The sequence below is a fragment of the Vibrio sp. Vb0304 genome (genome assembly GCF_033338995.1).
Taxonomy (GTDB): Bacteria; Pseudomonadota; Gammaproteobacteria; order Enterobacterales; family Vibrionaceae; genus Vibrio; species Vibrio alginolyticus.
Window position 1 is genome coordinate 530,336 of sequence record NZ_JAWOTT010000001.1, and the last position, 57,671, is coordinate 588,006.

Below are 57,671 nucleotides of genomic sequence, written 5' to 3' on the forward strand. Positions count from 1 at the left end.
ACAACCTTATGTCTGAATTTCATGAGCTTTCCTCTGATTCTCCCGGTTGGTTCCACTTTGCTTTCGCCTCTTTTAAACCGAGCGAATTGGGCATAAAGAGAAACCTATTGTGTTTGGTTATATTTTTATCGACATCTTTGTCAAAAACATGAACTCATTTGTCGCCTTTTTTAACTAAATTTAAACAAAACGATAGTTTACGTTAAAACTTGTGAGTGTGATCATGTTTGCGAGCTCGATTAATGAAATCGTCATAATGAAAAGAATTGCTTAACAAACAGTGGTATCAACTGGTTTTACAGGTGAGGTGATGAAAATTTTGTTGGTGCTGACAGGTGTTTTGTTTAAGTTTTGTCTTTGTAAATTATGAGCTTTTTACTAAAAGCCTAATGTGGACGGAGTTTTAGGTATAAAAAAGGCCCCGACGATGCGGAGCCTTTGTTAATTGACGTCTCGATTTTAGAAAATAAGATGAGCAACGCCAGCAATCACAGGTAACGTGATTAACGTACGTAAAATGAAGATTACGAAGAGCTCTACAATGTTTACTGGAATTTTGCTGCCTAACAGTAGGGCACCTACTTCCGACATGTAGATAAGCTGAGTTACTGACATTGCCGCAATAACAAAACGTGTCATTTCGTTATCGATTGAGGCCGCTAAAATTGCTGGAATAAACATATCTGCAAAGCCAACAACGATTGTCTGTGATGCTGCAACAGCTTCAGGGACTTGCAGTAGCTCTAGGTATGGGATAAACGGTTGACCCAGAATTGCAAATACAGGCGTGTATTCTGCAATCACCAATGCAACGGTACCAAGACCCATAACTACAGGTAGTACGCCAAATACCATGTCGACTGCGTTGTGTACGCCTTCTTTAAATACAGACTGAACTGATGTGACTTGACCAGCACGCTTAAGAGCTAGATCCATACCCCAAGAGAATGTGGTGTGGCCTTCTGGCACTGCATCTGCGTCTTTATCTGGGTTGCTGCCGTCAATGTAGCGATCTTTCTTCAGACTAAGCGGAGGCAGGCGAGGAATGATAATCGCAGCTACGATACCAGCTAGACAGATAGCGCCGTAGAAAGGCAAAAATAAGTGCTCTAGTTTTACCTGAGCGATAACAACTAAGCTAAACGTGATCGATACTGCTGAGAAAGTGGTCCCGACAACAGCCGCTTCACGCTGAGTATAAAACTTATTTTCGTATTGCTTGCTGGTTAGCAAGATACCAACACTTCCGTCGCCTAACCAAGATGCCATACAGTCAATTGCACTGCGGCCAGGTAGGTTGAATACCGGACGCATTATTTTACTGAGTAACGCACCAAATAGCTCCAGAAGACCGAAGTTCAAAAGAAGCGGAAGCAGTAAACCCGCGAAAATGAAAACGGCAAACAGAGTAGGTAGAAGACCAGTAAGAACAAGCCCGCCAGTGTTCTCTTCCCAAATTGCTTTTGGACCCACTTGGAAGAACGTCATTAACACGGCAGCGCCGCCGATTAAACGAACAACGAGCCAAAGTGGAGATGGGTTGAAGAGACCGTTTAAAAAACCATTACGTAAAATTGCAGCTGGCTTAAAAATTTTGCAAAGAACAGAAGCAACGGCCATGAAAGCGATGATACTGGTGACGATAGCAATCAAGGTATCGCCTAACACCGCTGGGATGACTTTTGCCATCACGGCAACGGGAATGGTTAGGCCACCATCGTAAGAGATCGGAGCCATAAAGAGTAGAAGACCAATTAGGGAAGGGATGAAAAACATCCAAAAGTTGCCCTTAGGAGCTTCAGTAGCATTAGTGGTGTTATGCATAGTTGTCTCGTGTTACTACTAGTCAATACTTGCCATTTCCATGACATAAATATTCACTAAACATCCGTATTTAATCACAGTTTTGCGGAGGGTACCCGCAAACTGCATCCATTGCAATACTATTCATTAAATACATCTAGTTATTCAGCCGATTTGTCGGGTAATTGGTCAAATAACGTCTAAGTGTATGCGAATATGTTGCTTGTGTTAGAAAATTGTAGCACGAGAGGCGAATTGCGCAGTGAATTATGGGGCGCATTGTGACTGGAATAATAAAATGGTAAACAAATGTGATTTTGATCTAACTAACTTCTTTGCCAGAAATTCAGTTAGCCTTATCTATTTTAAGGTTTTTAGTGATGTCAAAATACCGTTCAGCGTTTCTTGTACCGTGGTAGTGTGAACCTGTTGAGCTAAATCCGATTGAAGCATGTCACTTCAATCGGATCGAAATTTTATGCTTTTTGTTGACGGCTAAGTATGTATAGGTAACTCCAGTAAATCAGAGCTGTAGAAAAAGCCAATATTGCTGGGAAAACTAGCGTATATAAACCATATACCGTAAATAGAGCCGCTCCCGCGACGCCGCCAAACAAAAAGCCAAAGAAAATGAATAGGAATAATTTTGCTTTACGTCGGTCAAATTGACGACCTCTCAAGCTCTCTCCAATCATAATCCCTAGATCGGTGATGATTCCGGTCATATGTGTGGTTCTGACTACTGCGCCGCTAAACGTGGTGATCATTGCGTTTTGTAATCCACATGCTGCTGATGCTAGATATTGGCCGTACAAATCCCCTTGCACCAAAAAGCCCAAGCTGAGTAAGAGCAAGCTCCCTTCTATGCACAGTGCAACACCATATCTTCGCCCTAGTTTTAACGCACTGCTTTCAATAAAAAAGCCGCTAAAGGCAGCGCCAATCAAAAAGCTAAATACGATGAAGAGCAGGTGAATGGAGCTATCCACACCTGTTAGCAAGCTGTTCCCTAGCTGAGTTACGGTTCCCGAAAGATGAGTTATCGCTTGGTGTTGAAAGCCGAGAAGACCAACGGCGTTGACGCAGCCCGCGAGAAGAGCTAGTAGAAACGCGCCATATTCCACCCAACGAGGAAGTCTGGAAATCACAATAAACCCCAACCAAATATTAGGAGCCGATTATAACGCTCACACCGAGTTACGAAACCCTTTACAGTAAAACTCGATTGATCATTCTCAAAAAAATCTCACTTATAGGTCGTTTGTCCGAGCCAAAGTAAATACGTGAACGCGGATTGCTCGCTAGCAGATGTGTTCCGTTGTGCATTCGAAACTCACCCACCCGTGTTTCATTTGTTCATAGACTGAAACGGTAGGTTGGTGGAACTCTTTATCGGTAAATAGACCGACGGGAATGATCATGATTTCCGGGTATGCAGAAACGAACAACCTCATTGTCGTGCCGCAGGATGGACAAAAGTCATACTGAACCTCACTGCCATCATCGCCAATTCGGGTATAGCTAGTGACTTCACCGTTTAAAGTGACGTGCTCTTTTTCAAAGCGAGCTTGTACCCCAAAAACACTGCCAGTTCGTTTTTGGCATTCGAAGCAATGGCAGACAGACGTGTGGGTGGGCTCTCCCTTACAACGGATCTCAACTAAACCGCAGGCGCACTCGCATGTATGAATGGTTTTTGTCATCGTGATTACCTATTTGTCCCAATACACCAATAGACCTAGAGCACAGAGCTTGTGTCACTAGCTCGTTATGAGCTCTGGACTTGAAACTATTTGGATACAATCAGTTTAGTTTAATTTTGAAACACTTGAAGAGGTGAAATCATTTGGGTATACAATGGTATACTCGCTTTTCGTTTATACCTTGAAACAAGGAACTCTTCATGACTCACAAAAAAATCCTGCCGATACCACTTATTCTACTTATTCCAATCGTTTTATTGGTTGTGGTTGTGATCGCAGGTGTTTATCGTTTTAGTTTGTCTGATGACGAGATCATGGCTAAGTTTCCTCAAACAGAAGTAGAAACGAACGTTATTGTGCAAGAGACGCTTGGCATCACTGCACGTAACCCTTGGACGATCCAAGTACCCGAGCAGGGTGCGGTCACTTTTCTTGATGAGTGGGATAAAGAAAACGGCTATTTGATCGGTGACTATGATGCAGGTGCGACAAAAGGTCAGGTACTTGTTCCAACTGCGTCGATTAGTCAGCGTGAGATTGAAGGTGTTTCATGGGTTGTTGCACCGATGATTGTAACGACACAAGGTAGCGGTTCGTTTAACTATGTTGGCTTGTTCAAGTTTGACCCCGTGCCGAGCCGAGTTGTACTTTTAGACAGTATTTTTGTTGGTGACCGCGTGAAATTTACTCAGCTCGAATGGAAAAGTGATACAACTATCACTCTTTCATATTTAGCGCACGGTGACGATCAAGCAATGGCAGACACGCCAAATCAATTCAATTCATCCACATTACAGCGTGTAGGGAATAACTTACATATGCAACAGTGATGAATTTTTTTTGAGTTCTGTAAAAATTCAGTATTTTCTGCGCTAGATCTCGAAATTTCCTAGTGATTTCTTATTCGGGAATGCATAAGCTATGAGCCTTGTTTGAAAGGAGATAGTAATTCCCGTGTCTACAAATGAAATTACAAGACGGTTGCCGAATCTGACAAGTCGTAGAGCGCTGCTGTTATACTCCTTGCCAGTTTTAGTTGCGATTGGTGTTTCTCACTCTCTCAAAGAGTCATCTTTAACCAAAACCATCGCATTGAACCTACCTGAATCTCAGGTCGTTGAAAAAATTCTTGATGCGACAACTGCCGAAGTTGTCACTCCCCCGAACTTCGAATATCAAATCCAAGCAGGTGACAACCTAAGCACTATTTTTAGTCAGCTCGGTTTCGGTTACAGCTCGTTAATGAAAGTAATGGAAACGGATTTGAACTACTTGGCACTTGATACACTTAAGCCGGGCAATACGCTCCGTTTCTGGCGTGATGATGCGACAGGCGAGTTAGCGAAAATGGAACTGCAATTTTCTATTGCAGATAAAGTGGTCTACAAGCTGAATAGTGATGGTAGCTATGACTTTACTGATATTTCCATTCCTGGCGTGTGGAGCCAAGAACCTTTAGTTGGCGTTATTCAAGGCAGTTTTTCTTCTTCTGCGAGTCGTTTAGGTTTAACGTCGGCGGAAGTGAGTCAAGTCGTAAGCTTACTCAAAGAACAACTTAACTTTGGACGTGATCTTCGTGCAGGTGATCGATTTGAAGTTGTTCGCCGCTCACAAAGCATCAATGGTGTACCAACAGGTAAGAACGAAATTGAGGCGATTAAGATTTATAATCGCGGCCGCGAGATCACCGCTTACCTTCATACTGATGGTCAATTCTACAATGCCAAAGGTGAAAGCTTACAGCGCGCATTCCAGCGTTACCCTGTAAGTAGTCGTTGGCGTATCAGTTCTGGCTTCAACCCTAATCGTTTACATCCAGTAACGGGGCGTGTTGCGCCGCACAACGGCACTGACTTTGCTGTACCAACCGGTACACCAGTCGTTTCTACTGGTGATGGTACAGTGATCATGACTCGTAAACACCCCTATGCGGGTAACTACGTGGTTGTTGAGCACGGCAGCAAATACAAAACCCGTTACTTACACCTAAGTAAGATTTTGGTGAAGAAAGGGCAAAAGGTTTCTCGAGGCCAGCGTATCGGTCTTTCTGGTAAAACAGGTCGAGTGACTGGACCACACCTTCACTATGAGTTGATTGAATACGGCCGTCCAGTTAACGCTATGCGAGCAAATATCCCAATGGCGAGTTCTGTTCCTAAGAAAGAGATGGCTACTTTTGTCGCGAACAGAGATGAAATGGATAGACTATTACGCGATAAAGAGAAAGCAGTGCTGTAATAAAGTACTTCGCTTAAAAAACAAAAAGAGACTAAGCATAGCTTGGTCTCTTTTACTTTGTGCATTAACTAGATTTGAATTCTATGACAGCAGTCTGTTCAGTACGTTAGGCACTCCGCACTTCACGTTCATTTATCAGGTGTACGATTTCTTCAACACTGTGTGGACGAGAGTAAAAATAACCTTGGATGTAGTGGCAGCCCATTTCAATTAACTTTTGTAGTGCTCTATCGTCTTCTACGCCTTCGGCAATCAAATCCACATCGAGCAGCTCTGCCAATTGCGCTATCAAAAACACTACTTGTTCAGAGGTTGTATTTGAGAGCATGTTCTGCACAAAGGTAGCATCGATTTTGATGCTATCAATCGGATAATTGTGTATATAGTTCAAGCTTGAGTATCCCGTACCAAAATCATCCAGTGCGACTTTAAAACCCAAGTATCGCAACGAGTTAAGTACCATCTGTTCACGGCCACTTTGTGAGAGTAAGACGGTCTCGGTGAGCTCTATAACAAAGTCTTTTGCTTCGTGCTGATACTTTTCAACCATGTTGGTTAAGTGATTAATATAACGGTTGGAATCAACCAGCTCATACGCTGAGCAATTGATGGAGAGTTTGACTTTATAGCCTAGGTTCGCTTCGAGTTCTTGCTTTGCGATACACGCGAGTTCAATAATCCGTTCACCTAACTCGATAATCAGGCCTGATTGTTCGGCAGCTTCAATGAACTCCGCTGGAGAGATATTTCCATAGATATTGCTATTCCAACGAGTCAAAATTTCAAAGTAATTCCAGCGGTCGCTCGTGATATCGACGATCGGTTGAACCACTACATACAACTCATCGCTGTCTTGTATATCAGTACTTAGCTGGATTCGCATTGCCTCAATAAGCTGCGTCCTACGGTGGTATAACGCACTAAGGTGTGTGTCGTAATGCTGAATCCGTGTATCGCGGTGTTTTTTACAATCTTTGAGAGCGAGACTGGCATTCAAAATCAGCTCATCGCTGTTCAACATATGTACTGGGGCACGCGCAATACCAATACTAACGGTGAAAGAAATCCGGTTAGATTTGTCGCTGTAGCCACTTTCAATTTTGTCGAGTACTTCCTGACACACGGCGACAGGATCTTCGTCGTACGTGATGAAGGCGAATTCATCTCCTGCGACACGGAACGCATTGTTTGGCGACGACAAACTCTGTTGAATGGCGTTAGCTGTGAACTTAATGATTTGGTCGCCGATATAGTTTCCGTTGATATCATTGATCGATTTGAAATTATCGATATCAAGATACGCCAAACTGAATGGGCGAGTCGCCTGCTGCGTTAATGTCTCCAAGGTATCAGCTAAACAGCTACGGTTGAGCAGTCCAGTTAGGTTATCATGCGATACCTCATAGCTAAGCTGATTAAGAAGCTTATCTGAACGTTCACTGACCCACTTTTCACGTAAGCTATGAATAATGACATTGGCATAAAATCGGTGGAAGTCGAGGATATCTTGCGCTTCTTTCGCGTGGATGCTTCGGGTAAAGGTAGACAGTAAAATTCCCAGAACTTCGCCATTTTGTGTCTTCAATGGCAGGCCAATGTAAGCTTGAATGCCATCTTCTTGAAACATCTTATCTTCAGGAAAACGCTTGTATACCTGGTCTTGATAGAAAATATGTTCGCCAATGTCTTTCGCCACTTTTTCACAGGGGGTGCCTGAAAGGTGGTAGCTTAGATTGTCTGTAATTTTTCCATTGCTGGCGAAGGAAATGGTATGAGCCGAATGCTGAAGATGCGCAACTTCTACAACGCAAGTGCAATGGCTCTGCAAGTGTTGATGAATATCTAGCGTGACTCGGTTTAGCTGAGCCGTGCCGTTTAGCTTCAATATCTCATCAATTTTGTGGAAACTGATTTGTACCTGACCCATTGAGCATTTCACCTAGCGTTGTTATTAACATATCGTGTAAGACACGACGAATTATTATTTGATATGCATCAAATAAACTATCGGTTACTAAGGCAGATTTTTCAAATTTTGTGAACGAACAAATCATTATTTTCATGTTTTTATGCTTGAACCTTTTAAAGGTATAGCGATAAAAACGCTAAGCTAGGCGCGCTTCTCCTCTTCTAATCGTGATTTGAGATAATCGAGGAATAGCTTAGTCCGGGTATGCTGATAATCCAGCTTTGGATAGTAGGCATATACAGTGGCTTTATCCGCTGTGATATCGGGCAGGATAGGGACTAACGCGCCGGATTTGAGATCATCTTTGATCATGACGTTGTTCGTCATCAAAATACCCATGCCTCTTTTGGCACCATGAAACAGCGCTTCTGGGTTGGTCGTGGCAAAGTTACCGGACAAGCTGATACGCTTACCTCGATTTGTTTTGATTTCTCGTGAGGGCTTTTCACCCCAAATCAGGACATTATGCTCTGTCAGATCCTCAACGCATTGCGGTGTTCCATATTTTTTTAGGTAACTAGGCGCGGCGTAAAACTGTGCTTTATGTTCGAAAAGCGCTGTGGCTTTGAAGCTTAGAGAGTTCAGTTGCTCTAATTCCCGGCTAATAAACAGGTCTAAGCTTAGCTCTGGCAATTGGCCTGGTAGCGTTGTTGTTAATTGAAGTGTGATGTCTGGATATTTCTCAAGAAAATCATCAAGATAATGAACTAGAAACTTGGATCCAACGGCCAGCGTTGCCCCAATTTTTAATAGCCCTGCTGGTGATTGGTTGACTGAGCGAGTCTCATCTAATACCGATTGCCATGAATCAAGCTGACTTTTTGCTCGTTGATAAAACAGAGCACCAGCTTCAGTTTGGCTAATTGAGCGGGTCGTACGTTTGAGTAGTTGAACGCCAATTTTATCTTCTAGCCATTGAACTCGCTTACTGATAGCTGAGCTGGTGGTATTGAGTTTCCGCGCTGCTGCATTAAAGCTACCTTCTTCGACCACACGAATATAACTCTTCACGCTTTGAATCCAGTCCATTGTATCTCCTTGGGAATTAATTCCTTTCCAACTTAGCTGATTATCATCTTTGAGTATCAAATATACACTGTTTGCCATCAATCTGTCACAAAGTAGGAGGAACGTTTGCGTAAAACACCATTGTTATTAGCGATGATGATCATTGCCACAGGCCAAGTTGGCGTTAGTATTTATCTTCCTTCTTTGCCATTGATTGGTCATGACTTGAATTTGCCGCAACATTCGATTCAGAATCTCGTCACGCTATTTCTCGTTGGCTTCGGTATCTCTCAGCTTTTTTACGGCCCATTGTCTGATGCGATTGGTCGTCGGCCAGTGTTTATTCTGGGGCAAAGTGTATATCTAGTTGGTACGGTTATTTGCATCGCGTTTTCGGACAACATTGTTGCCCTTGAAGCGGGACGGTTACTGCAAGGCCTAGGAGCGGGCAGTGCTTCGGTACTTGGTCGGTCAGTACTGCGTGATAGTTATGACGGTATGCAATTAACCAAAGCGCTATCTTATATTTCAGTCACGGCATCTGTGATGCCAATTATTGCTCCGCTGTTTGGTGGCTGGATCGCTTTTCACCTGAGTTGGCATGCTGTCTTCGTGTTTGTGCTGATTTATTTAATGGCAATTTTTACACTTGGTTTATTGGTGCTGCCAGAAACGCTGCCTTATCCGAAGAGAAAATTTAAAGTAGGCGAAGTAAGCGCGAACTATTTGCGTCTGTTAACGAATACACAAGTGATTGGTAGTGCGAGCTACAACTGGCTTAGTTATTTATCGGCTCTGGTTACGCTCTCCTTGTATCCATTTTTAATGCAACAAGAGTTAGGATTAACGGCGGCAGATTACGGCTCTTTGATGATCATACCATCAGTTGGTTTGCTGACGGGTAGCTTAGTGCTGAATTTGATCAATGCTCGTTACAAAGCTCAGCAAATCTTGCTGATGAGTTTCGCGATTGTTGCTGTTGCTGGCTTCATGTTGTTGGTTACCCCCTTCAGCGTATTTTCATTGCTGACGGCATTCACGTGTTTAAGTTTTGCTCAAGGAATGTCATTCCCGGTATCGATCAGTTTGCTACTTTCACCACATAAGCAACAGGCAGGCGCGGTTTCTGCGCTATCTGGTTCTATTCAAATGTGTTTAGCAGGTTTGTTTGGTGGGTACTTAGTAGACTCATGGGTTACGAATCAGCAGCAGCTTGGGGTGTTTTATTTGTTTATTGCGTTACTTTCTTGCTTTGTTCTTGTACTAAGCCAATTTCGTAAAGTTCCAGAAGGGACGGTTCAAGCAGAAACTTCCATCTGAATATACTTGCAACCAGAAGGTCGGCTTTCTAAAATGCGCAGCTAAATTAAGTCTGGTCTGTTGTGTATGCTGAATGACTTGGTTTGAAAGGAAGAGGGCGAACCTTGATACTTCTCTCAAGCTTGGAATACATTTCTGCCCAATGGCTATCTGATCTCTAATCGTTAGGTGAAAGAATGCAACAAAACGAATTTGAAACACTGGTAAAAGAAATTACTCAGCAAGAAAGCATGCCAAAGGCACTTGAAATCTTGAAGGCGTGTGAGGAAGAAGAAGTTGCACAAGCGGCGCAATCCCTAACGGGTCAGTTTGGCCTTGCAGAAGTTGATGGTGAGAAACGTATTTACCATATTACCACTCAAGAAGATGAGTCCGGAGAAGAGCAAGAATACGTAGAGCACGTCATGAATGAAGGCGATCACTTGATCAAATTTGCTGCGTGGTTCTTTGAAACATTCTTTGAAATCAAACAGAAAGATACGTACGTCGCAGCGGGTAAAACATACCAGCAACCTAAGCGATAGGCGCCCGTTTAGAAAAAGTAATCAGAACCAATCTGAAAGTTAATTACAAAATAAATGTGACCCTGGTCTTGTTTTTATCTAGTTGTGGTGTAAAATTACAACATAGTTAAGTCAATACATTCAGGAGAAGGTCATGGGTAACGAACTTGGTGGTGCTTATATTGGCCAGATGATTGCAAAAGACGCGATGCACAAAGCGCTTTACGGTAAAGCGAAGAAGAAAAAAGCTTCTGTTTTTGCTCGTGTTATTAAAAAACTGGCGAAATAATTTAAAAAGCCCTGATTGAAAAATCAGGGCTTTTTGCTTTTCTCTGTTTTGTTGTTAGTAAGTAGCCAACATATTGCACAACATTGGCAAAACGCTACTCAAAGACTGATGACATTTAAATCTAGAATTACGCGGATTGGCTTGGTATCTCCACAACATTGTTAGGCACTTTATCTAGCCCCTTTGCTGATAACCACTTTTCTAAATCGTCAGCGCCTCCAATATATTTTCCATCTAACCAGATTTGCGGCACTGTTACCGGTGTTTTTTCGCCAATGATGGCTTTTACTTCAGGAATCATACGGTATAAGGCGGCGCTGTCTTTAACTACATCATGGTACTCATACTGAACGCCAGCCTCGTCAAGTAATTGTTTGGCTTTGACACAGTAAGGGCAAGTTGCTTTACCATAAACAATGTTACCTTTTAGCTCATCGCGTTTTACCCACTCAGCAATAACAGACTGTACAAGCACACCCCGATTCAATGCTTCTCCTTGACTGATAACTTTCCCTTCGACAAGAAGAATGGGTGCATGCCAAGCTCCAGCTTTTAATGGTTCCCACCAGTGCGATAACCAATCTTTTACTTCAAGTTCAACGGGCACATCGGCTAGTTCGTTTTCAAAAGTATCCTTTAAAATATCTTTGGTTAATGTACATTCACCACAAGGAATATTGACTTTGAATGGGCCCCAACTACCAGCCCAGCGATACAGTGTAATTTTGATTGGTTGACTCATATGGGTTCCTCATTTCCTTTCCTGAAAATATAGAACTTTTAAATTAGATTTTTCTTTCAACTAACTTTGTCTTTTTCGCTTCCCAATGCGTAATAAACGCAATAGATGCAATAATAATCGCAGCACCTAACCATAAACGACCAGGTGGCACCCAACCAAACACCAACCAACCAGCAACAACATTCAAAGGCAGTTTGGCGTGATCAAATGGTTGCACAAATGAGGCGTCTGCTACTGCATATGCTTTAACGATAGCCCATTGAGCGAGTGCTGTAAGTGCACCTGCGGCTAAAAGCACACCCCATATCGTCCACGTATCTGGCATAGTAAACGTCGGTATCGCTAACAAGATATTAAATGGTGTTATCAGCAGCAATAAATAGACAACCATGGTTGAAGGCGGATCGTTTACCGACATTTTTTTTACCATTAATGAATACGCTGCCCAGAAAAATGCGGCGCCAACAGGGAGCAGGGTCGCCCATGTAAATGAGTCTGCCCAAGGCTCAAGAATGATCATGGCACCAACAAACCCCGTCAATGTCGCTAACGAGCGTGCAGTACCTACTTTCTCTTTGAGTAACAAGCCAGAACCAACTGTGGCAAATAACGGGGAGGTCATGAGAAGTGCAATACCTTGCCAAATTGGAACTGGGTAAGCGAGAGCCCATAACCAAAGTTGAATCCCGATAACAGAGAGAAAAATGCGGAATGCATGCCAGCCAAAGTGTTGGGTTCTTAAAGAACGTCTAATCCCAAGTGTACGTAGGTAGGGCAGAATAACAAATAAGGCGATTGCATATTGGAATAACGCAAATGTGGTGGAGGAGACACCAAAGTTGATGCTAGCAATTTGGGCGAAGCTGTTCACTATGGCGAATGCCAAGCCAGCTGTTAGCATCCAGGACGCACCTTGAACAGGATGATGATTCAATTGAAAAATTCCAGTTTGATAGAGGTGGCGGGATCATACGTCCTATTGTTTTTCGCGCCAATAAAAAAATGCCTCCCAGAGGGAGGCGACATTACCAATTCAAAGGACGTGCCTGTTATAACAGGTACAAAGAACGAGAAGCACAAACGCTGCCATGCATTTGCATAAATAATATTGCAGAACACGTGCCAACTTTTATGTTTTTGATTTTAAATGGTTTTTTGGTTTTTCTATGTTGTCGATTAGATGAAATGCACTAACTTAGTGATCAATCGCATTAAAAGAGGGCAGAAGTAGGCGTCGTTACGCTCGTTTTTCATTGCTGAGCGATGCTTCGATAGTGTGAAAACTTATCGAGTTGTGTTGGGTTAAATAAAAAATGGCCAGCAAAGGTGCTGGCCAAGTGGACTCGCTCTTAGGACAAGAGTGAATTAGAAATCGTAACGTACGCCTAGGCGCAGTGTATCTTCGCCTTCTGTTACTAGACCTGTTGTTGCATCTTTTGCTTCATCAAGTTGGTTGATGTAGTAAGACAGGTAAGTACGGAAGTTGCTGTTTAGTTTGTAGTAACCAACAAGCTCGATACCTTCAACTGTGTCGTACTTTGAACCGTTGTCTGGATCATTCTCTTGAGCTGTGTATAGAGCTGCAAGTGTCACTTTGCTTGCTACTTTGTAGCTTGCGACTAGCTCGTAAGCCGTAAAGTCTTCAGAGTCAGTCAGGGAACCTTGAGAATAAGTACCTGCTAGGTAAAGGTTGTCCATCGAGTAAGCGATACCACCTAGAATTTGATCTTCAGAGTTATCTTTATCTACATCGCCACCAGAGTATGCAAGACCAAAGTCGAGGCCCATTGGTAGTGAGTACATTCCAGAGATGCCGTATTTATCTTCGTTATCGCTAGAGTTTGCTTGGTAGGTTGCTTGAAGTTGTAGTGCATCAAACGCACCACGGTATGCGAAAACGCTGTCTTGCTTATCAGACGACGAATCAATAACTTGCTGAACACCAGAGAATTCTGTGATATCCGTCATGTCAGAGATGATGACTGCAGCCATGTCTTGACGACCTACAGAGAAAGCACCGATATCAGAGTCGACGCCTGCATACATGTAGCGGTTTTTGAATTCACTCTTGCCCGTTTTTTGTTCGGCTTCGTAAACACCGAAAGCAGAAAGGCCGTTGCCGATGTCTGTTTTACCTTTTAGGTTAAGACGAGCACGGCTTTTATCTTCCATGGAACCTTCAATTTCAGCACCGTCTGAACCGATGAAGTCACCACGAAACTCAACGCGGCCGCCAACTTTTAATTCAGTACCGTCGTTTTTGTATACAGTTGCTGCGAATGATGGTGCTGATACCAATGCTGTAAGAATTGCAGTAGTTAGTGCTGCCTTTTTCATTTTCTTATTACCCTAGTTGTAATCGATGGGCTTTCTTGCCCGATGTGTTGATGACGCTAAGGTAAAGGCTGAAAATGAAAGATAGATTTCTGTTAAGTTATGATTTGATTGCACTTTTATTGCTGGAAAGAATAAGTGCCCCTTCTCATACCACTTATAAAAAGAAAGGTTTATCTTTTTTGAGGTTTTTTCCTCTCCGTTGAAGACTGTGTTTTTTTCAAAAAGTTCCTGAATTGTTTCTTGACCCTAAATGTAAGTAAACATTTCAATTTGGCAGGGAAGTTTGGCCTAAAAATAGCGAATCATCAGCTATTTGTGAGCTAACTCTCTCTAAAGCATTTCTTATTGTAAGGTTTTTATTTCTCGATTTCTTGAAGGCTAAGTAAACGATTGCTTTTTAGGTTTTGTCTGAGATCTTTTCACTCGGTTGTCAGGAACTAATCAAATAAAGTGTCGGCAGTTGTTACACAAAGGTAAAACTAATCTGGTGGAAACGATGCCTCGGATAGCCTTTGTATTCCTCTCTTTGTTCATCATTTCGTTTTTACGAAAGTGAACCAAAGCCGGGTCTAAAACTGACTAACCAACTAATAAGTAATGGATTTAGAAATGAATAAAAAATTATTAGCAGCGGCAATCGCGGCAGCAACCTTCGGTACTCAAGCAGTTGCAGTGGAACTATATAATAACGATGGCACAACATTTTCGATGGGCGGCCACGTTTCTGTTAATTTAAATGGATCAGAGCAAGGTGACACGGATGTGGGTACTAACTCTCCTCGTATCAATATCTCTGCGACACAGGATTTGGGTAATGGCTTCACCGCAGACGCACGTGGTGAATGGGCGCTAAACTACTTAGACGGTGGTGAAGAGTCGTTTAAAACTCGTCTAGGTTACTTAGGTATAACGCATGAGGTTTATGGTCGTGCAGTAGGTGGTACGCAATGGTCACCTTACTACGATGTCGCAGGTATTGCAGATATGCCAATCGCGTTTGCCAACGACTTCATCTATGACGATCATGGAAACCTTGGCACTGGCCGTGCGGATAAAATGCTTTCTTACCGTAATGCCATCGAGCTGGGTGAAGCGGGTGTGATCAACTTTGGTCTTGGTTGGCAGGGTGCAAACGATGATTACACGCGCAACGATGCTGGAGTTATAACTGGCGGTGCTAAATACGATGACCGTGTGCAAGCTGCGCTTTCTTACTCAATCATGGGCGCTAAAATCGGTTACTCTTACAATGGCGGCGATTTCCAGCACCCTGCATATGCAGGTAAGCACACGGCGGAATCACACGTTGTATCAGCATCTTACGGTGCGTACGGCCAAGGCCTATTCCTTGCTGCGGTTTATGGTTCAAACGAAAACATGAACTTCAGTGCAAAAGGCGACCGTTTAGAAGAAAGTGATGCGTACGAAGCGATCATCGCATACGCTCTAGCAAACAGCCTAAACTTGAGTGTTAACTATGAGATGGTGGAAGGTAAAGAGTTTAAGAGCTCTAAAACAGAAACTGCTCGTGAAGAAATGGCACTACAAGCAGAATACAACTTCACGCCTAAATTTGTTGGTTACGCGGGTTACCAGTTTGACCTAAATGACGACAATGGTCGTGAAACTGATGACAAATGGGCGTTAGGTGCTCGTTACTACCTATAATAGGATTTAGCGAGAACTATTATTCAGCTCATTGATCTAAAGCCAGCCTCGTGCTGGCTTTTTTGTCTATTTGTTTTACAAATACTTTGCTGTTTCAATTAGATGATACAAAACTCAAAACGGGGTGAATGTCTTATTTTTTACACTAGAGGTTGCTATTTAGTGTCGTTAAGTCAATAGGTTAGATTATGATGGGATTTTTGTTTTGCAGGGAAGAATGATGAGTGTTATTCAAGTTGAAGAAAAGAAAGTAGAAGTGGGTAAAGTGCTTTGTGTTGGACGAAATTACGTTGAACATATTCATGAGCTTAATAATGCAATGCCTGAGCAAATGGTGGTATTTAATAAACCCGCAACTTCCGTATCAACAACTCTGCGTTCATTCCATCAAGAGCCCCTTCATTATGAGGCTGAAATCTGCTTTTTGATCAAGGATGGACGTTATTCAGCGGTTGGTTTGGGATTGGATCTGACCAAGCGTGGTTTGCAATCCTCGCTTAAAAATCAGGGGTTGCCGTGGGAGCGAGCTAAGGCATTTGATGGCTCTGCTGTGTTTAGTCGGTTTGTCTCTTTGGATAACATTGATATCAATGACCTTAACCTTGAGCTCTTAATTAACTGTGTTCGTGTACAAAAAGGTCACGTTAACCAAATGCTCTATCCGCCGCTAACTATCCTGGATGAATTAACCAGTTACACAACACTTCAAGATGGCGATGTAGTGATGACTGGTACACCAAAGGGCGTTGGTGAGGTACATGAAGGTGACATCTTCCTTGGTCGATTAAAGTGTGGCGATGTCACCTTGTTGGAGATTGAGTGGTTGGCGGATTAAAGCCAAATTCGCAGAATGAGAAATACCACCATACTGATAACCGTCGTTAAAAGAACATTTTTAGTAAAATAAGCGATTAAAGAAGCCAGTACGGCAGCCAGTAAAAATGGGTTTTGCACATTGACGCTGAGCTCCCCATCGGGAATGAAAACGATAGGTGCCCAGATCGCAGTCAGTACTGCGGGGCTAGCGTAATTGAGTACTTTTTGAGTGCGCGTCCCTAATCGCAATGGCAGCTTGGGTTCTAAAAACAAGTAGCGGCTGGTGAAAACAAGTACCGTCATCAGTAAAATAGCCAACATGATCATTAGCGTTTCTCCTTTACTTGTTCCACAAAGTAACCAGTAAGCATGGCTAAAATGCTCGAAATCATCAAACTTCCCTCAATTTGATAATAGGTTAGGGCAACCGAGCTCACCAAAGCTACAAGAACACTCGCGAGCACCGCTGCATTTTTAATAGTCGGAACTACAATTGCGATAAAAGTTGCGGCCACAGCAAATTCCAAACCCATTTCGTTCAGTTCAGGGATTAGACTTCCCGCAATAATGCCCGTCAATGTCGCGACATTCCAAAACAGGTAAAAACTCAGACCAGCCCCAAGTGCATACCAGCGATTAAATTGTTTATCGGAATGGTGGCCTACAATCGCAAACAGCTCGTCAGTAAGTAAGAAGCCGAGTGATAATCGCCATTTTAGAGGGAGCGGTGAAATTTTACTGCGCATCGATACACTGTAGAGGAAGTGTCGAGAGGTGATAAAAAACGTTGTCAGTAACATGGTCACTAGACCTGCTCCCGTTTTAATCATTCCCATCGCGACGAGCTGTGCAGAACCTGCGAACAAAATGGCGGATAGTGCTTGTCCTTCCAAAGGGTGAAGCCCAGTATCAATTGCGAATGAGCCTGCGAGTAAGCCCCAAGGGAGCACTGCGATACTCAGAGGCATCATCGCAAGTGTACCTTGCCAAAATAGCGTGGCTTTTGATTCTTTTTGTAACGGCAAAGTGTGGTCCATAGTTTCTTCTTATTTATTCCTAAATCAGATTACCAAGATAGCTCGGTAGTCGCATAACGCCTTGTACAATATTGCTGCTTTAGCTGTGACGGACGTATTGGCCGGGAGTGACGCCCATGGCTTTTTTAAAGTGTCGATGCAGATGGCTCTGATCATGGAAGCCACATTCTTGTGCCACGTCTGAAATTTTTTGTCCCATTTTTAATAGCTTCTTCGCCATACGTAAACGTTGCTGAATTTGATAGGCATGAGGCGGAAAGCCAAATTGCTTTTGAAACTCTCTCAGCAGATGAAAAGGGCTTAATCCAGACAGTTTCGCGAGTTCTTCTAGTGAGACGTCCGTTTGTGGAAAGTCTTCCAAAAATTCTCTGACTAGCTGCACTTGTCGTTGAGCTCTGGTTGATTCTTTCAGTGGTGCCCGATGAGTGCTGTGTTTACTGGCTAGCTTGATCAACGTGCCGTAAACCAAAGTTTCTCTCAATAAACGGTTGTCTGATTTTTCTAGTGTTTCAAATACCAATCGTAACTGACTAGCCAGCTCAGGATCGTAAACCACAGGTTGAGGGAAATAGGGCAGAGCTACATTTGGTGAACCAAGCTCTTGTCCTAAAGTTTGAAACTGCTGAGGTACGGGGTACATTGCTTTGTATTCCCAGCCGCCTTCCGAGGCTGAATGCCCGTTGTGTACTTCATCTGCATTAACAAGGATGATGCTGTCCTGTGGCGCGATATGATTCCCGCCCGTCCTAAAAAATTGTTGTGCCCCTTTTTCGATGACACCAATAGTGTAACCTTCGTGGCTATGGCGTGAAAAATTCTGCTTCTCATACTTTGCATCGAGAAGCTCTAAACCTCCGAGCTCTTGAGCTATCTTGAAGGTAGCGATTTCCTTATTCTTTTCTTTCATCTTTATCCGGTCTGCTCAAGAAAATCATTTTAGAAGTGTAACGGATCCATCGTGCTTATTTTTGTACAAAATTGCTATTCGATTTTGATAAACAGGCGAATTGATTGCTATTTCTCATATGGGCAAACTATGATTTTTATTTTTTGAGTTATCTTGGCTATTTTGGGCTGGATGATGTCATTTTGTTGGTATAACATTCGCCGCCTTGTTGTAGAAAAGCGGTTCCATCATGATTGATTTATCTGTACTTCCTGTTTATCTCACCGCAGTAGTGGCTTTGTTGCTGTTACCAGGGCCCGATATGTTGCTGATAGCGAGCTCTAGTATGAGTTACGGTAAGAAGGTCGGTCTTTTTGCTAGCTTAGGCAATGCGACGTCTGGTGTTATTCTTACTTTGCTTGCTGCGATGGGCGTATCTACCCTGATTGCCATGAGCCCAATAGCCCTTAAAGTCCTTCATCTACTAGGTGGCGCTTACTTGTTAAAAATGGGTTGGGACTGCTTACGAGCTGAGGCATCTTCGGCTCCAGAGCTTGATGGTCAAAACAAAATGGCATCAACTTATTATCAACGTGCTTTGATGAGTAATTTGCTCAACCCTAAAGCCTTAGTCTTTTTTGTGATGTTTTTGCCGCAGTTTGTCTCAAGCAATATCACGGCATCTTCTGGTGAGCAGATGCTAGCGCTAGGGTTATTGTTGAACGTTCTTGGCTTGTCATTCAATTTATTACTTGTTGGGTTAGCAGGCACATTGGGCAAAGGGCTGCTCGAGAACGAAAAATTCCGCACGTATCAACATAAACTAATGGGGTTAGTGTTTGTTATTCTGGCGTTGTGGATGCTGAGTAGTTTCGCCTTGTAAAGTTATCATATTCCATCAGAAAGCCAGCAATTGCTGGCTTTTTGTTTTAGGATATTGGTGTTTCCTAAGGAGAGGGTATATGAAGCTTGAATTTTGTTTAAATCCAGATCAAACAGACCTTGATTTTGTTCGTGAAGGTATTCGATCTTATAACCGACTGCATTTACCTGAAGGGGAAGTGCATGCTGTAGGCTGTTTCGCAAAAGATGAGAATGGCAAGATCATGGGTGGCTTGACTGGCGAAATGTTTAAAAATACGGTATTTGTTGAGTTTTTGTGGGTAGACGCTGAAAGTCGAACCTCTGGTCTCGGTAGCCAATTAATGTCGATGCTAGAACAAAAAGTAAAGCCTCATGGGGTTACCCATGTTTATTTGGATACCTACAGCTTTCAAGCTCTTGAGTTCTATCTCAAATTGGGTTTTGAGAAAGTGGGGCAGTACTCAGGCTATCCTGCAGAGGGCATCCACAAGTACTTTCTACAAAAGGAAATTGTAGGCTAGGGAAAGCACGGGTTAGCTTGACTTGTTCTAGTGAAAATCAAAAAAGAGGCGCGAATTTGCGCCTCTTGTTGTATCAAATATCTATGTTTCTCTTTGACTTACAAACTTTGCTGGTGCGCGTCGATAAGTTCGTTCATCTTCGCTTCTGCTGCTTGCTGTGCTTGTTCATAGCTCATATCCGCAGGGAAGAGGTTGATGACTTCGTAGTAACATTTTAGTTTTGGCTCAGTACCAGAAGGACGAACAATCACGCGAGATTGATCTTCTAGGTGATAAATCAATACGTCACTTGCTGGTAAGTCAATGGATTCTTCAGAGCCGTCGTCAAACATGCGAACCGATGTTTTAAGATCTTCGGTTACTGCAACTTTTTTACCAGCAATCTCTGTTGGTGGATTGGCTCGGAGTTTGTCGCCGATTGGTGGAGAGTTCGGGTCGAGAGCGATGCTGCGTTGTGCGTTGAAGTAGAAACCGTGCTCGCGGTACAGCTCTTCCAGTTTATCCCACAGTGTTTTGCCTTGCGCTTTAAGCTTGCCTGTTAGCTGTGAAAACGCGACGATTGCAGATAAACCATCTTTATCCCACACCTTGTTACCCACGGTATAACCGAGCGCTTCCTCATAAGCAAACAAGAATGGGTTGGTTTCTGTCTCTTGTTCCATGGCAACGTTAGTAAGCCATTTAAAGCCAGTTAATGTTTGATAGTATTGTGCGCCATGCGCCTTAGCGATGCTGCTCAGCATTCTTGAGGATACGATGGTGTTGCCAACCAAAGCGTTAGGTTGCTGTTCCAGCAAGTAATCGCCAAACAGTGAGCCCACCTGATCACCTGTTAGCATTTGATACTCGCCATCTGGGCGTTTAACTGCCACGGCAAAACGGTCCGCATCTGGGTCGTTCGCGCAAGCGATATCGGCATCTACGGACTTACCTAATGCCATCACCATATCCATGGCACCGGCTTCTTCAGGGTTTGGGAAGTTGACGGTTGGGAAGCTTCCATCAGGTTCGCGTTGTTCCTTAACACTTGCCACTTTTTGGAAGCCTGCGTCGGCAAGTAGCGTTTCCGCCATATTCGCGCCAACGCCATGCATTGCGGTGTAAGCAATAGATATATCGGTATTGTTGTCAGGAGCAAGCAGCGCGTTTTCATTCATTGTCTTACGGTAAGTTTGGTAGTAGTCGTCTTCCAACCAAACTAACAAACCGTGCTGTTTTGCATCATCGAGAGACATTAAAGGTAATGGCTTCGTTGTTGCGTCATCAATTTTCGCTGCGATTCCAGAGTCGTGTGGAGGAATAATCTGTGCGCCATTTTCCCAATATACTTTGAAGCCATTGTATTCTGGTGGATTGTGGCTGGCAGTAACAACAACAGCGGCCGCAGCATTCAATGTACGGACACCAAACGCAACAATTGGGGTTGCTGCAACGTCATACGTTAGGTAAACCTTGATACCAAGGGCCGTCAGTACGGATGCGGTATCATGCGCGAATTGTTTTGAATCGGGACGACCGTCGTAGCCAATAACGACACCACGACTCGCGGCACCTTTGACTTGCTCAAGCAAATAGTTCCCTAAACCAGTGGCGGTCTCTTGAATCACCAAGCGGTTCATTCGGTTTGGACCTGCGCCCACTTTGCCACGTAAGCCTGCAGTACCAAAGGCAAGGCGTGAGCCAAAGCGATCAGTAAGCTCTTGTTCATTGTTCGTATCGACGAGGTGTTGTAGCTCTTCACGAGTCTTAGGATCAGGGTCTCGTTTTAGCCATTGCGTAATTAGTGCTGTCATATCAATCATTCCTTAGTAGGGGGAGCCTACTTTCTTGGACACTTCGTTTGGTAAGTATCTCAATGTTTTCTTTTAAATCAATGTAAATGGTTCTCAATTACATTTCAAAGAGGGCAATCGATAAACCGAATTAATTTTTCTTATCCGAACAAAATTTAATCATATTTAATTTCTTGAAGAACCTTGGAACTATAACTAGCCTTTTAACATAAATATAACAAACCGTGTCGAAATCGTAGTTTTTGTGATTTTTCGTAAAGTTGTTCGATATTTGCATCGGGACGCAAGGAAGCTCGCGTAGGCGTAGCGGCTGAGCAGAGGAGAGATCTTTTGAAAAGATTAACGACTACTCTAGCCTTATCACTGAATGTGATTTTAATCACATTTTCCTCTTTTGGTTGGTCAAAGGAAAATGACTACAACATGACAAAAGGGGTCACAGAGATAAGTGGGCAAGTGTATGAATTACATATGCTGATTTTCTATATCTGCTGTGTAATTGCTTTGATTGTTTTTGGTGTGATGTTCTATTCCATCTTCCGCCATCGCAAGTCAAAAGGAGCAGTTGCCGCACATTTCCATGAAAGTACAAAAGTGGAAATTATTTGGACGGTCATACCCATCATCATTCTTGTCGCTATGGCGATTCCCGCAACAAAAACTCTAGTAGCAATGGAAGACACAAGCCAATCGGATATCACGGTCAAGATCACAGGCTCGCAATGGAAATGGCATTACAGCTATTTTGGTGAAGATGTTGAGTTTTTTAGTTTGCTTGCCACCAGCCAAAAACAAATTGATGGAATCGAAGCTAAAGGCGCGCATTACTTACTGGAAGTAGACAACCCTTTGGTGTTGCCTGTGAATCGCAAAGTGCGTTTTTTGATGACTTCTGATGATGTCATTCACTCTTGGTGGGTACCGGACTTTGCCGTCAAGAAAGACACCATTCCAGGTTTTATTAATGAAGCATGGACAAGAATTGATGAGCCAGGCGTATATCGCGGCCAATGTGCGGAGCTATGTGGTCGTGCACACGGATTTATGCCAGTGGTGGTGCATGCGATGGAAGAAGAAAAGTTCGATGAATGGCTAGCGAGTAAGAAGCAAGAACTCGCACTTCAAAAAGCGGCGGCACAAGAAGCGCTCTCTCAAGACTTATCTATGGACGAATTGATGTCGCAAGGCGAATCGATATACACGGCGCGTTGCGCTGTGTGTCATCAGGCAAATGGTGAGGGGATTCCGGGTGCATTTCCCGCGATTAAAGGCAGTCCTATTGCAACCGGAGATGTTACAGAGCACATAGATATTATTGTCAACGGTCGCCCTGGTACCGCAATGCAGGCTTTTTCTAATCAGTTAAGTGACAAAGAAATTGGCGCGGTTATCACATATCAACGAAATGCATGGGGCAACGATACTGGCGATACAGTGCAAGCATCCGATGTGAATGCCTTTAAGGCACAAGGCAGTGCTAAGGAGGAAATATGAGTAAGCCAATAGATAAGGCAGTGAAGTCTGCGCCAGCAGAAGCCAGTGCGAACAGTACCATTGCGATTGATGATGGTCACGAGCATCATGCACCCCTGGGCATCACTCGTTGGTTGTATTCTACAAGCCATAAAGACATAGGCACCCTCTACCTTTGGTTTAGCTTTGCGATGTTTCTAACAGGTGGTGCGATGGCTATGATCATTCGTGCCGAACTGTTCCAGCCAGGGCTACAGCTAGTCGATCCGCAGTTTTTTAATCAAATGACCACGGTACACGGTTTAGTAATGGTATTTGGTGCGGTGATGCCAGCATTTACGGGTCTTGCTAACTGGATGATCCCGATGATGATCGGCGCTCCAGATATGGCGCTACCGCGCATGAACAACTTGAGCTTTTGGATCTTACCTTTTGCATTTCTCATCTTGTTGAGCTCGTTGTTTTTACCTGGCGGCGGTCCTGATTTTGGTTGGACGTTTTATGCTCCGCTGTCCACGACTTATGGCCCGGATAGCACTGCGCTGTTTGTATTCTCTGTTCATATCATGGGTATCAGCTCCATTATGGGCGCGATCAACGTTATCGTGACGATCGTAAATATGCGAGCTCCGGGAATGACTTGGTTCAAGTTACCAATGTTTGTTTGGACTTGGCTAATCACCGCTTTCTTGTTGATCGCGGTTATGCCGGTACTAGCGGGTGCGGTGACCATGGTTCTTACTGACAAATATTTCGGGACTAGCTTCTTTGACGCAGCTGGTGGTGGTGACCCGGTAATGTTCCAACACATCTTTTGGTTCTTTGGTCACCCAGAAGTGTACATCATGATTTTACCGTCGTTTGGAATCATCTCCGCCATTCTGCCTGCTTTCAGTGGTAAGAAGCTGTTTGGTTATCATTCGATGGTTTACGCGACGTGCAGCATTGCATTGTTATCTTTCCTTGTGTGGGCGCACCACATGTTTACCACGGGGATGCCAGTTTTTGCTGAGCTCTTCTTCATGTATTGCACTATGCTGATTGCGGTACCAACGGGGGTTAAAGTCTTTAACTGGGTTGCCACCATGTGGCGTGGAGCTCTGACATTTGAAACGCCAATGTTGTTTGCCATTGCCTTTATTGTGCTGTTTACCATTGGTGGCTTCTCGGGACTGATGTTGGCGATTGTGCCGGCGGACTTCCAATATCATGACACTTACTTCGTAGTTGCCCATTTCCATTATGTGTTGGTATCTGGTGCGGTATTCTCGATCATGGCAGCGGCATACTACTGGCTACCTAAGTGGACGGGTAATATGTACGACCACAAGCTGAGTTTATGGCATTTCTGGTGCTCAATTATTTCCGTCAATGTCCTGTTTTTCCCAATGCACTTCCTAGGCTTAGCGGGCATGCCAAGACGCATACCGGATTACGCCATTCAGTTTGCTGATGTTAATCAAATAGTATCAATTGGTGGGTTTGCATTTGGGTTGTCACAACTGATCTTCTTATGGTTGGTGATCAAGTGTATTCGTGGCGGGGAAAAGGCTTCTGCAAAACCGTGGGAACGTGCGGAGGGCTTAGAGTGGACAGTGCCAAGCCCTGCGCCACATCATACGTTTACTACACCGCCTGAGATTGACTAGCAAAGAGTGGGGTGAGTGACATGAAACCGAATCCATCAAACAAGAAGCTCACAGTGAAGTTACTTTTGGCGACCCTGTTAATGTTTGGCTTCGGCTATGCACTGGTCCCACTTTATGACGTGATGTGCGACGCATTGGGAATCAATGGAAAGACAAGTGAAGTGGCCGCTATTCAACCGACAGGTATGCAGCCGGACATGAGCCGAACTATTCGCGTGGAGTTTATGGCGCATGTAAGCCCAGATATGCCTTGGGAGTTTAGACCCAAAGTGATTTCGATGGATGTTCACCCAGGTGAAGTTGTGCAAACTGAATACCTTGCATTTAATGAAAGCGGGCAGAAGTTGGTGGGGCAAGCCGTTCCTTCTGTTTCTCCCGGGACTGGAGCTGCTTACTTCAATAAGATTGAGTGTTTTTGTTTTAACCAGCAGCCTCTGGATGGTAAACAGCAAGCTCAAATGCCGTTGATTTTTTATATCGAACCGGACTTGCCTGAGTCTATACACACGTTAACGCTGTCTTACACACTCTATAAACTTCCCCCTCCTACAGGCTCTTAGCCACTCAGGGAGAGAGATACAGACCAAGGTTGGTCAGTAAGGAGAGAAATTATGAGTAACAAGCCAGGAACATATTATGTTCCCGCTCAAAGTAGCTGGCCGATCATCGGTGCATTTGCTCTGTTTTTGGTTGCTGTTGGCGCGGGCATGACCGTCCAGGGGACACAAAGTGACGGTGCAGTGGGAACCATTGGTGGCATTGTGCTAGCGGTGGGCTTCTTGTTCTTGCTTTACATGTTGGCTGGTTGGTTTAGTAATGTGATTACTGAATCACTGAGTGGAAAATACAGCTCGCAAATTACTCGTTCTTTTCGCCAAGGAATGAGCTGGTTTATCTTTTCTGAAGTGATGTTTTTTGGTGCCTTTTTTGGTGCCTTGTTCTACGCCAGAATGATTTCTGTGCCTTGGTTAGGTGGGGCAGATAATAACTTCATGACTAACGAAGTCCTGTGGCCAACCTTCGAAGCGATGTGGCCACTCACACTGACACCGGGAGGAGAAACAACACAAGCTATGCCGTGGCAGGGCATACCCCTTACCAATACTATCTTGCTGCTATTGTCGTCTATTACGCTACATATGGCGCATATAAGCCTTGAACAAGACAAAAGAACGGCACTGATTGTTTGGTTAGAGATAACCATCGTACTTGCTGGCTTTTTTCTATATTACCAAGCGGTTGAGTATGTTCATGCTTATCAAGACATAGGGCTCACGTTGCAGTCCGGTATTTACGGTAACACGTTCTTCATGTTGACGGGGTTCCACGGTTTACACGTTTGTCTTGGGACTATCTTCTTGATCGTGCTGCTGTTCAGAATCGCTAAAGATCACTTTTCGCCAAAGAACCATTTTGCCTTTCAAGCGGGCAGCTGGTATTGGCATTTCGTGGATGTGGTTTGGTTATGTCTGTTTGTGTTTGTTTACGTACTTTAGGCGCAGTGTGAACTCTTGGTTCGACTAATAAGGGCGAGGGTTTGGTGCTAGCCAACCCGAGCTGAGCGCAATAAGCAGAAGGATGACCACCAAAGCGGAGAACATGACTCGACGGCCTAAGTAATGACTCATGGGTTTGTCTCTTTTTTCAGGATTATCTGGGTCTTCACGAACCATTTCGATAAGCGCTTTTGCGAGGTTGAAGATAATGAAAAGCAGCAAAAGGACAAGCGTCAGTTTGAATAGAAATACGGTGGACATGGCACCTCCGGTTTCATCATTGTTGTTATCAAGACAATTATGGCTATCGAAACGGTTTTGGGTTGCAGTTGGTTTAACTGTGGTTGTGTTTTCTCTTTTGGTCAAACTGGGTTTTTGGCAGTTTGAGAGAGGGCAAGAAAAACAAGCATTGGAACAAGCCATTCTCGCGCGTGCGGATAGTGCGTACCAAGCACTAAGCGTCGTTCTTGAAGACAACGACTGGCGAGAGGAAAGTATCCTCGGGAAAAAAGTGGAAGTTAATGTTGTTCCTCAGGCGTTTCCCGTAATTTTGTTAGATAACCAAACGCATCAAGGCAGTGTGGGATATTTAGCATTTCAGATTGTATTGACGAGCGATGAGCCTAGTGCCTATGCGTTATTGGAGCTTGGTTTTGTCGAGGGAAGAGCAGAACGCTCAGTGTTACCAACGGTCACCAAACTCGATAATTCGACTTTCATCACAGGACGCCTGTACCGAAAATCTACTAATCCACTGAGCTCAGAGTTAATGCCGGAAGTTGGCGATGTTATTCGCGTGCAAAACCTAAACATCGCGCAATTGAATCAGCTACTGAATATTGAACTTATGCCCGCAGTCTTGCAGCCAGACAATTTAACTCGTTGGCCCTATGACTTTCCTTGGAATCCATTGCCACTCAATAGTGCCAAACATTTTGGCTATTCGATTCAATGGTTTTCGATGGCAGGTGTTTTCTTATTACTGACTTTAATTGTTTTTGTTCGTTGGCAAAAAAAGTTGCGTCACATGGAGGTGAAGCATGACATCTAAAGTAACCAAAGGACGACTAATGTTGATTGCGCTGGTTTGTACGTTCGCGTTTCCCGCTGTCATTGCAAAAGTCATTCTCACACAAGGGTGGTATCAAAGCGGAGTGACCAATAGAGGCGAGTTAGTCGAACCATACACGACGTTAGAGCAACTTGGTCAAGAGTCACCTCTCAAAGACCATGCTTGGCAACTCGCTTATGTATTGCCTAACGAATGCACTGAAGAGTGTAAACAGCAGCTTTACCTGCTTCAGCAAAGCCATGTTGCTTTAGGTAAGTATCAAGAGCGGGTAGTGCCAGTCGTTTGGCAGACTGAGCATTCAGATCCCATAGAAGTATCGATGTTAGCGATGCAAATGAATGAATTGGTTACCGCAAAAGTGAAACCTGGGCAAATGTTGATCGTTGATCCTCTTGGGCAGCTGGTGATGTCTTACTCGCCGAAACCAAATGAGGACTTAGTCCTATTGAATAAAGGTATGTTGGCGGACTTACGCAAGCTCTTAAAACTGTCACGAGTCGGTTAGAGGAAGTGCATATGAAATTAATTCAGTTGGTTAGATTCAGTTTGCTGCTAACTCTCGTGGTGATCATGTTAGGGGCATATACTCGCCTTTCAGATGCAGGGTTAGGTTGCCCGGATTGGCCTGGTTGTTATGGGCACTTTTCTGTGCCGCATCAAGAAGAAGACGTCATACGTGCTAACCTGAACTTCCCCGAGCGGGCAGTAGAGCATGAGAAAGCATGGCTTGAGATGATTCATCGCTATTTTGCAGGAACGTTAGGTTTAGTCATTTTTGCGATGGCAGCGATATCAGTAAGGTCTGAGCGTGTAAATTCAACCATTCCGATGTTGCTAAGCGTACTGGTGATTGGGCAGGCACTTTTGGGAATGTGGACAGTTACTCTTAAATTAATGCCCGTCATCGTGATGCTTCACTTGCTCGGTGGTTTTGTTTTATTGGCGTTACAGGCGATTTTTTACTGCCAATTAAAAGCGCAAAACAATCTCTATTTCTCTCCATCTTCTAGCTCTCTGAGAGGCTTTTCATTGTTGGTTTTTCTGGTTGTTTTGGTGCAAGTGCTCCTTGGAGGATGGACTTCGTCAAATTATGCTGCGCTGATGTGTACCACACTGCCGATTTGTGAGGGAGACTGGATGAGCCATCTCTCATGGAAAGAAGCGTTTTCTTTCTGGCAAACTGGATTCGAGAATTATGAATTTGGTGTCTTGGAGTATCCGGCAAGAATGACTATACACGTCACTCATCGTATAGGCGCTATTGTTACCGCCACCGTGGTATTGGCTTATAGTATTGGGCTTATGAGGCAAGATTCTCATCATTCACAGAGAATTGGAGGGTGGTTGTTATTCACTCTGGTGTGCCAAATTATGCTGGGTGTAAGCAACGTAGTATTTCAACTTCCTATCTATGTCGCGGTGGCGCACAACCTTGGTGCCGCTGTTATGTTGAGTCTCGTTTGTGTTAGCCAGTTTTACTTGTGGCAGGGTAAAACGGCTTGGAATTACACCGCGAAAGGAGTTCGCTATGAGTAAAGAAATCGCGCTGTCGTTAAATGGGCGAAAGCGACTAAGTTCCGTTTATTTGAAGTTAACGAAACCTAAAGTGGTGGCGTTAATGTTGGTGACGGCAGTAGTAGGTATGAGCTTAGCCCCGGTTGATGATTTCCCCTGGTTGCAGGCGGTAGTTGGCCTAACGGGGATTGGTCTGATGGCAGGGTCTGCGGCAGCGTTTAATCATCTAATTGACCGCCGAATTGATGCGAGAATGGCACGTACACACAAACGACCATTGCCATCGGGTGAGACTAAACCATCATCGGTGATAGCCTTCGCTACAGTTTTAGGTGTCTTAGGGTTTGTACTTCTCTATGCGATAGTCAACCCGCTGACGGCATGGTTGACTTTGATGAGTTTGCTCGGCTATGCGATGGTATACACAATGTACCTCAAACGTGTTACGCCCCAAAATATCGTCATTGCAGGGATTGCCGGTGCGATGCCGCCTCTTCTCGGTTGGACTGCTGTAACAGGGCAATTACATGCGAATGCCTGGCTGCTCGTAATGATCATTTTTATCTGGACGCCACCACATTTTTGGGCTCTGGCTATTCATCGTGTCGAGGATTACCGCAAGGTAGATATTCCCATGCTGCCAGTGACACACGGCATTGAGTACACCAAAACTTCTATTCTGTTGTATACGGTGCTATTGACTTTGGTTTGTGTCCTACCGGTTTTGGTTGGTATGGTCGGCGTGGTGTATCTTTTTGCCTCGCTACTCCTCAATGCTGGCTTTATGTACCATGCATGGAAGCTAAAATATGCACCAGAGCCAAATACCGCGATGGAGACGTTTAAATTCTCTATCTATCATCTTTTGGCGTTGTTCATTGCATTGCTTTCGGATCACTATATTGGTTTTTAACCTTTCTTAAAACAGAAAACGCCGCGTGGTTCGCGGCGTTTTTGGTTTTGATACTTTGGCTTTAAGACAAAGCTTTCTAGATTTATTGAATTTCTAGCAGTTCAACATCAAAGATCAAAACACTTGCTGGTGGAATTGGGCCAGAGCCACTCTTACCATAGCCAAGCGTGCTTGGTACGAAAAGGCGGATTTTCTCACCTTCTACCATGTATTGTAGACCTTCTTGCCAGCCTTTAATGACTTGGTTAAGACCAAATGAAATCGGCTCACCACGATTAACAGAGCTATCGAATACCGTGCCATCAATCAAGGTGCCGTGGTAGTGTACTTTTACTTTACTTGTTGCCGTTGGGTGAACCTCACCTTCGCCTTTTTCAAGAACCATGTATTGAAGGCCACTTTCTGTTGTGATGACGCCTTCTTTTTTCGCATTTTCTAGTAAGAATGCTTGGCCTTTGGCAAAGTTTTCATCTGCTACTTTATGGTTTGTCCAAGTACGGTAAATGAAAAAGCCCGCCAAAATAAAAATAATAAGAGGAAACAAAAATTTAGACACGTAATCTCCTTGTCTATTTAGGTTGTTTTAGCAAAAAGTTGATGGTTTCTGCCATGGCTTCAACGCTGTCATGACCACCAGTAATTACTTGATATTTTCCGTTTACGATAAAGGCTGGAACGGAGTTAATTTGGCCTCGCGTGGTGATCGCTTCTGCCTTAGTGATGTACTCAAACAGCGCTTTTTGCTGTGCTTCATCTAAATGGTAAGGGCTGATAAGGTTGCGAGACTCAAAGGCTTTCTCAACAGCGATTTGGCGTTCCTCAGCCGTTGCATCGGCACCCATTTGCACAGCAGTAAAAAGATCTGCCATAAACGCTTTATCTGGTGTTGATTCAAGCTGCATTACGGCAGTATAAAAGATGATGGCGCTCACTTGTGCACTTTCATTGAACGTTACATGCATTTTTTCAACGCTTTGATCGGTCAATGATTCAATTTGAGGGACAAACTCTTCCATTGAGCGGCAGTGGCCACAAGTTAAAGAGAATGCTTCAGTCAGGGGAGCTAAATCATATTCTTCAAGGGATACTGGCAAAACTTCGTATTGTTTGCCTTGCTGAGGCTGACTCTTGCCGCTATCGCATGCCGACAAAGCCATTACGGCAACAACAACAGCAAAGCCTTTCGATATGGTTTTTAACATAGTAGTGCTCTAAATGAGAAATTTGCGTTAGTTTATCGGTTAACGATAGTGACTAAAACCATTAAATAACAATAAAGTGAGACCATTGGTAACAGACTTTGCCTGACGTATGGGCTGTAAGGGTAGGGTATTTTAGTGTTGCTTTTTATTTGAGAGATGATTTTGCATTGACTCCAGTGGCATGAACGCTGCATAGACAAACCAATCGGTGGACAAAAGCGCTAAAGATTCGGCGTGTTTTGTCGACACAATGAACAAGAGTTTTTCTACGTTGGTAATGGTATGAAGCATTGGTTTTTAATTGTTTGTGGCATTCTGGCCGGGTGCAGTAGCCTCGATCAAGATATGGTCCCAGGTGGGAACATTTTAGATACAGCTCCTAAATCAAACACTGAGCTGAGACACCCAGAATGGGGATACCCGAGCGCATCCAATGTGGCTTCTTCCCCTCGTTCATATCAAACGGCGAGGGCGTCAGTAAAAAAGTCGCAAAACGTGACCTCTCTGGAAATGTTCCTGAGCAGGCATAACATTCCTCACGAGACGCTCAGTGGTGGTCACCTGATGATACGTTTGAAAGAGCATGTGCATTTTCAAACGGGCTCTGCACGGTTATCTGCTCAATCTCAAGATTGGATTCGAAACATTGGTCACTATCTGGCTGGAAGAACTGATGTTGATGTCGTGATTGATGGTCATGCGGATAGTACGGGAGCTGAAAGTTTCAACGACACGCTATCTGAAAAGCGAGCTCGTGAAGTAGAAAAACAACTATTGGCGACGAGTATTCCACGTCAACGAGTGTTTTCTAGAGGCTTCGGAGAGTATGTACCGAAGTGCAGCAATGCGACAGCAAGTGGTAAAGCTTGCAATCGGCGCGTAGAGCTAACATTGATCGTGGATGAATAACGCAGACGTTGGGCGGTAATCTTCGTTGTGTTGTTCTCGCATACCCGTTATTTGCTTAGTGGAGTTTAAGTTCGGAGTTGAGTAAGAAGACTGAATAAGGAAAGCTCGCACGGCAACATTTAGCTAGAAAAAATAGAAAAGAGGCACCGTTAGGTGCCTCTTTTACATCCGCCAATGTTCATAGGGGGAACTTAGGCAAATTCTTTTTCAACGTAAGCGACGATGTCAGATGACTCGTATAACCACTGTGTCTCGCCATCTTTTTCGATACGAAGACAAGGGACTTTAACTCGCCCACCACCTTGCTCTAGTTCAGCTCGATGAGTCGGGTTATTTTTTGCATCACGTAGCTCAATGTTCACCGATTGACGCTTCATTGCACGGCGGACCTTTACGCAAAAAGGGCAGGCTTCAAATTGGTAAAGTGCGTATTGTTTCGCTTTTTCATCAATACGTTGCTGTTCTTCTGCGGTGCGCTTAATACCACGAGGTGAGAACACCACGTTCAGCAATAAGATAACCTTGCCTAAAATCCAACGGATAAACTTCATAATGATCCCTTGATGTTCATTGGGTAATTGTCCTTTAAGAATGCAATCATGATGCTTGTTGCACTGAGCGTGAAGTCTATCAGTTGTTTGAAATGGATAAAACCATGTATTTTATATGGAAAATAGACGTTTAAACCAACCCCAAAAGCCACTTGCTGAAGCCGGACGGGCCTCTTTACCTTGATAAAAACTTTGCATGAGTTCGGTTCTGAATGCATCAACGTCCATGCGTTTCATGACAAGCTCGTGCTGCAATGTATTTTGAGTCTGCTCGGCATGATCGTGCGCCAAGCTGAAATCCATATTTAAATAGCCTTGCGTGTATAACCAAAGGTGGGTGACTAAGATTAGGTCTTCAGCAGATTGGTTAGTAAACTTATCCGCGTGCTCATTACCCAAGGAGTCAGTCAGAACTTGCTGCATACGCTGGGTAGAGTGAGCATGTTGCTCGTAGTTAGCACTTGCTTCAATATGTGATTTGGTCAAAAGGCCAAGCAGGTGAAGAGTAGGTGCTGTTGTGGGTTTGTTCTCACAAACTTTTGTAAATAGTTGTGACTGTTCTTTTAACCAACGTCGCTTTGCTGCTTTATGTTCTTTAACAAAGGGGATTTCTTCAAATCCCATCTCTTGACTCAGTTCACTAAGAGACGTCATGGTTTTTTAGTTCCTTCACCGTTACTTCGATATGTTGATCATTGATATCAACAAAAATTGAGCTGCCAGTAATCATAACAGAAAGGCTAGTACCTCGGTCAAGGTGCTGACAAATCAAGTCGATAGCGTCATAGTCAAAGCTCTCTACGTTGACGGGAAGCATTGAGAACTTTCCTGACATTTTGTCCCACCAGACAGCCGCTTTGGTGTTATAAGTGTAAACTTTTACATGCTTTGCGAGGCGAGAAGCTTTCTTAATTCTGTCTGGTTCTGGTTCGCCAATTTCAATCCAGTGAGTAATGCTTTGATCATCGCCAACATGCCATAAATCAGGCTCTTCAATCGTAGAGAGTCCTTTTGTAAACTCCAGATTGCTTTGAGCATTTAAACAGTAAGCTAGAATGCGAGCCAACATTCGTTGCGGCTTTTCAGAAGGATGAAGGGCGATAGTTAGATTTTTAGAATCGTAATAGTCATTATTCATATCGGAAATGGCGATACGAAATTTGTAAATGGTTGGTTTAAGAGCCATAGATTTATATCGTTTTGTTGGCAAAATAAGTTTTAGGCAAAAAAATAGCCAGCTTTAAAAGCTGGCTATCGTATCAAATTCTTTAAGAATTAAAGTACTTTGATTTGCTCTGCTTGAGGGCCTTTTTGACCTTGAGAGATAACAAATTCTACTTTCTGGCCTTCAACTAGAGTACGGAAGCCGTCACCAGTGATTGCAGAGAAGTGAGCAAATACGTCAGGACCGTTTTCTTGTTGAATGAAACCGAAGCCTTTAGTTTCGTTGAACCACTTAACTGTGCCAGTAGCTGTGTTAGACATGTCTATTTCCTAAATATCTAAATAATGTAATCTTTCGCCTCAACGGCGCTTATAGCGTGGAAAAATAAATTGCTATTGCGTACCACAGGACGACGGGTTACAAGTAATCCAACGAAATGTGAAAACAAAGAACTTTCTTTCTAGCCGTGTTTGAGTCTAGGTTAATTCCACGAAGAGTCAACATATATTAGTGCTTTATGGACAAATATTTGTATTTAGTCACTATTTAACCAGCATGTTTTTGATTAAATTTCAAATAAATGACGGTGATGTGAAGTTTTTTAGCATAAAATTCAACTAAATCTATAAATTTGACTTATTTATATAATTATTGTCCAATCTGGTTCGACCATTAAGGAGGATTTATGGCAAAGCGTAAAATCAGTCCTCAACCGAGTGGCTCACAACATGAGACCGACTTCGGCAGAGGTGAAATCAAAGACAACGCGTTAAAAGCGGTTGTTACCAGTCAGCTGTTCCAAACACGAGTCGTTAAAGCGAAAAAAGGTAAAGGTAGCTTCAGCCGTAAAATGAAGCATAGAGGCAAAGAGCCCTATTCAAAGTTCTCCCCAAGGTGGATTTTGAATAGGGCTTTTTTGTTGGTACTAGGTATTTGCAAAACTGATGATATTCAATTTTTAGTACCAGATAAGTTTTCCTAATTTATCATGTACTGCTTCAACTGCTTCAACTGCTTCAGCGAACTAGGCGTTGAAAGTACCAATTAAGTACTAAAACTTACTAAGTTAGATTCATATCAATAAGCGTCACTTCCTGTCTTATGCAAGTCTACTATATCTTTAGTCTAATCAAACAGCCGAGATTATGGTTTAAAAAGACTGGTGAGAAGTAGGTATGTCATCGACGAGTTATGGTACTTATGGTTGCAAATGTAAAAAAGCGTGTGCTTCTTTATTACTACTGTGGCTGTCCATTTGTCCGATGGCGCATGCGCACAAATCAGAGTCTCATTCTTTAATTGTTGCTAACTCCAAAGCGTGGAAGCCGCTCTCTTACCTTAGCCCAGATGGTGAACCTAAAGGTATTTTAATCGACTTTTGGAAAGAGTACGCGGCGAACAACCAAATCGACGTTCAGTTTCTCCTTTTGGATTGGGATGCTTCTTTGCAAGCCGTAAAAGAGGGTAAGGCTGACTTTCACGGAGGACTTGTCTACTCGCCCGAAAGAGCGAAGTATATGGACTTTGGCGCAGTCATAATGCCTATCCAAACCAAATTGTACGTAAATAAAGATGTACTTTCGGTTGATATCAGGAGTGTTTTAACTGGCGAAATGACGCTGCCAATTGGCGTTGTTAAAGGAAGTTACGAGTCTGAGTTTGTTCAGACGAATTACCCGAATGCACCTATCGCAGAATACATTAACAATGATTCGATGATACAAGCCGCCGTCGATAAAAAGGTGCTGTACTTCGTTGCAGACCTGCAAGTTGCTAACTTTTATATGGCAACCACGCCGGGAGCGGGTATGTTTGTCCCGACAATTAGCTTATATAGTAAAGATCTTCGGATTGCAGCAGGAATGCACAGTGCAACTTCCATTTTAGAGGTATCACGAGCGTTTGAAAAAGTCATCGATACGGATCGTGAGCGGATCCTCACCCGTTGGAGTGTGGTGAAAACGGTTTATCCACTTTATCTTTTCCCTATTGCTATTTTCATTATGGCGGTCGCAACGCTTTATCATATTTTTGCCCTCAAACGTATGGTTGCTCTTCGGACAAGGCAATTAACGATTGCCAATCAGCAATTGCTGGAGATGACGTTGACGGATTCTCTCACAAAGCTATACAACCGTAGACACCTGATTGAGCAATTGGCGCTACTGAATCATTTGAAGCGAAACTTAACGGTGATGGTGTTTGATATTGATGATTTTAAATCAATCAATGATCGATATGGCCACCTTGCTGGAGACCGAGCAATAGTTGCCATCGCAGAAGCCGCTAAGTCGATGACTGATGACCGAATGACATTGGCGAGAATTGGAGGAGAAGAGTTCGCACTCGTTACGTCGTCTCTGTCAGAGCGAGAAGCGCTCAATTTTGCCAATATGCTTTGTAAAGCCGTTTACGATCAGCCTGTTATACTGGGCGGACAAGCAATTCATTTGAGTATCAGTTTGGGCTGTGCTTACTATCCTGAGTTTACCCACATCGTGAGCTTGCAAGATGCTGACGAGTTGATGTATCAAGGTAAGTCTGAAGGAAAGAATCGTGCAGTTTTCCAAGTTATAACAGACTGTCAGCTTCAACCTGCGCTTCGTCAAGTGAATTAGATCTCGCTAATTCAACTGATACTTCAAACCATCCTCAAGCCTCAAAGTTTTAGTCAGAGTAAGGTGGTAAGCGTTGACGATCACGTTGCGTTGTTTTCTTTGAGGCCAATTTGCGTACAAATACTATCACTTTCATATATATAAACCCCCGCTTGCTCACGTTTTTATCATAGAAGCAGTAATTGTTTTAAAGTGATAAGTGATTTCTTGGTAAAGATCAGAACCCCTGTCTACACTCAGTGTAAAGTAATGCATATAAAGCATGATGCATACAGTGTTGTACAAAAACAATTAAAGAAGATAAGAAATAAGTTGGCTTGAGAAGGACGGGGAATGAACAACGAATGCTTTGCTAGGTTCCGAGCTGTCACGGATGAACTGTCAATGAAAGAATCGTTGTCAGTTGGGAAAGACCCTTATGCTCACTATCTCAAAGATATTGTGGGCATTGATTTGTTGTCTCGTGAAGAGGAGTTGCATTACGCCAAACTTAATCGAGCTGGTGATGAAGAAGCGCGCGAAATGTTGATTGAGTCTAATCTTCGACTTGTTGTGAAAATCGCAAAAGGCTACCTCAAACGGCCAGGCAATAACTTTACTCTGCTCAATTTAATAGAAGAAGGTAATATTGGTTTGATAAAAGCGGTCGATAAGTTCGATCCTGAGCCAGGCTACCGTTTTTCTACTTATGCGGTATGGTGGATTCGCGAGAATATAGAAGCGGCATTAATGAACAATGGCCGCACGGTACGTTTACCTGCTCATGTGTGCAAAGAGATAAATAGCCTGGCTTTAAAAAAGCTCGATGCGTCAAAAAGTGAGAGCAAGGAGTTGTCTATTTCTGAACTCTCACGCTGCTCAGGGGTGAAAGCAGAGCGTATAGATGAACTTGTTGCGCTTAGTGGCTTTATTGATGTATCGACCACTGCGGACCTACATCGCGTTCCATTTGTTCTTGAACTGTGTGAAAGTGAGTATACGCCAGATCCACAACAAGACTGTGAAAATCAGTGCTTTACTCAAGCTATTGAAAATATTATTAAAACCTTGCCAACTAAGTTGCAGAAAGTCTTAATCCATCGATTCGGATTATTTGACCAGAGAGTGAAAACCTTGTCGGAAATAGGCCTGTTGTTAAACGTGTCTAACGAGCGTGTTCGTCAGATGCAGATAGAGGCGGTTGAACGCGTGCAGAAACGTCTCCGATTCGATGGTTGGGTTTAAGATTTTTAGCCCCTTATCCTAGCCGATTAATTTACTGGCTTGCTACTCTGTTCTTCCGTAAGTAACAGCAGCTCAAGCTGTGCTTTAGCTGCTGCCTCCAATCTCCATACACTCAATAATCGGTTAAGTGCTGCGCGATAAGCACGACTTTTGAGTAAAAAAGCGAGCGTACTTGTGTAGTTGTTTACGACTTGCGCTTGTGTCTCGACTAATGCGGTTTTGTTTTCGATGTCGATGTGTTGAAGGTTAAAGTCAGGAAGAAACGCACACTCATACCATACCTCTACAATTTCACGAATTTCGAGTTCTTCTTCAGGCACGTCGAAGTCTTGTAACTGGTAGTTTTCTGGTATCGTTGATAAATAAACCACATCCAATTTGTCTGCAACAAATGTATACATCGGATTCCTTAGTGTACGCGCTTACAGAGTAAATAGTCTCATCGTTTACATTTTTGTCAATGACCGTGCTCAAGTATGAATGATGAACCACACCACATTCCGAACTTAACTTAGACTTTTTAAGTACTTATCGGTTAACCCGAAATATTTCAGGTTGCCATCTGGCTCCAAGACTAAGCTCATGTTGGATGTAGAGATCATGCCCGGATCATTCGTTGAGAAAATAACGGTCTTATTGAGTAGTTTGTCGCTGAATAACCGCTTGAAGTAGTGCGAGTTTTCTTGCTCAGCACCATTAAATGGCTCGTCAATGATAATCAAAGATTGTTCGCAGTTACCTAGCCCTAATGCGAGCCGCAGTCTTTGTTGAATACCATTTGGTAAACTTTTACAGATATCAACGCTCAATTGAGTGTCCAGGCCTTGTGGCAACCATGTATCGAGCTCAAAGAAACTCACCATTTCACGCATTTTTTCTGTTGGGATTAACCCATTATGCAAGATGAAGTTAGTCTCCAAGGAGCCTTCAAAAATATGCAGGTTAAACGGGACGTAGTTAATCGAGGTTCGATAGCGGTAACTGTTGAATTGTTTGATGTTATAACCGTCCACCGAAACTGAGCCTTGATAGCGTTCCTCTAGCCCAGCGATAATAGAAATGAGCGTCGTTTTACCGCAACCTGTTGGTCCACAAATCACAACTTTTGCGCCCGGTGGAATTTTAAAACCAAGATTAGTTAAGCCTGTTGCCGCACCACTATAACGATGGCTCACACCAGAGCCGACGATACTACCTTGAAATAGGCGAATAGGGGGGCTTTTCTCTAACGTTAGCTTATCGTCATTCATCGCCATAAGGTTGTTGATTTGCGCAGAAGACGCCTTAATGGATTGGAACTTAGAAATAGAGTTGTAGATGCCCATAATAGGCCCCAACGCCTTCCAGACTAAAATTACGGTAGCAAGCATTGCACCTGCATCGGAGGTGCCGTCCATCACGCCGATAACGGCCGCGACGATACTTGCGGTACCAATAACCTGAATCAAACTCCCGCCTGCTGCCTGAACCCTGCTATTAGTCACTGAAACATGTTCTGCATCGTTGGTGCTTTGTAAATGCGATGCGCTAAAGCGGGACTGGATAACACGCAACAATGGCAAGCCTTGGATGGTTTTTATACCACGAAGAATCTCATTCCATTGGTAAGAAACCATGGCGTTGGCGCGAGAGCTCTTGGACGTGGCTTGCGAGTAGATGTAACGAGAATAAACACAGAACACCAACATTAGAATCAACCCCGCCATAACGACTAGCGCCGCGGTACCAGACATAAGAGCAATGGCAATAATGAATACGATAACAAACGGCATGTCGAAGTAGCTTAATGTTGACTCTGCGGTTACCAAACGGCGGAAAGTGTCGATGTCTTTCAAACGTGCTAACTGAGAAGAGACACCAGCGGTAGATGTCATCGAATAAGGAAGCCACAACAGTTTGGATATTACGTTTTGAGAAATATGCACCGCCAAATCCTTCCCTGATGTGGCGATGATGTTGACCCGCATTTTCTTGAAAAAGTATTCCGAAAACCCAACAATCACGGCAAACAACGTGAGCCAATAGAGCGTGGCTTGCGAGCTAGACGTCAAGGCGAAGTTGTACACACTCATAATAAAAAAGGGCTGGAGTGCGCCGAGAATACTGACCACGAAGCTGAGGATAATCAGGCTCTTGAGTTCATTGTTGTAGCGATAAAACGCGTATTTAATCCAGTTACTGCGGTCTTGAGATTCAGGTGGCGGCTCTCGGAACAAGCGCGAGTATTCGCTGATCGAGACCAACAAACATGGCTTCTTGCAGAGCGGGTATTCAATGGTGTTGTTATTGGTGTAATCAAACAGGATCAGTTTGCCGTCTTTGGTGCCCAAGAAAATCGCAGTGAGGTTTTCGATCTCGATAAAACAAGGATGAGGGTGCCCCTCGATGTGTTCCAACGTTTTTAATTTGGTGACGTCACAACGGTAACCAAGGCGTTCAATCGTGGCAACAAAACTGTCGCTGTCTTTTGGTTTAGGGATAAAAGCGTCACTGAGGATAGAAGGTGTGCCTTCCCATTCAAGCGCAATGAGGGTGTAAGCTAAACCACGAATCAAAGGTGACTGATTGTATCGCTCGTCATAACTGCGAGCCTCAAAGTCCAACAAGCGCTGAGGGACATTATTAAAATCAACCAAAATACTCATTGGTCACCTCCGGTAAGTTTGACGCGTTTGAGGCGATGATTGAGCTTGTCCATCTTATTGCTGACGATGATGAGTATTTTGTCGTTGGCGCGATAGGCAGTACTGGTCAAAACCAATCGAGCAAAGTCGTCATCATAAACACAGTCGATGTCGTCGAAGATCAACACACGTTTGTTCGCGAGTAAGGCACGCACCAACAACAGGGCATAAGCGACTTGGCGAGAGAATGGGTTGCGTAAATGTCCTTTAAGCTCGGTGTAAAAACCAGCGGGAAGGGCATCGATTTGTGCTTTGATGTTCATGGTTTCGCAAAGCGCAAATGCCGTGTTATTTAAGCTTGGGCGGAAACAAGTCAAGTTGTCGATGATGGTGCCTTCGACGAACGAACTGGTTTTGTCGACCATGAGCACGCTATTACGCCAGACGTTGTAGTTGACGTCATCGAGTGGTGTCTCGTTGATCTTAATGTCCAGTTTGTTGTCGGTGTTTTGCCGCGTAATGCAATTGGCAAGATGGGTTTTGCCTGCGCCGCTTTTCCCCGTCAGCAAGTAAGCCTGACCACGTTCAAACTCGATGCGTTGCTTTTCCGAATACTTCACCGAGATGCGCTCGACTTCTGTCGTATCATTTTGTTGTTCTACAGATGCCGCAAGCTCAAGCAGCTCGGCGATACGTTGAATATGAAGCTTGTTCAACTCCCATCGACTCACCGTGCGCATTACTTGCTGGTATGGCGCGAAGTAGCGGTTGGTAAGCATGATGATGGCAGCCATGATGCCTTGGCTCGATTGCATGTTGATAACTGCCGTTGCCAAAACTACCACCACACAAGCAATGGAGAGCTGTTGTATGAGCGACAAGATAAGGCTGAAGTTCGATTCAATTTGCTCGTATTTGATGTTCTCGACTTCACGCTCTTCCACCATTTGTGTCATGAGGCTCTCAACGCGATATTCCATATTGCGCGCTTTGATATCGAGTGGGCTAGAGATGATCTCGATGATTTTAGAAGTAGTTAAGCCTTCGATGTCGGATTTGTTTTCTAAGCTGTTGATTTTCTGCTTAGATAGGCTCAGTGCGAACACCGCCAAAATGATGGAGGCGAGCAAGATGGTCACTCCCGCCCAAATGTTGATCACACCGATAATCAGAATGGTCAGTATGCTGACGGCAAGGTTGATCAATGCCCGTACAGATTCTCCGCCAAAGAAGGATTTAATCTCGGGAATGGTGGCAATACGCTCTAAGTATTCACCGGGTTCTAGGCGACGAAACTTCGATATCTCAGCCAAACAGATGGATTGAAACACTTTGTTGGTTAAGTTGGTTTCGAATTGCTTCATGATCACCGACGAAATCTTCTCTTCCTGATTCTTTAAGTGATAGTCGAGGAAGATGGTGATCAAGATAATGGCAAACAGAAGAAACAGCGTGTCTTTGGCTTGGTTAGGTAAAACACGGTCAAAGATAATCAGAATCGAAAAGGGCAGTACTAAACCAAACAGCGTCGAGATGACCGTTGAGAAAGTCAGGTAACATTTGTCAGCAAAGTTAATCTTTTGGGAAAAATACTCAGTTTGCATTGCGACCTCCTTTCTTAATCGATGGTTTGGAGAGAAGGTGTTTTGGAACTAAGTCTTGATTGCTTCTGCCTTCGATATCGCTCATCAACTGCATGATGCTTTCGATGGATTGCACCGACAGCATGCCTTTGATTTGCTCAAGATTGATCGATTCAATGATGTAGTCATAACGCGCGCTCTCGTAATCACGTAGCGCGCTAAACAGTTTACTTTCTGCTGCCAGTAAGTCGGTAATGGTTCGCGTACCAAGCTGGTAAGCGCGCTGAATGCCTTTGTAGGAGGCGTAGTTAGCTCGGATGATATTCTCGTAACTGCTAATAGCGCGGGAGAAGTCATTAATGTTGAGTACCGAGGTGTTAACGCTATTGCGCGTCGTGAACAATGAATCTTGGTACAGTAGCTCGGTTCGCTCGATGGCAGTCGACGATTTTTGATAACCGTAGTAATCCGAACCGCCGGAGAAAATCGGCACATTCAAGTTCAAACCGACGCTGGTGGAGTTACTGTCCCCTGTTGCGGTGGGGTCGGTTCGGTCATAGTTGTTCGCATCGTCATAACGGTAACTGGCAGAGAGTGACACGGTCGGCACAAAGTTTGAACCGCTTTCTTTCAACCCTCTTCGGCTGCGTTCTACGGTTTTCTTCGCAACCAATAAATCGTTATTGAGCTTCAAAGCTTGTTCAAGAATCGCGCGTTGTTCGGATTCGCTGATTTCCGCCAAGGGCACGCTTTCGTAGATGTCCTGCGATGGGGTGACTGGATATTGAACTTGAATCTCTAAACCGTTCAAAATTACGCGCCGGTCTTTCTCTAAGGTTCTTAAGCGATTGGCAATGCCTTCTTTCTGGGCAATTACCTCATACAACTCGCTCGCCGCAGTGTTGCCAAGTTCCACGTTGCGACGCATTTGGCGCTCACGTGTTTCAGACGATTTAAGTTCTACTTGGGTGGCTTTGATTTGCGCGTTGTTTTTGAGGTATTCGAAATATTGCGTCGCGATTTCAGAAATGGTGCTCTGGATTTTGTTCTCGTGTTTGATTTCTTCAATGTTGAAATCAAGCTTCGCGGTGCCGTATTTAAAGATGTCACCAAGGTTAAACACCGATTGGGATAAAGACACACTGTAGCTGTTCGAGTTGTAGCTAGAACGTGTATCCGGTGTTCCCGTTAATATGGTTTCGTTTTCATTCCATGTGGTATCAGCAGCACCGTTTAAAGAGGGTAGAAACTTAGAACGGCTAATGTCGATGTTGTATTCGTTTTCTTCCACGCCTTTGTCACTAGCGCGCAGAGATAAATTGTTTTCCAAGCCGAGTTTGACCGCCTCAAGCAAGGTGGTCGCCATTGCCGAAGGAGCGTTGCTCAATGTAAGCGCTGCCAATACACAGCTAGTTAAGTTTCTGTACCGCCACATACTTGTTGATCACCTTGATGATTTCGTCGTTTTTATAAGGTTTGCTGATCACGTAATCCATTCCAGCTTCGATACAAGCTTGGTGTTCATTACTGCTGGTCAATGCTGTCGCACCTATAATGGTGCAAGGGTTCTGTCCGCTCTCTTGTTCGTATTGTCGAATGCGTTTGGTCGCTTCAATGCCGCCCATGCCCGGCATGATGCAGTCCATAAAAATGATGTCTGAACGCTGATTCATGAAATGCTGAACGGCGTCTGCGCCATCGCCAACGGTGTCGGCTTCGTATTCTTGCTTGCTCAAAATACGTTTGAGTAGAATCTGTTGAACACGGTCATCCTCCACAATCAGGAATGAGCTGTTCTCCATCTGTTCTTCAGAGGCTTCCGCTTCCATGATTGCTAATAGGTTAGGGATGAACTCATACGGAATCGCGGGGGAGTTCAGAATCTTGTCGACAAAGGTATGACTCTCTTGTGCTTGCTGAGTGCTAGTGACTGAAAGCAACAACTTCGTGTTCGGGTGATTGCGCAGTTGCGATTTCACCGTTTTGCTCAGTGAGGGCAGCTTGTTTGGCTCGAACGTGTCGGTCAGCATGATGGCATCGTATTCGCCAAAGGTTTTTGCCGCAGAGAAGAGTTCGTTCGGCGTTCGAATTGGCGTAATCTCTAAGCCCAAGTTGACTAACATTTTGCTCATCACATCAATGCGCAGCTGAGAGTTGGCACACAGTAATAGGCGCTTATTGTCGAAGCGAGTTTTCTCGGTGTGGAAGCTTTTGGCTTTCAAATCGAGCTGAATTTGAAAACGTTCCTGATTGCCCGATTGATACCAATGGCTCTCGTAATAGCCATAATCTTTCAACACGCTTTTCGCCAAATCGTCTTTGGTTGCAGTGTGCTGTTTATGGTCGCTCCAGTGTAGGGTATTGAGCTTGGCAAGCGGCACATCCAGCGTGGTTAAGAAGTTTAGATTGATGGTCAGGCGGGTATTTTCAATGTCTGACGCCGCACCTGATTCAATGGTGACAAACAGTTTCTTGTCGGCTTTGAGTTGGATGGCATTTGATAGCTGTAGGAACAACACCCAGAATAAGCTGGTGGATTGTCCTTCAACACGGTTTGGTAAGTTATCTGAGATAAAGCAGTCTAGCTCACCTTCATTTCGCTGCACTTTTGAACTGATGTGAATCATCAATTCAGACAGTACATTCAGCAGTGAAAACTCTTTCGATTTGCTCTCGGTCCCTTGTGAAATGAGTCGGTTGTAGTTCTCTGCCAATTCAGACAGGGTATTGGCAGCCGAGGTTATATCTTGCGCCATCAACACGCCGCTCTCATCGGTCTCTTGAACGAGATATTGCACGCCGCCGTTAATGGTGTTGGTGATGCCACGAATCTCGTAACCAATCAGAGCATAGAGCTGCTTGTAGAGATCGTTATTGCGTTTTTGTTCTTCGAGTTTGCTGAAAATCAGTTTTAGGTGAGAGTAGATCTGACGCTGCTTCGGATTGATGCTCACTTCATTCAGCAACTCTTCCAACCTTTGTAAATCCAGTTGTTTGAGCTCTTGATAAAGCTCATCGAATTCTTGGTCAATGTCACGCTCATTCGAGCTGGATTTTTTCAGCTTAAGGATTGCCACCAAGTTCGATAGCACTGCGATACCAACCAGTACGACAACGACCACAAACAACCAAATGAAGAACTCGTTTTTCTCCATCATTAGGTCGCTCGCATGGTTGTTAAATATGGTCCGGTAGTTGTCGTCCATTTGTAGGTAGTTATTGGTGAGCGAGAGGTACAGTGCCAACACATCGTCGCGTGTTTTTTGGCTGTCTGAGAAGCGATTGATTGCCAGTTCAAGCTGCGTGTATTCGGTCGCGCCCACCAAGCTAAACTCGGTTTTGTTGAGTGACGCGAGCGACTTAAATTGGTCAATTTCGTCTTTCAGAACCTCAAAATCAAGCTCTGTTGTACTGCAATAACGTGCGCTTAAACAGCGTTGAAGCGTTTGAATATCAAACTCGATAGTTTGGTTGAGCTGTTGAGCTTGAACCAAAAGAGGCGCGTTTTGCACTTTCTCGACTGAATCCACTTTTTCCCAAGAGATATACAAATAAAAGGCGAGGGCAGCCAGCATCAAGCTGAAAGCAATGCTTAGGCGCATAACAGGAACGGAAATATTGTAAGAAGGTTTGCTACTCATCCATCACCTCTCATCGAATGCGTCTTCGATAGCCGACATAACCGGCTTCGCTGCGTATTCGATCACCCGGCGTGAACCTGTTTTCACGTCTGCGGTAAACTCCATATAAGGGGACAGCTTGTATTGTGTGCCTCCGCGCTCTAGATAGTTTTGACTGATTTGGATTTCCGCGAGATAGAATTCAGCGTCTTCTTCTTCATAAGAAGAACGGCTGATCGATGCAATTCGACCTTCCAAAAATCCGTATTTGGCAAAGTTGTAGGTATCCATCTTCACTTTGACCGCTTGTCCGATTTCTACAAAGCCCATGTCTTTACGAGGGATCTTCGCCTCTCCGTGAAGGGCGTTATTGATCGGTGCAATGTCCGCGATGCTTTCACCTGGCGGTATCACAGCGGAGCGGAAGTTGAAGTGCACTTTATCTACTACACCGTCAATAGGGGCGTAAACCACGAGGCGATCCACTTTATCTGAGTGTTGAGGACGTAATATACGTTTCAACTTTAAGTCCTTGTTTGCTTGAATGATTTGTGCTTGATACTCGGCATTACGATTCTCCACCAAGTCTCGGTACTGCTTCTCTAGTTTGTCGAGTTGGAAGCGCTCATTCATGACCGACTCATCAAGGTTTTCTATCTCACGCACCATGTTTGACTCTTGAACCTGCATATTCAGAACATCGACGTAAGACGCCATTTCCTCTTTGTACAAGGTGTTCTTAATATTGAGCTGCTTGCGTATCAAGGAGAGCTGGTTCTCGGAGCTTTTACGGCGCTTGAGCATTGAATCAATAAGCGAATTCTTATGTTGGATATCGTGAGTGATCAACTCTTCATTGGAACGGTTTTTAGAAAATTCTTGCTGCCAGGTATTCATGTTGACTTGCACTAATTCTGGGTAGTTTTCGATGTAGGCAGAAAAATCGGGTTCCACCATATCGCGCAGGCTTTCGTAACGAATCTTGTCTAGCTCTAGCTGAATGATCTCTGTGTTTACCGTATCGAGTTGAGTGTTTCTATCCAGAGAGCGAAGGCGTGCAATAGGCTGACCTTCGTAAACTACTTCGCCTTTGCGCACTAGCATTTCTTCTAGAATACCGCCTTCAAGGTGTTGCACTTTTTCGATGTCAGATTCGAGCAATAGCTCACCGCGCACCGACACCACAATGTCGATACGAGCCTGAGATGCCACGGCGATAGCCACCATGGAAAGCAAAAAGATAACCAGCAAGGTTTTGTGTACGCTGGTCATTGCACTGGCTAGCACGATTGTATCGTCTGTTGTTACCTTCGAAGCTTCGTTGTTCGAAACGAGCGCCTTTTTGAGGTGATGTTCTATTTGCTTATTACTCATGAGCCACCCCTACGATTCACTACCTGTGCGGCTATCGATTGAATTTTCGATTTTTAACAGCTGGCTAATTTGTTTGTTTACGTTGTTAAGCTCGGTTTTAACGTCCTCGATCAATTCATTAGAAGCAGGGAAATGGTGTTTGTTTAAGTGTTCAATCTTTGCCAATTTTGGTGGTAAGTCGTCATCACATAACAAGACGAGAATGGTCTTTAGTCTTTTTGAATAACATCTGAGTGCTTCAAAACGGTTTTGTTTATGCAGCATCTCAATATCAATCCCTGCGTCACTGAAATCTTGGTAAAAATCGCCTAATAGCAATTGCAGCCCTTTATGGCTGTTGTCGACTGAGCGCAACAGATTTGTCATATTTATCATTATCCCACCGCACTAATTGCTTTAATGACAACAAGTAAGGATCTTTATACTGGGTTTTCAAATTTTTTTGTTTTTATGGAACTCGAAAGGTATGAAAAAAGTTGTATAAAAAAGTTGGTTTCTAAAAATGGTGTCCTTTACTGCCTCTAAATACGATCAGTTAGCTAAAAGCAACGGAGGCTGTAATGGCAGGCGACACTAATCAAGAAAAAGACAATGAAAAGCTTAACGATGCGGTAGAGCAAACAGAAACGAAGGATACGGGGACAAAAGAAGAAAAACAGCAGTCGACCGTCTCTTCGACTGTAGCGACCGGTGCTGAAAGTGCAGATGCTGTTGATGAAGCCAATCGTGCGATGGAAGAAAATCCTAGTGGCGCGGGTACGGAAGAAGAAGCAGTGAGCTCGGGTGGCGCAGTTCAAGAAGAGGATACTGAAAGTAGCAGCGACTCTGACGCTACACAATCCAATGTTGTTGATAGTGTAGCTTCTAGCGGAGAATCAGGTGACGAGGCTCTGGGCAGCGATGGTTCGGATTCTGGGGCGGGTGCTCAAGCGGTCGGTGGTGGTGATGCCTCTGGCTCTGAAGGTGGTTCGGACGCAGAAGGCAATGAAGCGCAAGGACAAGCGGTACAAACTTCATCTGCGCCAAGTGCTTCTTCAGACTCTGAAGGTTCTCAAGGTGGTGACGAGCTAGATTCAGAAACCACTGAAGAGAGCTTCGCGGTGGATGTACAAGACACTAGCGAAGAAACCACGACGCAAGTAGAAGACGATTTTGACTCCGAAACTACGAGCGAAACGTTCCAAATTAAAGTCGAAGGTGAAAATGACGCGCCAGAAGTAGGGCAAGATCTGGCATACATCATGGATGAAGATGGCACTATTACCTTCACGCAAGAACAACTTCTCGGGTACGCGAGTGATGTTGATGGCGATAATCTTGCCGCATTCAACGTGCAAGTGGGTGCTAATGCATCGGTTGTGGATAATGGTGATGGCACTTATACCGTCACACCTGATACAGATTTTAATGGTGAACTCGACTTAACGTTTGATATCAGTGATGGTCAAGAAACCATTTCTAGCTCGATTGATTTAACTGTTCGTCCAATCAATGACGCACCAGTGCCGGAAGATAAAACCTTTGAGATTGAAGAGGATGGTACGCTGATCTTCACCGATGCTGACCTGCTTGCTGGCGCAACGGATATTGAAGGCGATAACCTCACAGTTGAAGGTGTGAGTTACGATGGTGGCGACGGCATCCTGACCGACAACGGTAATGGGACTTATAGTTTTGCGCCAAATGAAAACTTCAATGGTGATGTAAACTTCAGCTTTGATGTTTCCGACGGCACAGATACGGTTTCTGCCAACATTGATGTCAGTGTTACGCCTGTCGATGATGCGCCAGTATCAGGCAATCTTGCTTACTCGGTGGACGAAGATGGCTCGATTCGTTTGAGCCAAGAGCAGTTGTTGTCGCAAGCTTCTGATGTGGAAGGCGATGCACTGACGGCTTCTAACCTTTCGGTAGATGGCAATGCGACGGTGACTCAAAATGACGATGGTAGCTTCACCATCACGCCGGACGCAGATTTCAATGGTGATATCGACATCAGCTTCGATATCTCAGATGGCACGAACACCGTTCAAGCAACCGCTGACCTAACCGTTAACCCAATCAACGATTTACCTGTTCCTCAAGACCAGCAGTTCAGCGTGGAAGAGGACGGAACTCTGATCTTCACCGATGCAGACCTGCTTACTGGCGCAACGGATATTGAAGGCGATAACCTAACGGTTGAGGGCGTAAGCTACGACGGTGGCGACGGCATCCTGACCGACAACGGCAATGGGACTTACACGTTTGCGCCAAATGAAAACTTCAATGGTGATGTGAACTTCAGCTTTGATGTGTCCGATGGCACAGATACGGTTTCTGCCAACATTGATGTAAGCGTCACGCCAGTCGATGATGCGCCAGTGTCTGGCAATCTTGCTTACTCGGTGGACGAAGATGGCTCGATTCGTTTGAGCCAAGAGCAGTTGTTGTCGCAAGCTTCTGATGTGGAAGGCGATGCACTGACGGCTTCTAACCTTTCGGTAGATGGCAATGCGACGGTGACTCAAAATGACGATGGTAGCTTCACCATCACGCCGGACGCAGATTTCAATGGTGATATCGACATCAGCTTCGATATCTCAGATGGCACGAATACCGTTCAAGCAACCGCTGACCTAACCGTTAATCCAATCAACGATCTGCCTGTTCCTCAAGATCAACAATTCAGTATGGAAGAGGACGGCACTCTTCAATTTACTGATGCAGATCTGCTTGCAGGTGCTACCGACATTGAAGGCGATGACCTTTCTGTAACGGGAATCAGCTATGAAGGCACCGACGGCGTTCTAACTGACAATGGCGATGGCACATATAGCTTTGCGCCAAATGAGAACTTCAACGGCGATGTGAACTTCAGCTTCGACGTATCTGATGGCACAGATACGGTTTCAGCGAATGTAGATGTGAGCGTCACGCCGGTGAATGATCCTCCGGTGGCTGGTTCAACGTCTTACACGGTTCACGAAGACAACTCTATTACCATTTCTGACGCGCAACTGTTGGCAAATTCTTCGGATTTAGAAGGGGATGTCTCGATTGATAGCGTGAGCTACTCTGGCAGCGATGGTGTGTTGCAAATCAATGGTGACGGTACGTACACCTTCTCTCCAAATGAAAACTTTAATGGTGAAGTGACGCTTGATGTCGTCGTCGCTGATGAAGAAGGCGCAACGGATGCCACCACTGCTGGTATTACGGTGCTGGAAGTGAACGATCCACCAGTCGCTGGACCAACTTCTTACACTATTGATGAAGATTCAGTTCTGACGTTTAGTGAGTCGCAAGTGCTGTTGAATGCCTCTGATGTGGAAGGCGATGTAGAGCTTGTTGGCATTAGCTATGATGGTCCGGATGGCATTTTCACCGTTAACGATGATGGCACGTGCAGCTTCGCGCCAAACGAGAACTTTAACGGACAAGTTCAACTTGATGTGACCATTCGAGATGAAGATGGAGCTGAAGTTGATACCGTCATCAATGTGAATGTATTGCCAATCAATGATGCGCCAGTATCGGGTGATTTGGCTTACAGCGTTGATGAAGACGGTGCGATTACACTCAGCCAAGAGCAGCTTCTTTCTCAAGCGTCTGATATTGAGGGCGATGACCTGACTGCTAGCGATTTGACTGTCGATGGAAACGCAACCGTTACAGCGAACGACGATGGCAGCTTCACGATTACGCCAGATGCGGACTTTAATGGTGACATTGATATCCAATTCAACATTACGGACGGCACAGACACTATCCAAGCAACGGCGGATCTAACGGTTAATCCGGTTAACGATCTTCCTGTTCCTCAAGACCAGCAGTTCAGTGTTGAAGAAGATGGCACGCTTCAGTTTACCGATGCAGACTTGCTTGCTGGCGCGACCGATATCGATGGCGACAACTTAACGGTTGATGGCATTAGCTACACAGGCAGCGATGGTGTGTTGACTGACCACGGTGATGGTACTTACACCTTTGCACCAAATGAAAACTTCAACGGCGATGTCAGCTTTAGCTTTGGTGTTTCTGACGGCACTGAGACAGTACCTGCCAATGTGGACGTGAGCGTCACTCCAGTGAACGATCCTCCGGTTGCGGGTTCTACGTCTTACACGGTTGATGAAGATAATGCGATTACGATTTCCGACGAGCAGCTTCTGGCTAACTCTTCAGATGTGGAAGGCGCAGTGTCCATCGATAGCGTGACCTATTCAGGCACCGATGGCGTATTCCAAGACAACGGTGACGGCACTTATACCTTCATGCCGAATGAGAACTTCAGTGGTGATATCAGCCTTGATGTGATTGTGGCGGATGATCAAGGTGCGATTGACGAAACGACCGCAGGCATTACGGTCATTGAAGTGAATGATCCTCCAGTTGCCGGTCCAACGTCTTACACGATTGATGAAGATTCAGTACTGACATTTAGTGAGTCACAAATTCTTGCCAACGCATCTGATATCGAGGGTGATGTAGAGCTTGTTGGCATCAGCTATGAAGGCTCGGATGGTATCTTTACCGTCAATGGCGATGGTACTTGTAGTTTTGCGCCAAACGAGAACTTCAATGGTCAAGTTCAGTTGGATGTGACCATTCAAGATGAGAATGGGGCAACCGTTGATACGCACATCAATGTCGATGTATTGCCAATCAATGATGCTCCGGTATCAGGTGACTTGGCTTACAGCGTGGATGAAGATGGTTCTATCACTCTCAGCCAAGAGCAGCTTCTTGCACAAGCGGGCGATGTGGATGGCGATGACCTAACGGCATCTAACCTGACTGTTGATGGCAATGCGACCGTTGTTGCGAACGACGATGGTAGCTTCACTATCACACCGGATGCAGACTTCAATGGCGATATTGATCTGAGCTTCGACATTACGGACGGTGATGCAACCATTCAAGCGACTGCCGATCTGACTGTTAATCCAGTAAACGACTTACCAACGGTTGGTCAGCCACAGTTCGTCACGCAAGAAGACACCAGCTTCACCTTTACCGAAGAGCAACTGCTGCAAAATGCAGGTGATATCGATGGTGATAACCTAACGGTTGAAAACGTTGCTTCTGACAGCGGTACTTTGGTTGATAACGGTGACGGCACGTACACGTTCGCACCGAATGAAAACTTCGATGGCAACGTGAACGTGACGTTTGATGTCAACGATGGCACTGCAACCGTGCCAGCAGAAGCGAACATTGATGTTCAATCTGTGGTTGATATGCCAGAGCTGTCTATTGCTTCAGACTTGGTGATTGCGTCTGATAACTTCGAGTCTGGCTCGAACGGTTGGAATGCGAACACTGAGAGCTCACAAGGCTTCGAAACGGGCGACATGTTGGGTCGTATTGGTGGCACTGGCGGTGATGAAGCGGTCAGCAAAACCTACGAGATCCCAAGCGATGTCAATGAAGTGAATATCTCATTTAGCTTCTACGAAATCGATTCTTGGGATGGCGAGTCGTTCCAAATCTTTGTGGGTGGCGAACAGCTAACCACCTTGGAGAACTCCGCGTTCCGTACCCAAGATGGTACGACAACGCTTTACGACTCAGATGGCAATGAAGTGGGTGAAGTGATCCACGGAGCCTCTCAACGTGAAGGCTTCAGTGGTTGGAATGACCAAGCTCACCAAATCAATCTGACGGTTCCTGTCGAGGATGGTGAACTGCAACTCGGCTTCGGTTCAACCTTGAATCAAGACGTTTGGGATGAATCGTTTGGTATCGACAACATCGAAATCACGGTAGCGGACGCGGATTACCAAATCATTGGTACCGAAGATACACCAGTGCCGCTTGATATCGATGCAGCATTAACCGATACCGATGGTTCAGAAAACCTCGCTATCTTGATTGAAGATGTGCCAGAAGGCAGCTCATTATCAGCGGGTGTTGATAATGGCGACGGCACTTGGTCACTGCAACCAGGCGAGCTAGAAGGGCTAGAGTTTATTCCTTCTGCGGACTTCAATGGCGATGTAACGCTAACCGTGAATGCAACCTCTACGGATGTAGATACAGGTACAACAGCGACAGCGACGCAAGATGTGACGATTCATATCTCGCCAACCAATGATGCACCAGAAGTAACGGGTGACATCACCGCAGTCACTGCCGAAGACAATAGCATTACGCTAACTCAAGAGCAGTTACTGGAGCACGCTGTTGATATCGATGGCGATGACCTAAGTGCAATCAACCTGAGCACCAATGATGAAAATGCAACGGTTGAAATGAACGAGGATGGCAGCTACACCATTACTCCAAGCGAGAACTTCTACGGCGACATTGAGTTTAGTTACGATGTCACGGATGGCGAAGAAGTGGTTGCGGCTGGTCTCGACTTAACAGTAACGCCAGTCAATGACGCGCCAGAGCCACAAGATCAAGCGTTCACCGTGGGTGAGGACGGTCTTCTTACCTTCACAGACGCAGACTTGTTAACAGGCGCGACGGATGTAGAAGGTGACAACCTAACCGTTGAAGGTGTGACTTACACTGGCGCGGACGGTGTCCTAACCGACAATGGCGATGGCACGTACAGCTTCGCACCGAATGAGAACTTCAATGGCGATGTGAACTTTACGTTCGATGTGTCAGACGGTACGGATACGACCTCTGCCAACATTGATGTGAGTGTGACGCCAGAGAACGATCCTCCGGTTGCGGGCAGCACGTCTTACACAGTACATGAAGACAACTCGATCACCATCAGTGACGAGCAACTACTGGCTAATTCGTCGGATATTGAAGGCGACGTAGACATCAGTAGTGTGACTTACAGTGGCAACGATGGCGTCTTCCAAGACAATGGCGATGGTACGTACACCTTCTCTCCAAACGAGAACTTCAATGGCGAGGTCAGCCTAGATGTTGTAGTTGTCGATGAAGAGGGTGCGACAGACTCAACCACTGCGGGTATTACCGTTCTTGAGGTGAACGATCCACCAATCGCAGGTGCGACAAGTTACTCTGTCAATGAAGACGAAGTCATTATCTTCACGGAAGAGCAACTACTAGCGCAATCAAGCGATGTGGAAGGTGACGTGAGCCTAGAAAGCGTCTCTTACAGTGGTAGCGATGGCATTCTAACGGCGAATGACGATGGCACTTATAGCTTCGCGCCAAATGAAAACTTCAATGGTGGCGTAAGCCTAGACGTAGTAGTGGCTGATGAAGACGGTGCAACTGCGACAACCAACGCGAACATCGATGTATTGCCAGTCAACGATGCTCCGGTATCTGGCGACTTGGCTTACAGTGTCGATGAAGACGGTTCAATCACATTGAGTCAAGAGCAGTTACTGGCTCAAGCGGGTGACGTCGACAGCGATAATCTAGAAGCGGTGAACTTAACCGCGGTAGCCAATGCGACCGTTGTTGAGAACCAAGATGGTAGCTTCACGATTACGCCTGATGCGAACTTCAATGGCGATATCGACCTAAGTTTCGACTTGATTGATAACGATGGTGCGAGCGTGGAAGTGGGCGTCGACCTAACGGTGAACCCAATTAACGATGCGCCGCAATCAACGCCAGTGAATATTGCTGGCACCGAAGATACCACCATTCTTATTACGCAGGACATGTTGCTTGCTAACGCGACAGACATCGACAACACCTACGATGAACTGTCTGCTGTCGACCTAGTGATTGATGAGCAATACGGTGACTTGCTAGACAACGGCGATGGCACTTGGTCATTCACTCCAGCTGAGAACTTCAACGGCGATGTGCCAATGTCGTTCGGCGTCAGCGATGGTGATTTAGTGACGCCGGTTGAAGGCAATCTAAACATCGAAGCGGTTAATGATGCACCAGAAGCGCCAACCATCCAGATGCAAGGCGAAGAAGATGTGGTCATGGTGATTGACCCAGCTTACATCGCTGATCAAGTTACGGATCTTGATGGTGACGAAATCAGCGTAGAAAGCATCACGGTTCGTGCGCCTGCAAACGCGACATTAACCCAGCAACCAGATGGTATGTACCACTTGGTAACCACTCAAGACTTCAATGGTTTGGTGGAACTGGGCTACACCGCGACGGATGGTGAAGAAGTGGTTGAAGGCTCGTTGAATGTGGATGTTATCCCAGTCAACGATGCTCCATTCAATGTGGGTAATGCCTTTATGGCAACCGACGAAGATGGCGCATTCACCTTCGACGCTGGCGACCTGATGAACTTGTTTGGCGATATCGATACTGAAAACCTAGTCGTATCACGCATTATCACCGCAGAAGGTGAAGATGGTGGTGAGGTAACAGACAACGGTGACGGTACTTGGACATTCACACCGACTGGCGATTTTGCAGGGGTTTCTGACTTGCAAGTTGTGGTAAGTGACGGTGAGTTTGAGACGGTACTTGATGTACCAGTGTTTGTTCGCCCTGTTGCGGATGGCGCAGTCATCACAACCGACCATGATGGTCCGTTAGTGTTCGGTGAGGACGAAACGGGTCACCTAGGCTTGAATGTCGGTCTAATCGACGATTCAGAAACGCTAAGTAACCTAGTGATGACTGGTTTCCCTGTTGGCTTCGAAGTTACGGATGGTGTGAACACCATTACCATCACGGAACCGGGTCAATACATCGACTTGAACGAGTGGAATATTTCAGACCTGCAAATGACGCCTCCAGCTGACTTTAATGGCGAGTTCTTCGTAACCGTGACCGCAACAACGGTGGATTATGGTGACGAGCCAGAAGAGTTCGAAGATGGCATCGATTCAGGTGACTTCGAAACCCTAGCGGGTGAACCAGTTATCCTAACCGCTGATGACCTAATCGGATTGGCAGAGAATGTGGACGCTGACGCGGGTGATGAAGTGAAATTCGTTCACCTAGCTGATCGCAGCCAAGGTGAGATTGTCGATAACGGTGATGGCACATGGACATTCAATCCAGCACCAGGCTTTACTGGTGAAGCGGATATCGCTTACGTGATTGATAAAGACGGTGTGCTTCATGATGAGCAAACAGGTGTGGTCGTGAAAGAAGATGCGCCACAAGAGAATGCTTCTCCAGAAATCGACAGTATTTCTACCACAGAAATGGCAGCGGATGGCACCTTGTCGTTCACCAATGATGACATGCTATCGACCTTGAGCGATGCAGAAGGCGACAGCTTGAGCATTGAGTCAGTGAGCCTAATGGAAGGTCAAGGTGTGATAGAGACCGATAACCAAGGTAACTACCAATTCACACCAGCAGAAGGCTACACCGGAGATGTTCAAGTTGGTTTTATTGCAACTGACGGTGAAAACCGCATTGAGAGCTTCTTTAATGTCGACATCCAAGGTGAAGGTGAAACCACTACCAGCGAAGGCTACGCACTGGCTGATGATGGCTCACTAACACTAACGGAAGCACAGTTGATTGATGAGCTTGGCATTAGCCCTTCTGCAGAAGTGTTGGATGTCGCCGATGCAAACGATGCTGGTTTCTTTGCGAAATCAGGTGATGAAGAGTGGACATACTGGCCGAACGATGACTTCGATGGCAATTTGGCTATGGATGTTCAGGTCAACGACAACGGTGAAGTATCGACTCAGAATCTGAGCATCCAAGTTGCGGACGATTCAGCGCAAAGCGACGAGCCACAAATCCAAACTGCTCAAGCATCATCAGAGCAGCAAGTTGGCGAAGCGCAACAGCCTGAAGAGCAAGCAGCAAACGGTGCAGACAGTGAAGAGGAGAGCGCAGCTGATGTGACTGCAGCATCAGGCGATACCATTTCTATCTCGGTTCCAGATGAGGTCAGTGGTAACGAATCGGTGGATTATGCAGAAATGTCCGGTCTACCTGATGGTGCATTAGTAAGCAACGCACTGGATAATGGCGATGGCAGCTTCACATTAAGTGGCAACCTGAACCAACCAGTATCGGTTGACTTACCAGAAGGTTACGAAGGTACGAGCGAAATCCAATTCCAAGGTTACGACGAATTGGGCAGCGCAGTAGAAGGTGCGAGTGGCACAGTTGAAGTTGAAGTCGATGATCAATACACCATGCAAGGTTCTGCTCAAGATCAGCAACCAGATATGGCGGGTATGGAATCTGGCGGCAGCGACTGGACAAGTGCAGGAGGTCAAGATCAAGGTGTTGACTTCACGGATGACTCTGGCAGCTTCGACTCGGATACTCAAACGGGTACTGACCAAGGCAACGATTTCGATCAAAGCTCAATGTAACCAGTCCTAGACGAGGGCAGTGTCATTGCTGTCCAAACCAAAGCCATGCAGAGTCTACTTTGCATGGCTTTTTTGTTGGTCTTCTTTCTATGAGCTGTAGAAAAAAACTTGGAAATTGAAAAAAGTATTCTTAGCTAGTTTATACCCAAGTAACCTCGAGATGTTAGGTTCAGCGAGAATGGCTTGGTTTGTAGACGCGGCGGCGATTTAAAGGTCTAGTGGGTCTAAATCAAGAATCGACAACAAAGTATACAAACCAAGACAGCTCGCCCTTCGGGAGCGTGTCATTGACTCGGTTTCTGTGTCAAACAACTTGGAAAGAGCTGACTATTACGCTGCGTTGTTTTCCTTGACCCCGAATCAATGACAACGCTCTGAATCCTGCATCTTGAAGTCACTTGGGTATAAGAGTCATTTACAAGGAGGAGCGACATGTACCGTTATGTCAGTTCGCCAAAAGCGTCAAAGTACATAGTACCGCCGCCACTGCATCGTGAGTTGTCGTGTATGGATGTGCCGGAGTCAGAACTTGAGATGCGTGAAATTCTGAACAATTGGTTTGCCGATGGATTGGCGCCCATCATTCAGAATGAAGACAATTACATCTCTGCTAATGAGCAACAGCGCTTTGAGCAGCTCAGCCGCACGGTGGGCGTGCTACTGCGTAATAAAGATTACTACTTTGCCACCAAGCGGATTCTTTCATTGTGGGAGCAAGACTGCTTAGAAACGACTTACGTTAATTATCTGATTTTACGTAGTGAGCGCATACCATACTTCGAATAAGTCCCATTTATCGGCTTAAAATAGTGGTTTACATGGTTTTCTTAGTAACTTTTGATACTTGTATTTAACATTTTTATAAACATCGTTATATTTAAGGCTCATCGTTGTCAGGAGTTTATGGATGAACCTTACGATATCAGGGAAGTTGCAGCTCAGTTTTGTGCTGCTAGCCGTACTTTTTATGGCATCAGCGGTATTTAC

51 protein-coding genes (2 of these 51 running past the window's edge) are annotated in these 57,671 nt (G+C 44.8%); 24 read left to right on the forward strand and 27 right to left on the reverse strand.

The features are described 5' to 3' along the window. From R7P35_RS02305 to R7P35_RS02320, 4 genes are all read right to left on the reverse strand, one after another. On the reverse strand, positions 1–23 hold the 5' portion of the coding sequence (locus tag R7P35_RS02305) for a methyl-accepting chemotaxis protein (RefSeq protein WP_213904536.1). The gene continues 1,849 nt to the left of window position 1, outside the view; 23 of the gene's 1,872 nt are visible here — the first part of the coding sequence; the start codon lies at positions 21–23; the stop codon falls past the left edge of the window. Positions 24–459: 436 nt separating this feature from the next. Next, entirely contained in the window at positions 460–1,824 is a 1,365-nt protein-coding gene (locus R7P35_RS02310; RefSeq protein ID WP_017635848.1) for a YjiH family protein, read from the reverse strand. A gap of 455 nt (positions 1,825–2,279) precedes the next feature. Continuing rightward, on the reverse strand, positions 2,280–2,951 hold the full coding sequence (locus R7P35_RS02315) for a YoaK family protein (protein ID WP_005375484.1): 672 nt from the start codon (positions 2,949–2,951) through the stop codon (positions 2,280–2,282). 153 nt (positions 2,952–3,104) lie between these two features. Next, positions 3,105–3,506, reverse strand: a complete 402-nt coding sequence (locus tag R7P35_RS02320) for a GFA family protein (protein ID WP_017635849.1) — start codon at positions 3,504–3,506, stop codon at positions 3,105–3,107. Between the two features lie 200 nt (positions 3,507–3,706). On the opposite strand from R7P35_RS02320, the gene R7P35_RS02325 reads away from it, so the two are divergent. Continuing rightward, positions 3,707–4,336 carry a hypothetical protein gene (locus R7P35_RS02325; protein WP_017635850.1) on the forward strand — a complete coding sequence of 210 codons (630 nt, stop codon included), beginning with the start codon at positions 3,707–3,709 and terminating at the stop codon, positions 4,334–4,336. 124 nt (positions 4,337–4,460) lie between these two features. After that, a complete protein-coding gene (locus R7P35_RS02330; protein ID WP_025768471.1) occupies positions 4,461–5,744 on the forward strand; it encodes a peptidoglycan DD-metalloendopeptidase family protein in 1,284 nt (427 codons plus the stop codon). Positions 5,745–5,850: 106 nt separating this feature from the next. On the opposite strand, the gene R7P35_RS02335 is transcribed toward R7P35_RS02330, so the two are convergent. Both R7P35_RS02335 and R7P35_RS02340 read right to left on the reverse strand, forming a co-directional pair. After that, positions 5,851–7,671 carry a putative bifunctional diguanylate cyclase/phosphodiesterase gene (locus tag R7P35_RS02335; RefSeq protein WP_042521508.1) on the reverse strand — a complete coding sequence of 607 codons (1,821 nt, stop codon included), beginning with the start codon at positions 7,669–7,671 and terminating at the stop codon, positions 5,851–5,853. Between the two features lie 183 nt (positions 7,672–7,854). Next, complete coding sequence (locus tag R7P35_RS02340; RefSeq protein WP_017635852.1) at positions 7,855–8,742, reverse strand: LysR family transcriptional regulator; 888 nt, start codon at positions 8,740–8,742, stop codon at positions 7,855–7,857. A gap of 105 nt (positions 8,743–8,847) precedes the next feature. Here R7P35_RS02340 and R7P35_RS02345 point away from each other — a divergent pair, with 105 nt between their 5' ends. The 3 genes from R7P35_RS02345 to R7P35_RS02355 all read left to right on the forward strand — a co-directional run bounded on the left by R7P35_RS02345 (position 8,848) and on the right by R7P35_RS02355 (position 10,833). Next, the gene (locus R7P35_RS02345) at positions 8,848–10,041 is read left to right on the forward strand and encodes a multidrug effflux MFS transporter (protein ID WP_017821607.1); all 1,194 of its coding nucleotides are present in this window, start codon (positions 8,848–8,850) and stop codon (positions 10,039–10,041) included. A gap of 176 nt (positions 10,042–10,217) precedes the next feature. Further along, a complete protein-coding gene (locus tag R7P35_RS02350; RefSeq protein ID WP_005375501.1) occupies positions 10,218–10,565 on the forward strand; it encodes a hypothetical protein in 348 nt (115 codons plus the stop codon). 133 nt (positions 10,566–10,698) lie between these two features. After that, positions 10,699–10,833, forward strand: coding sequence for a hypothetical protein (locus R7P35_RS02355; RefSeq protein ID WP_017635854.1), 135 nt, complete (start codon positions 10,699–10,701; stop codon positions 10,831–10,833). Positions 10,834–10,960: 127 nt separating this feature from the next. On the opposite strand, the gene R7P35_RS02360 is transcribed toward R7P35_RS02355, so the two are convergent. From R7P35_RS02360 to R7P35_RS02370, 3 genes are all read right to left on the reverse strand, one after another. Further along, positions 10,961–11,575, reverse strand: coding sequence for a glutaredoxin domain-containing protein (locus tag R7P35_RS02360; protein WP_005385185.1), 615 nt, complete (start codon positions 11,573–11,575; stop codon positions 10,961–10,963). A gap of 43 nt (positions 11,576–11,618) precedes the next feature. Then, positions 11,619–12,476, reverse strand: a complete 858-nt coding sequence (locus R7P35_RS02365) for a DMT family transporter (RefSeq protein WP_042521505.1) — start codon at positions 12,474–12,476, stop codon at positions 11,619–11,621. Between the two features lie 464 nt (positions 12,477–12,940). Continuing rightward, complete coding sequence (locus R7P35_RS02370) at positions 12,941–13,912, reverse strand: porin (protein ID WP_136976480.1); 972 nt, start codon at positions 13,910–13,912, stop codon at positions 12,941–12,943. Between the two features lie 609 nt (positions 13,913–14,521). Here R7P35_RS02370 and R7P35_RS02375 point away from each other — a divergent pair. Both R7P35_RS02375 and R7P35_RS02380 read left to right on the forward strand, forming a co-directional pair. Further along, positions 14,522–15,580, forward strand: a complete 1,059-nt coding sequence (locus tag R7P35_RS02375) for a porin (protein ID WP_042521502.1) — start codon at positions 14,522–14,524, stop codon at positions 15,578–15,580. Between the two features lie 220 nt (positions 15,581–15,800). Next, on the forward strand, positions 15,801–16,415 hold the full coding sequence (locus R7P35_RS02380; RefSeq protein ID WP_017635857.1) for a fumarylacetoacetate hydrolase family protein: 615 nt from the start codon (positions 15,801–15,803) through the stop codon (positions 16,413–16,415). On the opposite strand, the gene R7P35_RS02385 is transcribed toward R7P35_RS02380, so the two are convergent. From R7P35_RS02385 to R7P35_RS02395, 3 genes are all read right to left on the reverse strand, one after another. Then, on the reverse strand, positions 16,412–16,723 hold the full coding sequence (locus R7P35_RS02385) for an AzlD domain-containing protein (RefSeq protein ID WP_042521501.1): 312 nt from the start codon (positions 16,721–16,723) through the stop codon (positions 16,412–16,414). The genes R7P35_RS02380 and R7P35_RS02385 overlap by 4 nt on opposite strands. Next, complete coding sequence (locus R7P35_RS02390; RefSeq protein ID WP_042521500.1) at positions 16,723–17,433, reverse strand: AzlC family ABC transporter permease; 711 nt, start codon at positions 17,431–17,433, stop codon at positions 16,723–16,725. Before R7P35_RS02390 ends, R7P35_RS02385 begins: the two co-directional genes overlap by 1 nt. 79 nt (positions 17,434–17,512) lie before the next feature. Beyond that, on the reverse strand, positions 17,513–18,340 hold the full coding sequence (locus R7P35_RS02395; RefSeq protein WP_005385198.1) for an AraC family transcriptional regulator: 828 nt from the start codon (positions 18,338–18,340) through the stop codon (positions 17,513–17,515). A gap of 229 nt (positions 18,341–18,569) precedes the next feature. Between R7P35_RS02395 and R7P35_RS02400 the strand changes: the two genes are divergently transcribed. Together R7P35_RS02400 and R7P35_RS02405 are read left to right on the forward strand one after the other, a co-directional pair. After that, positions 18,570–19,202: a LysE family translocator gene (locus R7P35_RS02400; protein ID WP_005375522.1), complete on the forward strand. Its 633-nt coding sequence runs from the start codon at positions 18,570–18,572 to the stop codon at positions 19,200–19,202. A 79-nt stretch (positions 19,203–19,281) separates the two neighbouring features. Continuing rightward, positions 19,282–19,704, forward strand: coding sequence for a GNAT family N-acetyltransferase (locus tag R7P35_RS02405; RefSeq protein ID WP_005375519.1), 423 nt, complete (start codon positions 19,282–19,284; stop codon positions 19,702–19,704). Positions 19,705–19,802: 98 nt separating this feature from the next. Here the strand turns inward: R7P35_RS02405 and R7P35_RS02410 are convergent, their stop codons facing one another. Continuing rightward, complete coding sequence (locus tag R7P35_RS02410; RefSeq protein ID WP_213904535.1) at positions 19,803–21,497, reverse strand: phospho-sugar mutase; 1,695 nt, start codon at positions 21,495–21,497, stop codon at positions 19,803–19,805. Positions 21,498–21,827: 330 nt separating this feature from the next. Here R7P35_RS02410 and coxB point away from each other — a divergent pair, with 330 nt between their 5' ends. From coxB to R7P35_RS02430, 4 genes are read left to right on the forward strand one after another with little or no spacing between them, the layout of a single operon-like run. Then, positions 21,828–22,991, forward strand: coding sequence for a cytochrome c oxidase subunit II (gene coxB, locus R7P35_RS02415; protein ID WP_017821602.1), 1,164 nt, complete (start codon positions 21,828–21,830; stop codon positions 22,989–22,991). Continuing rightward, positions 22,988–24,619, forward strand: a complete 1,632-nt coding sequence (gene ctaD / locus R7P35_RS02420) for a cytochrome c oxidase subunit I (RefSeq protein WP_042521496.1) — start codon at positions 22,988–22,990, stop codon at positions 24,617–24,619. Before coxB ends, ctaD begins: the two co-directional genes overlap by 4 nt. A 20-nt stretch (positions 24,620–24,639) precedes the next feature. After that, positions 24,640–25,179: a cytochrome c oxidase assembly protein gene (locus R7P35_RS02425; RefSeq protein WP_017821600.1), complete on the forward strand. Its 540-nt coding sequence runs from the start codon at positions 24,640–24,642 to the stop codon at positions 25,177–25,179. A gap of 51 nt (positions 25,180–25,230) precedes the next feature. After that, complete coding sequence (locus tag R7P35_RS02430) at positions 25,231–26,115, forward strand: cytochrome c oxidase subunit 3 (RefSeq protein WP_005385214.1); 885 nt, start codon at positions 25,231–25,233, stop codon at positions 26,113–26,115. A 24-nt stretch (positions 26,116–26,139) separates the two neighbouring features. On the opposite strand, the gene R7P35_RS02435 is transcribed toward R7P35_RS02430, so the two are convergent. Next, on the reverse strand, positions 26,140–26,376 hold the full coding sequence (locus R7P35_RS02435) for a DUF2909 family protein (protein ID WP_005391169.1): 237 nt from the start codon (positions 26,374–26,376) through the stop codon (positions 26,140–26,142). Here R7P35_RS02435 and R7P35_RS02440 point away from each other — a divergent pair. From R7P35_RS02440 to cyoE, 4 genes are read left to right on the forward strand one after another with little or no spacing between them, the layout of a single operon-like run. Then, a complete protein-coding gene (locus R7P35_RS02440) occupies positions 26,375–27,166 on the forward strand; it encodes an SURF1 family protein (protein WP_085569294.1) in 792 nt (263 codons plus the stop codon). The two genes, R7P35_RS02435 and R7P35_RS02440, sit on opposite strands and share 2 nt — an antisense overlap. Further along, positions 27,156–27,692: a cytochrome oxidase biogenesis cluster protein gene (locus tag R7P35_RS02445; RefSeq protein ID WP_085569293.1), complete on the forward strand. Its 537-nt coding sequence runs from the start codon at positions 27,156–27,158 to the stop codon at positions 27,690–27,692. The genes R7P35_RS02440 and R7P35_RS02445 overlap by 11 nt, the downstream gene beginning before the upstream one ends. Positions 27,693–27,703: 11 nt before the next feature. Further along, positions 27,704–28,723 carry a COX15/CtaA family protein gene (locus R7P35_RS02450; RefSeq protein WP_017635865.1) on the forward strand — a complete coding sequence of 340 codons (1,020 nt, stop codon included), beginning with the start codon at positions 27,704–27,706 and terminating at the stop codon, positions 28,721–28,723. Beyond that, positions 28,716–29,615, forward strand: coding sequence for a heme o synthase (cyoE, locus tag R7P35_RS02455; protein WP_318091637.1), 900 nt, complete (start codon positions 28,716–28,718; stop codon positions 29,613–29,615). Before R7P35_RS02450 ends, cyoE begins: the two co-directional genes overlap by 8 nt. 82 nt (positions 29,616–29,697) lie before the next feature. Here the strand turns inward: cyoE and R7P35_RS02460 are convergent, their stop codons facing one another. After that, a complete protein-coding gene (locus R7P35_RS02460; protein ID WP_005375638.1) occupies positions 29,698–30,171 on the reverse strand; it encodes an FKBP-type peptidyl-prolyl cis-trans isomerase in 474 nt (157 codons plus the stop codon). 13 nt (positions 30,172–30,184) lie between these two features. Next, positions 30,185–30,817 (reverse strand): thiol:disulfide interchange protein DsbA/DsbL, encoded by a 633-nt coding sequence (locus R7P35_RS02465; protein WP_042521488.1) that lies wholly within the window; start codon positions 30,815–30,817, stop codon positions 30,185–30,187. Positions 30,818–31,099: 282 nt separating this feature from the next. Between R7P35_RS02465 and R7P35_RS02470 the strand changes: the two genes are divergently transcribed. Next, positions 31,100–31,726: an OmpA family protein gene (locus R7P35_RS02470; RefSeq protein WP_031780954.1), complete on the forward strand. Its 627-nt coding sequence runs from the start codon at positions 31,100–31,102 to the stop codon at positions 31,724–31,726. Positions 31,727–31,917: 191 nt separating this feature from the next. Here the strand turns inward: R7P35_RS02470 and R7P35_RS02475 are convergent, their stop codons facing one another. The 4 genes from R7P35_RS02475 to R7P35_RS02490 form a co-directional block, all read right to left on the reverse strand. Then, positions 31,918–32,277: a glutaredoxin family protein gene (locus tag R7P35_RS02475; protein ID WP_042521486.1), complete on the reverse strand. Its 360-nt coding sequence runs from the start codon at positions 32,275–32,277 to the stop codon at positions 31,918–31,920. A gap of 111 nt (positions 32,278–32,388) precedes the next feature. After that, on the reverse strand, positions 32,389–32,931 hold the full coding sequence (locus R7P35_RS02480) for a hypothetical protein (RefSeq protein ID WP_042521484.1): 543 nt from the start codon (positions 32,929–32,931) through the stop codon (positions 32,389–32,391). After that, positions 32,918–33,463 carry a YaeQ family protein gene (locus tag R7P35_RS02485; protein WP_005375627.1) on the reverse strand — a complete coding sequence of 182 codons (546 nt, stop codon included), beginning with the start codon at positions 33,461–33,463 and terminating at the stop codon, positions 32,918–32,920. The genes R7P35_RS02480 and R7P35_RS02485 overlap by 14 nt, the downstream gene beginning before the upstream one ends. A gap of 89 nt (positions 33,464–33,552) precedes the next feature. Continuing rightward, positions 33,553–33,762, reverse strand: a complete 210-nt coding sequence (locus R7P35_RS02490; protein ID WP_005375625.1) for a cold-shock protein — start codon at positions 33,760–33,762, stop codon at positions 33,553–33,555. A 365-nt stretch (positions 33,763–34,127) separates the two neighbouring features. On the opposite strand from R7P35_RS02490, the gene R7P35_RS02495 reads away from it, so the two are divergent. The 3 genes from R7P35_RS02495 (at position 34,128) to R7P35_RS02505 (ending at position 37,284) form a co-directional block, all read left to right on the forward strand. Next, positions 34,128–34,424 (forward strand): alternative ribosome-rescue factor A, encoded by a 297-nt coding sequence (locus R7P35_RS02495; RefSeq protein WP_042521482.1) that lies wholly within the window; start codon positions 34,128–34,130, stop codon positions 34,422–34,424. A gap of 193 nt (positions 34,425–34,617) precedes the next feature. Beyond that, entirely contained in the window at positions 34,618–36,060 is a 1,443-nt protein-coding gene (locus tag R7P35_RS02500; RefSeq protein WP_042521481.1) for a diguanylate cyclase domain-containing protein, read from the forward strand. A gap of 333 nt (positions 36,061–36,393) precedes the next feature. Continuing rightward, a complete protein-coding gene (locus R7P35_RS02505) occupies positions 36,394–37,284 on the forward strand; it encodes an RNA polymerase sigma factor RpoD/SigA (RefSeq protein ID WP_318091641.1) in 891 nt (296 codons plus the stop codon). Positions 37,285–37,310: 26 nt separating this feature from the next. Here R7P35_RS02505 and R7P35_RS02510 read toward each other — a convergent pair whose 3' ends face one another. The 7 genes from R7P35_RS02510 to R7P35_RS02540 all read right to left on the reverse strand — a co-directional run bounded on the left by R7P35_RS02510 (position 37,311) and on the right by R7P35_RS02540 (position 46,851). Continuing rightward, positions 37,311–37,685, reverse strand: coding sequence for a hypothetical protein (locus tag R7P35_RS02510; RefSeq protein WP_025768457.1), 375 nt, complete (start codon positions 37,683–37,685; stop codon positions 37,311–37,313). 105 nt (positions 37,686–37,790) lie between these two features. After that, positions 37,791–39,929 (reverse strand): ATP-binding cassette domain-containing protein, encoded by a 2,139-nt coding sequence (locus R7P35_RS02515; RefSeq protein ID WP_053303764.1) that lies wholly within the window; start codon positions 39,927–39,929, stop codon positions 37,791–37,793. Then, positions 39,926–41,512 (reverse strand): ATP-binding cassette domain-containing protein, encoded by a 1,587-nt coding sequence (locus R7P35_RS02520; RefSeq protein WP_136976469.1) that lies wholly within the window; start codon positions 41,510–41,512, stop codon positions 39,926–39,928. Before R7P35_RS02520 ends, R7P35_RS02515 begins: the two co-directional genes overlap by 4 nt. Continuing rightward, the gene (locus R7P35_RS02525; protein WP_170897021.1) at positions 41,502–42,926 is read right to left on the reverse strand and encodes a TolC family protein; all 1,425 of its coding nucleotides are present in this window, start codon (positions 42,924–42,926) and stop codon (positions 41,502–41,504) included. The genes R7P35_RS02520 and R7P35_RS02525 overlap by 11 nt, the downstream gene beginning before the upstream one ends. Further along, complete coding sequence (locus R7P35_RS02530) at positions 42,901–45,132, reverse strand: response regulator (protein WP_042521473.1); 2,232 nt, start codon at positions 45,130–45,132, stop codon at positions 42,901–42,903. Before R7P35_RS02530 ends, R7P35_RS02525 begins: the two co-directional genes overlap by 26 nt. Positions 45,133–45,135: 3 nt before the next feature. After that, positions 45,136–46,485: an HlyD family type I secretion periplasmic adaptor subunit gene (locus tag R7P35_RS02535; protein WP_053307833.1), complete on the reverse strand. Its 1,350-nt coding sequence runs from the start codon at positions 46,483–46,485 to the stop codon at positions 45,136–45,138. Between the two features lie 9 nt (positions 46,486–46,494). Beyond that, positions 46,495–46,851, reverse strand: coding sequence for a hypothetical protein (locus R7P35_RS02540; protein WP_318091645.1), 357 nt, complete (start codon positions 46,849–46,851; stop codon positions 46,495–46,497). Positions 46,852–47,045: 194 nt separating this feature from the next. Here R7P35_RS02540 and R7P35_RS02545 point away from each other — a divergent pair, with 194 nt between their 5' ends. The 3 genes from R7P35_RS02545 to R7P35_RS02555 form a co-directional block, all read left to right on the forward strand. Beyond that, on the forward strand, positions 47,046–56,684 hold the full coding sequence (locus R7P35_RS02545; RefSeq protein WP_318091647.1) for a tandem-95 repeat protein: 9,639 nt from the start codon (positions 47,046–47,048) through the stop codon (positions 56,682–56,684). Between the two features lie 432 nt (positions 56,685–57,116). Next, a complete protein-coding gene (locus R7P35_RS02550) occupies positions 57,117–57,470 on the forward strand; it encodes a hypothetical protein (RefSeq protein WP_005453713.1) in 354 nt (117 codons plus the stop codon). A gap of 121 nt (positions 57,471–57,591) precedes the next feature. Then, positions 57,592–57,671, forward strand: the beginning of a protein-coding gene (locus R7P35_RS02555; protein ID WP_149191581.1) for a methyl-accepting chemotaxis protein. 1,921 nt of this gene lie beyond the right edge of the window; only the first 80 of its 2,001 coding nucleotides appear in the window; the start codon lies at positions 57,592–57,594; its stop codon lies beyond the right edge, outside the window.

Bases quoted from the DNA above. Each gene is read 5' to 3' on its own strand.
- R7P35_RS02370 (WP_136976480.1), bottom strand. From the start codon at position 13,912: ATGAAAAAGGCAGCACTAACTACTGCAATTCTTACAGCATTGGTATCA.
- R7P35_RS02335 (WP_042521508.1), bottom strand. From the start codon at position 7,671: ATGGGTCAGGTACAAATCAGTTTCCACAAAATTGATGAGATATTGAAG.
- R7P35_RS02425 (WP_017821600.1), top strand. From the start codon at position 24,640: ATGAAACCGAATCCATCAAACAAGAAGCTCACAGTGAAGTTACTTTTG.
- R7P35_RS02450 (WP_017635865.1), top strand. From the start codon at position 27,704: ATGAAATTAATTCAGTTGGTTAGATTCAGTTTGCTGCTAACTCTCGTG.
- R7P35_RS02430 (WP_005385214.1), top strand. From the start codon at position 25,231: ATGAGTAACAAGCCAGGAACATATTATGTTCCCGCTCAAAGTAGCTGG.
- cyoE (WP_318091637.1), top strand. From the start codon at position 28,716: ATGAGTAAAGAAATCGCGCTGTCGTTAAATGGGCGAAAGCGACTAAGT.
- R7P35_RS02505 (WP_318091641.1), top strand. From the start codon at position 36,394: ATGAACAACGAATGCTTTGCTAGGTTCCGAGCTGTCACGGATGAACTG.
- R7P35_RS02440 (WP_085569294.1), top strand. From the start codon at position 26,375: ATGGCACCTCCGGTTTCATCATTGTTGTTATCAAGACAATTATGGCTA.
- R7P35_RS02490 (WP_005375625.1), bottom strand. From the start codon at position 33,762: ATGTCTAACACAGCTACTGGCACAGTTAAGTGGTTCAACGAAACTAAA.
- R7P35_RS02515 (WP_053303764.1), bottom strand. From the start codon at position 39,929: ATGAGTATTTTGGTTGATTTTAATAATGTCCCTCAGCGCTTGTTGGAC.
- R7P35_RS02480 (WP_042521484.1), bottom strand. From the start codon at position 32,931: ATGACGTCTCTTAGTGAACTGAGTCAAGAGATGGGATTTGAAGAAATC.
- R7P35_RS02340 (WP_017635852.1), bottom strand. From the start codon at position 8,742: ATGGACTGGATTCAAAGCGTGAAGAGTTATATTCGTGTGGTCGAAGAA.
- R7P35_RS02495 (WP_042521482.1), top strand. From the start codon at position 34,128: ATGGCAAAGCGTAAAATCAGTCCTCAACCGAGTGGCTCACAACATGAG.
- R7P35_RS02545 (WP_318091647.1), top strand. From the start codon at position 47,046: ATGGCAGGCGACACTAATCAAGAAAAAGACAATGAAAAGCTTAACGAT.
- R7P35_RS02445 (WP_085569293.1), top strand. From the start codon at position 27,156: ATGACATCTAAAGTAACCAAAGGACGACTAATGTTGATTGCGCTGGTT.
- R7P35_RS02365 (WP_042521505.1), bottom strand. From the start codon at position 12,476: ATGCTAACAGCTGGCTTGGCATTCGCCATAGTGAACAGCTTCGCCCAA.
- R7P35_RS02310 (WP_017635848.1), bottom strand. From the start codon at position 1,824: ATGCATAACACCACTAATGCTACTGAAGCTCCTAAGGGCAACTTTTGG.
- R7P35_RS02510 (WP_025768457.1), bottom strand. From the start codon at position 37,685: ATGTATACATTTGTTGCAGACAAATTGGATGTGGTTTATTTATCAACG.
- R7P35_RS02500 (WP_042521481.1), top strand. From the start codon at position 34,618: ATGTCATCGACGAGTTATGGTACTTATGGTTGCAAATGTAAAAAAGCG.
- R7P35_RS02405 (WP_005375519.1), top strand. From the start codon at position 19,282: ATGAAGCTTGAATTTTGTTTAAATCCAGATCAAACAGACCTTGATTTT.
- R7P35_RS02410 (WP_213904535.1), bottom strand. From the start codon at position 21,497: ATGACAGCACTAATTACGCAATGGCTAAAACGAGACCCTGATCCTAAG.
- R7P35_RS02355 (WP_017635854.1), top strand. From the start codon at position 10,699: ATGGGTAACGAACTTGGTGGTGCTTATATTGGCCAGATGATTGCAAAA.
- R7P35_RS02465 (WP_042521488.1), bottom strand. From the start codon at position 30,817: ATGTTAAAAACCATATCGAAAGGCTTTGCTGTTGTTGTTGCCGTAATG.
- R7P35_RS02360 (WP_005385185.1), bottom strand. From the start codon at position 11,575: ATGAGTCAACCAATCAAAATTACACTGTATCGCTGGGCTGGTAGTTGG.
- R7P35_RS02525 (WP_170897021.1), bottom strand. From the start codon at position 42,926: ATGTGGCGGTACAGAAACTTAACTAGCTGTGTATTGGCAGCGCTTACA.
- R7P35_RS02475 (WP_042521486.1), bottom strand. From the start codon at position 32,277: ATGAAGTTTATCCGTTGGATTTTAGGCAAGGTTATCTTATTGCTGAAC.
- R7P35_RS02390 (WP_042521500.1), bottom strand. From the start codon at position 17,433: ATGGACCACACTTTGCCGTTACAAAAAGAATCAAAAGCCACGCTATTT.
- R7P35_RS02375 (WP_042521502.1), top strand. From the start codon at position 14,522: ATGAATAAAAAATTATTAGCAGCGGCAATCGCGGCAGCAACCTTCGGT.
- R7P35_RS02485 (WP_005375627.1), bottom strand. From the start codon at position 33,463: ATGGCTCTTAAACCAACCATTTACAAATTTCGTATCGCCATTTCCGAT.
- R7P35_RS02385 (WP_042521501.1), bottom strand. From the start codon at position 16,723: ATGATCATGTTGGCTATTTTACTGATGACGGTACTTGTTTTCACCAGC.
- R7P35_RS02395 (WP_005385198.1), bottom strand. From the start codon at position 18,340: ATGAAAGAAAAGAATAAGGAAATCGCTACCTTCAAGATAGCTCAAGAG.
- R7P35_RS02435 (WP_005391169.1), bottom strand. From the start codon at position 26,376: ATGTCCACCGTATTTCTATTCAAACTGACGCTTGTCCTTTTGCTGCTT.
- R7P35_RS02535 (WP_053307833.1), bottom strand. From the start codon at position 46,485: ATGAGTAATAAGCAAATAGAACATCACCTCAAAAAGGCGCTCGTTTCG.
- R7P35_RS02400 (WP_005375522.1), top strand. From the start codon at position 18,570: ATGATTGATTTATCTGTACTTCCTGTTTATCTCACCGCAGTAGTGGCT.
- R7P35_RS02320 (WP_017635849.1), bottom strand. From the start codon at position 3,506: ATGACAAAAACCATTCATACATGCGAGTGCGCCTGCGGTTTAGTTGAG.
- R7P35_RS02550 (WP_005453713.1), top strand. From the start codon at position 57,117: ATGTACCGTTATGTCAGTTCGCCAAAAGCGTCAAAGTACATAGTACCG.
- R7P35_RS02350 (WP_005375501.1), top strand. From the start codon at position 10,218: ATGCAACAAAACGAATTTGAAACACTGGTAAAAGAAATTACTCAGCAA.
- R7P35_RS02530 (WP_042521473.1), bottom strand. From the start codon at position 45,132: ATGAGTAGCAAACCTTCTTACAATATTTCCGTTCCTGTTATGCGCCTA.
- R7P35_RS02540 (WP_318091645.1), bottom strand. From the start codon at position 46,851: ATGACAAATCTGTTGCGCTCAGTCGACAACAGCCATAAAGGGCTGCAA.
- ctaD (WP_042521496.1), top strand. From the start codon at position 22,988: ATGAGTAAGCCAATAGATAAGGCAGTGAAGTCTGCGCCAGCAGAAGCC.
- R7P35_RS02325 (WP_017635850.1), top strand. From the start codon at position 3,707: ATGACTCACAAAAAAATCCTGCCGATACCACTTATTCTACTTATTCCA.
- R7P35_RS02380 (WP_017635857.1), top strand. From the start codon at position 15,801: ATGAGTGTTATTCAAGTTGAAGAAAAGAAAGTAGAAGTGGGTAAAGTG.
- R7P35_RS02520 (WP_136976469.1), bottom strand. From the start codon at position 41,512: ATGCAAACTGAGTATTTTTCCCAAAAGATTAACTTTGCTGACAAATGT.
- R7P35_RS02470 (WP_031780954.1), top strand. From the start codon at position 31,100: ATGAAGCATTGGTTTTTAATTGTTTGTGGCATTCTGGCCGGGTGCAGT.